The 55,997-nt window shown below is 59.8% G+C and carries 56 protein-coding genes and 1 pseudogene (2 of these 57 only partly in view); 24 read left to right on the forward strand and 33 right to left on the reverse strand.

Annotated elements, in window-relative coordinates:
* The 7 genes from P2081_RS16815 to hpaD form a co-directional block, all read right to left on the reverse strand.
* Positions 1-894, reverse strand: partial view of a branched-chain amino acid ABC transporter permease gene (locus P2081_RS16815; RefSeq protein ID WP_278924028.1) — the 5' portion only. It extends 177 nt beyond the left edge of the window; 894 of the gene's 1,071 nt are visible here — the first part of the coding sequence; its start codon is at positions 892-894; its stop codon lies off the left edge, out of view.
* Complete coding sequence (locus P2081_RS16820) at positions 891-1,922, reverse strand: branched-chain amino acid ABC transporter permease (RefSeq protein WP_278924029.1); 1,032 nt, start codon at positions 1,920-1,922, stop codon at positions 891-893. The genes P2081_RS16815 and P2081_RS16820 overlap by 4 nt, the downstream gene beginning before the upstream one ends.
* An 82-nt stretch (positions 1,923-2,004) precedes the next feature.
* Positions 2,005-2,727 (reverse strand): ABC transporter ATP-binding protein, encoded by a 723-nt coding sequence (locus tag P2081_RS16825; protein WP_278924030.1) that lies wholly within the window; start codon positions 2,725-2,727, stop codon positions 2,005-2,007.
* Entirely contained in the window at positions 2,720-3,496 is a 777-nt protein-coding gene (locus P2081_RS16830; protein ID WP_278924031.1) for an ABC transporter ATP-binding protein, read from the reverse strand. Before P2081_RS16830 ends, P2081_RS16825 begins: the two co-directional genes overlap by 8 nt.
* 171 nt (positions 3,497-3,667) lie before the next feature.
* Positions 3,668-4,843 (reverse strand): substrate-binding domain-containing protein, encoded by a 1,176-nt coding sequence (locus P2081_RS16835; protein WP_278924032.1) that lies wholly within the window; start codon positions 4,841-4,843, stop codon positions 3,668-3,670.
* A gap of 209 nt (positions 4,844-5,052) precedes the next feature.
* Entirely contained in the window at positions 5,053-6,462 is a 1,410-nt protein-coding gene (locus tag P2081_RS16840) for a pyridoxal phosphate-dependent decarboxylase family protein (RefSeq protein ID WP_278924033.1), read from the reverse strand.
* A 100-nt stretch (positions 6,463-6,562) separates the two neighbouring features.
* Positions 6,563-7,543: a 3,4-dihydroxyphenylacetate 2,3-dioxygenase gene (hpaD, locus tag P2081_RS16845; protein WP_278924034.1), complete on the reverse strand. Its 981-nt coding sequence runs from the start codon at positions 7,541-7,543 to the stop codon at positions 6,563-6,565.
* Between the two features lie 167 nt (positions 7,544-7,710).
* Between hpaD and hpaR the strand changes: the two genes are divergently transcribed.
* On the forward strand, positions 7,711-8,145 hold the full coding sequence (gene hpaR, locus P2081_RS16850; protein WP_232405058.1) for a homoprotocatechuate degradation operon regulator HpaR: 435 nt from the start codon (positions 7,711-7,713) through the stop codon (positions 8,143-8,145).
* A gap of 13 nt (positions 8,146-8,158) precedes the next feature.
* Here the strand turns inward: hpaR and P2081_RS16855 are convergent, their stop codons facing one another.
* Positions 8,159-9,427 carry a glycerate kinase type-2 family protein gene (locus P2081_RS16855; RefSeq protein WP_278924035.1) on the reverse strand — a complete coding sequence of 423 codons (1,269 nt, stop codon included), beginning with the start codon at positions 9,425-9,427 and terminating at the stop codon, positions 8,159-8,161.
* Positions 9,428-9,553: 126 nt separating this feature from the next.
* The gene (locus tag P2081_RS16860; RefSeq protein WP_278924036.1) at positions 9,554-11,149 is read right to left on the reverse strand and encodes a sulfatase-like hydrolase/transferase; all 1,596 of its coding nucleotides are present in this window, start codon (positions 11,147-11,149) and stop codon (positions 9,554-9,556) included.
* A gap of 197 nt (positions 11,150-11,346) precedes the next feature.
* On the opposite strand from P2081_RS16860, the gene P2081_RS16865 reads away from it, so the two are divergent.
* The 7 genes from P2081_RS16865 (at position 11,347) to P2081_RS16895 (ending at position 19,731) form a co-directional block, all read left to right on the forward strand.
* Positions 11,347-12,153 (forward strand): DeoR/GlpR family DNA-binding transcription regulator, encoded by an 807-nt coding sequence (locus tag P2081_RS16865; RefSeq protein ID WP_278924037.1) that lies wholly within the window; start codon positions 11,347-11,349, stop codon positions 12,151-12,153.
* A gap of 2 nt (positions 12,154-12,155) precedes the next feature.
* Complete coding sequence (locus tag P2081_RS16870; protein WP_278924038.1) at positions 12,156-13,835, forward strand: Na/Pi cotransporter family protein; 1,680 nt, start codon at positions 12,156-12,158, stop codon at positions 13,833-13,835.
* A 99-nt stretch (positions 13,836-13,934) separates the two neighbouring features.
* The gene (locus P2081_RS16875; RefSeq protein ID WP_278924039.1) at positions 13,935-14,774 is read left to right on the forward strand and encodes an EamA family transporter; all 840 of its coding nucleotides are present in this window, start codon (positions 13,935-13,937) and stop codon (positions 14,772-14,774) included.
* A 385-nt stretch (positions 14,775-15,159) separates the two neighbouring features.
* A complete protein-coding gene (locus P2081_RS16880) occupies positions 15,160-16,284 on the forward strand; it encodes an extracellular solute-binding protein (RefSeq protein ID WP_278924040.1) in 1,125 nt (374 codons plus the stop codon).
* Positions 16,285-16,430: 146 nt separating this feature from the next.
* Complete coding sequence (locus tag P2081_RS16885; protein ID WP_278924041.1) at positions 16,431-17,543, forward strand: ABC transporter ATP-binding protein; 1,113 nt, start codon at positions 16,431-16,433, stop codon at positions 17,541-17,543.
* Between the two features lie 11 nt (positions 17,544-17,554).
* Positions 17,555-18,475, forward strand: coding sequence for an ABC transporter permease (locus tag P2081_RS16890; protein WP_278924042.1), 921 nt, complete (start codon positions 17,555-17,557; stop codon positions 18,473-18,475).
* Entirely contained in the window at positions 18,472-19,731 is a 1,260-nt protein-coding gene (locus P2081_RS16895; RefSeq protein WP_278924043.1) for an ABC transporter permease, read from the forward strand. Before P2081_RS16890 ends, P2081_RS16895 begins: the two co-directional genes overlap by 4 nt.
* A 101-nt stretch (positions 19,732-19,832) precedes the next feature.
* Here the strand turns inward: P2081_RS16895 and P2081_RS16900 are convergent, their stop codons facing one another.
* Complete coding sequence (locus tag P2081_RS16900; protein WP_278924044.1) at positions 19,833-20,618, reverse strand: maleate cis-trans isomerase family protein; 786 nt, start codon at positions 20,616-20,618, stop codon at positions 19,833-19,835.
* A 301-nt stretch (positions 20,619-20,919) separates the two neighbouring features.
* Between P2081_RS16900 and P2081_RS16905 the strand changes: the two genes are divergently transcribed.
* Positions 20,920-23,097 carry a Hint domain-containing protein gene (locus tag P2081_RS16905; RefSeq protein ID WP_278924045.1) on the forward strand — a complete coding sequence of 726 codons (2,178 nt, stop codon included), beginning with the start codon at positions 20,920-20,922 and terminating at the stop codon, positions 23,095-23,097.
* 115 nt (positions 23,098-23,212) lie between these two features.
* The gene (locus tag P2081_RS16910) at positions 23,213-24,151 is read left to right on the forward strand and encodes a DMT family transporter (protein ID WP_278924046.1); all 939 of its coding nucleotides are present in this window, start codon (positions 23,213-23,215) and stop codon (positions 24,149-24,151) included.
* 4 nt (positions 24,152-24,155) lie between these two features.
* On the opposite strand, the gene maiA is transcribed toward P2081_RS16910, so the two are convergent.
* From maiA to hmgA, 6 genes are all read right to left on the reverse strand, one after another.
* The gene (gene maiA / locus P2081_RS16915) at positions 24,156-24,797 is read right to left on the reverse strand and encodes a maleylacetoacetate isomerase (protein WP_278924047.1); all 642 of its coding nucleotides are present in this window, start codon (positions 24,795-24,797) and stop codon (positions 24,156-24,158) included.
* Positions 24,790-25,011: a DUF2783 domain-containing protein gene (locus P2081_RS16920; protein WP_278924048.1), complete on the reverse strand. Its 222-nt coding sequence runs from the start codon at positions 25,009-25,011 to the stop codon at positions 24,790-24,792. Before P2081_RS16920 ends, maiA begins: the two co-directional genes overlap by 8 nt.
* Positions 25,012-25,017: 6 nt before the next feature.
* Positions 25,018-26,631 carry an FAD-dependent oxidoreductase gene (locus P2081_RS16925; protein ID WP_278924049.1) on the reverse strand — a complete coding sequence of 538 codons (1,614 nt, stop codon included), beginning with the start codon at positions 26,629-26,631 and terminating at the stop codon, positions 25,018-25,020.
* A gap of 183 nt (positions 26,632-26,814) precedes the next feature.
* Positions 26,815-27,765, reverse strand: a complete 951-nt coding sequence (locus tag P2081_RS16930) for an MBL fold metallo-hydrolase (RefSeq protein ID WP_278924050.1) — start codon at positions 27,763-27,765, stop codon at positions 26,815-26,817.
* 69 nt (positions 27,766-27,834) lie between these two features.
* The gene (gene fahA / locus P2081_RS16935; protein WP_278924051.1) at positions 27,835-29,097 is read right to left on the reverse strand and encodes a fumarylacetoacetase; all 1,263 of its coding nucleotides are present in this window, start codon (positions 29,095-29,097) and stop codon (positions 27,835-27,837) included.
* A 134-nt stretch (positions 29,098-29,231) separates the two neighbouring features.
* The gene (gene hmgA, locus P2081_RS16940; protein WP_278924052.1) at positions 29,232-30,587 is read right to left on the reverse strand and encodes a homogentisate 1,2-dioxygenase; all 1,356 of its coding nucleotides are present in this window, start codon (positions 30,585-30,587) and stop codon (positions 29,232-29,234) included.
* A 69-nt stretch (positions 30,588-30,656) separates the two neighbouring features.
* On the opposite strand from hmgA, the gene P2081_RS16945 reads away from it, so the two are divergent.
* Together P2081_RS16945 and P2081_RS16950 are read left to right on the forward strand one after the other, a co-directional pair.
* Positions 30,657-31,130, forward strand: a complete 474-nt coding sequence (locus P2081_RS16945) for a MarR family winged helix-turn-helix transcriptional regulator (RefSeq protein ID WP_278924053.1) — start codon at positions 30,657-30,659, stop codon at positions 31,128-31,130.
* Positions 31,131-31,165: 35 nt separating this feature from the next.
* Complete coding sequence (locus P2081_RS16950) at positions 31,166-32,416, forward strand: adenylate/guanylate cyclase domain-containing protein (RefSeq protein WP_278924054.1); 1,251 nt, start codon at positions 31,166-31,168, stop codon at positions 32,414-32,416.
* Between the two features lie 29 nt (positions 32,417-32,445).
* Here the strand turns inward: P2081_RS16950 and P2081_RS16955 are convergent, their stop codons facing one another.
* The 5 genes from P2081_RS16955 to trmD form a co-directional block, all read right to left on the reverse strand.
* Positions 32,446-33,255: a division plane positioning ATPase MipZ gene (locus P2081_RS16955; protein WP_278924055.1), complete on the reverse strand. Its 810-nt coding sequence runs from the start codon at positions 33,253-33,255 to the stop codon at positions 32,446-32,448.
* A gap of 239 nt (positions 33,256-33,494) precedes the next feature.
* A complete protein-coding gene (rpmE, locus tag P2081_RS16960) occupies positions 33,495-33,716 on the reverse strand; it encodes a 50S ribosomal protein L31 (protein WP_278924056.1) in 222 nt (73 codons plus the stop codon).
* Between the two features lie 11 nt (positions 33,717-33,727).
* Positions 33,728-34,102, reverse strand: coding sequence for a 50S ribosomal protein L19 (gene rplS / locus P2081_RS16965; RefSeq protein WP_232404938.1), 375 nt, complete (start codon positions 34,100-34,102; stop codon positions 33,728-33,730).
* A gap of 283 nt (positions 34,103-34,385) precedes the next feature.
* Positions 34,386-35,843 carry a M20 family peptidase gene (locus tag P2081_RS16970; protein ID WP_278924057.1) on the reverse strand — a complete coding sequence of 486 codons (1,458 nt, stop codon included), beginning with the start codon at positions 35,841-35,843 and terminating at the stop codon, positions 34,386-34,388.
* A 112-nt stretch (positions 35,844-35,955) separates the two neighbouring features.
* The gene (trmD, locus tag P2081_RS16975) at positions 35,956-36,795 is read right to left on the reverse strand and encodes a tRNA (guanosine(37)-N1)-methyltransferase TrmD (protein ID WP_278924058.1); all 840 of its coding nucleotides are present in this window, start codon (positions 36,793-36,795) and stop codon (positions 35,956-35,958) included.
* 55 nt (positions 36,796-36,850) lie between these two features.
* Between trmD and P2081_RS16980 the strand changes: the two genes are divergently transcribed.
* On the forward strand, positions 36,851-37,894 hold the full coding sequence (locus P2081_RS16980) for a phosphotransferase family protein (protein ID WP_278924059.1): 1,044 nt from the start codon (positions 36,851-36,853) through the stop codon (positions 37,892-37,894).
* A 97-nt stretch (positions 37,895-37,991) separates the two neighbouring features.
* Here the strand turns inward: P2081_RS16980 and rimM are convergent, their stop codons facing one another.
* The 8 genes from rimM to ffh form a co-directional block, all read right to left on the reverse strand.
* Complete coding sequence (gene rimM / locus P2081_RS16985) at positions 37,992-38,519, reverse strand: ribosome maturation factor RimM (protein WP_278924060.1); 528 nt, start codon at positions 38,517-38,519, stop codon at positions 37,992-37,994.
* 148 nt (positions 38,520-38,667) lie between these two features.
* On the reverse strand, positions 38,668-39,345 hold the full coding sequence (gene bluB / locus P2081_RS16990) for a 5,6-dimethylbenzimidazole synthase (protein ID WP_278924061.1): 678 nt from the start codon (positions 39,343-39,345) through the stop codon (positions 38,668-38,670).
* 4 nt (positions 39,346-39,349) lie between these two features.
* Positions 39,350-39,706, reverse strand: coding sequence for a 30S ribosomal protein S16 (rpsP, locus tag P2081_RS16995; protein WP_232404945.1), 357 nt, complete (start codon positions 39,704-39,706; stop codon positions 39,350-39,352).
* A gap of 41 nt (positions 39,707-39,747) precedes the next feature.
* Complete coding sequence (locus tag P2081_RS17000; RefSeq protein ID WP_278924062.1) at positions 39,748-40,074, reverse strand: chorismate mutase; 327 nt, start codon at positions 40,072-40,074, stop codon at positions 39,748-39,750.
* Positions 40,067-40,669 carry a GNAT family N-acetyltransferase gene (locus P2081_RS17005; RefSeq protein ID WP_278924063.1) on the reverse strand — a complete coding sequence of 201 codons (603 nt, stop codon included), beginning with the start codon at positions 40,667-40,669 and terminating at the stop codon, positions 40,067-40,069. The genes P2081_RS17000 and P2081_RS17005 overlap by 8 nt, the downstream gene beginning before the upstream one ends.
* Entirely contained in the window at positions 40,666-41,193 is a 528-nt protein-coding gene (locus P2081_RS17010; RefSeq protein WP_278924064.1) for a GNAT family N-acetyltransferase, read from the reverse strand. Before P2081_RS17010 ends, P2081_RS17005 begins: the two co-directional genes overlap by 4 nt.
* Positions 41,190-41,732 (reverse strand): GNAT family N-acetyltransferase, encoded by a 543-nt coding sequence (locus tag P2081_RS17015; RefSeq protein WP_278924065.1) that lies wholly within the window; start codon positions 41,730-41,732, stop codon positions 41,190-41,192. The genes P2081_RS17010 and P2081_RS17015 overlap by 4 nt, the downstream gene beginning before the upstream one ends.
* Position 41,733: 1 nt before the next feature.
* On the reverse strand, positions 41,734-43,263 hold the full coding sequence (gene ffh, locus P2081_RS17020; RefSeq protein ID WP_278924066.1) for a signal recognition particle protein: 1,530 nt from the start codon (positions 43,261-43,263) through the stop codon (positions 41,734-41,736).
* 685 nt (positions 43,264-43,948) lie between these two features.
* On the opposite strand from ffh, the gene P2081_RS17025 reads away from it, so the two are divergent.
* Both P2081_RS17025 and P2081_RS17030 read left to right on the forward strand, forming a co-directional pair.
* Positions 43,949-45,985 (forward strand): GTP-binding protein, encoded by a 2,037-nt coding sequence (locus P2081_RS17025; protein WP_278924067.1) that lies wholly within the window; start codon positions 43,949-43,951, stop codon positions 45,983-45,985.
* Positions 45,986-46,151: 166 nt separating this feature from the next.
* Complete coding sequence (locus tag P2081_RS17030) at positions 46,152-46,706, forward strand: prolyl-tRNA synthetase associated domain-containing protein (RefSeq protein WP_278924068.1); 555 nt, start codon at positions 46,152-46,154, stop codon at positions 46,704-46,706.
* A gap of 92 nt (positions 46,707-46,798) precedes the next feature.
* Here P2081_RS17030 and P2081_RS17035 read toward each other — a convergent pair whose 3' ends face one another.
* Entirely contained in the window at positions 46,799-47,380 is a 582-nt protein-coding gene (locus tag P2081_RS17035; protein ID WP_278924069.1) for an FMN-dependent NADH-azoreductase, read from the reverse strand.
* A gap of 184 nt (positions 47,381-47,564) precedes the next feature.
* On the opposite strand from P2081_RS17035, the gene P2081_RS17040 reads away from it, so the two are divergent.
* Together P2081_RS17040 and P2081_RS17045 are read left to right on the forward strand one after the other, a co-directional pair.
* Positions 47,565-48,443, forward strand: a complete 879-nt coding sequence (locus P2081_RS17040) for a LysR family transcriptional regulator (protein WP_278924070.1) — start codon at positions 47,565-47,567, stop codon at positions 48,441-48,443.
* A complete protein-coding gene (locus P2081_RS17045) occupies positions 48,440-49,345 on the forward strand; it encodes a DMT family transporter (RefSeq protein ID WP_278924071.1) in 906 nt (301 codons plus the stop codon). The genes P2081_RS17040 and P2081_RS17045 overlap by 4 nt, the downstream gene beginning before the upstream one ends.
* 41 nt (positions 49,346-49,386) lie before the next feature.
* On the opposite strand, the gene P2081_RS17050 is transcribed toward P2081_RS17045, so the two are convergent.
* Positions 49,387-49,755 carry an ArsR/SmtB family transcription factor gene (locus tag P2081_RS17050; RefSeq protein WP_278924072.1) on the reverse strand — a complete coding sequence of 123 codons (369 nt, stop codon included), beginning with the start codon at positions 49,753-49,755 and terminating at the stop codon, positions 49,387-49,389.
* 276 nt (positions 49,756-50,031) lie between these two features.
* Between P2081_RS17050 and P2081_RS17055 the strand changes: the two genes are divergently transcribed.
* The 6 genes and pseudogenes from P2081_RS17055 to P2081_RS17080 all read left to right on the forward strand — a co-directional run.
* Positions 50,032-50,376, forward strand: coding sequence for an AtpZ/AtpI family protein (locus P2081_RS17055; RefSeq protein ID WP_417701642.1), 345 nt, complete (start codon positions 50,032-50,034; stop codon positions 50,374-50,376).
* Between the two features lie 39 nt (positions 50,377-50,415).
* Positions 50,416-51,216 carry a F0F1 ATP synthase subunit A gene (locus P2081_RS17060; protein ID WP_278924074.1) on the forward strand — a complete coding sequence of 267 codons (801 nt, stop codon included), beginning with the start codon at positions 50,416-50,418 and terminating at the stop codon, positions 51,214-51,216.
* 86 nt (positions 51,217-51,302) lie between these two features.
* Positions 51,303-51,539, forward strand: coding sequence for a F0F1 ATP synthase subunit C (locus tag P2081_RS17065; protein ID WP_008205040.1), 237 nt, complete (start codon positions 51,303-51,305; stop codon positions 51,537-51,539).
* A gap of 87 nt (positions 51,540-51,626) precedes the next feature.
* Positions 51,627-52,175: a F0F1 ATP synthase subunit B' gene (locus tag P2081_RS17070; protein WP_278924075.1), complete on the forward strand. Its 549-nt coding sequence runs from the start codon at positions 51,627-51,629 to the stop codon at positions 52,173-52,175.
* Between the two features lie 4 nt (positions 52,176-52,179).
* Complete coding sequence (locus P2081_RS17075; RefSeq protein WP_278924076.1) at positions 52,180-52,740, forward strand: F0F1 ATP synthase subunit B; 561 nt, start codon at positions 52,180-52,182, stop codon at positions 52,738-52,740.
* A gap of 499 nt (positions 52,741-53,239) precedes the next feature.
* Positions 53,240-53,429, forward strand: a pseudogene (locus P2081_RS17080) (transposase); the annotation flags it as partial.
* A gap of 18 nt (positions 53,430-53,447) precedes the next feature.
* Here P2081_RS17080 and P2081_RS17085 read toward each other — a convergent pair.
* Together P2081_RS17085 and P2081_RS17090 are read right to left on the reverse strand one after the other, a co-directional pair.
* A complete protein-coding gene (locus P2081_RS17085) occupies positions 53,448-54,401 on the reverse strand; it encodes an alpha/beta hydrolase (RefSeq protein ID WP_278924077.1) in 954 nt (317 codons plus the stop codon).
* Positions 54,391-55,128 (reverse strand): GntR family transcriptional regulator, encoded by a 738-nt coding sequence (locus P2081_RS17090; RefSeq protein WP_278924078.1) that lies wholly within the window; start codon positions 55,126-55,128, stop codon positions 54,391-54,393. The genes P2081_RS17085 and P2081_RS17090 overlap by 11 nt, the downstream gene beginning before the upstream one ends.
* Positions 55,129-55,214: 86 nt before the next feature.
* On the opposite strand from P2081_RS17090, the gene P2081_RS17095 reads away from it, so the two are divergent.
* Positions 55,215-55,997: the 5' portion of an alpha/beta hydrolase gene (locus P2081_RS17095; protein WP_278924079.1), read on the forward strand. 87 nt of this gene lie beyond the right edge of the window; 783 of the gene's 870 nt are visible here — the first part of the coding sequence; its start codon is at positions 55,215-55,217; the stop codon falls past the right edge of the window.

A 55,997-nucleotide genomic window follows, 5' to 3' on the forward strand; every position in this document is an offset into this window, starting at 1 on the left:
CAGCACAAAGAGCGTGGCCCCTATCATCGCCCCATAGAGCGTGCCCATTCCACCAATCACTACCATCAAGAGGATGTCGATCATCAGCTCCATCGACAGGACGGTATCGGGACCGACGTAGCGCAGCCAGACCGCATAGAGCGACCCGGCCAGGGCCGCGACAGAGGCCGAGAGGCAGGTGGCGGCCACCCGGTAGTAGACCACCCGATAGCCAATGGATTCAGCGCGGAAATCGTTTTCGCGGATCGCTTGCAGCACACGTCCAAAGGGAGAGTTCACCACCCGCAGCAGGGTTAAAAACAACACGAGCGCGCCGATAAAGACAAAGTAATAGGCCAAGAGCTTGCCGTTCAGCTTGACGCCAAACAGCACACCATCAAACGTTTCCTTGCCAAATTTGAAGGCAGGGCCCAGTTCGCGCGGTGTCTTGAAGGTCAGCCCGTCTTCGCCGCCGGTGAGGCCGGAGAGTTGGCTGACCAGCACTGCCACGGCCGAGGCCACGGCCAGGGTGATCATGGCAAAAAAGATCGCCCGCACCCGGAGCGAGAACAGCCCAATCAGCAGGGCCAGAGCTGCGGCAAACCCGGCGCCGACCAGGGCGCCAATGGCAATGGCATCAAAGCCGCGCCCCATATGGGCCGAGGTGAGCGCCACGCCGTAGGCGCCAATGCCAAAGAACATGGTATGGGCAAAACTGACGATGCCGCCATAGCCTAAAAGCAGGTCATAGCTGGCCACCAGCACGATAAAGATGCAGATCCGCGCGGCAGTATCGACGGTGCGCACACCAGGAAACAGAAAAGGTGCCAGGGCGAGGCAGATCAGAATGCAGCCAAGGATCAAGGCCAGCGGCAGGGAACGCGGCATGTCGCCAGAGAGAAGAGAGCGGATCATTTTGCTTTTACCACCGGAATCATACCCATAGGGCGCCACATCAGGATGGCGACCATCAGGGCAATATTGGAAATCAGCGCCGCCTTGGGTTCAATAAAGGCGATGTAGTTTTGCAGCAGACCCACCAGAAGGGCACCAATGAAGCAGCCCTCAACCGAGCCGAGCCCACCAATGATCACCACGATGAAGATCAGGATCATGGCGTGGTTGCCCATATGAGCGGTGATGACCTCTTGGTAGAGCGCCCACATGACGCCACCGAGGCCCGCGAGGGCAGAGCCGGCGATGAAGACGCCGACAAAGACCAGCTTGAGCCGATAGCCGAGCGCCTCGACCATTTCACCGTTTTCAACACCGGCGCGCACGATCAGGCCAATTTTGGTGCGGCGCAGCACCCAGCGCATGGCGGCAAAGACTGCAAGGCCAACCACAACGGCCACCAGGCGGTATTTCTCGATTGCGGCCCCGGCAAAGGTCACGGCGCCTTTCAGGGCTTCGGGGCGGTTGAAGTAGATCTCTTCCGGCCCCCAGAGCACGATGATCAGCTGTTCCACCACGATCAGCCCGCCCATGGTGACCAGGATCTGTTTCAGATGATGGCCGTAGACAGGCGCGACAATGACCTTTTCAAAGGCCCAGCCCATGGCGCCAGTGGCCAGGATGGCACCGATGACAGCCAGCAGCACGGCGCCGAGGTTGAGCAGGAGCGAGGGCGCAGCGGTCATTTGCCCCAGCGCCATCAGTACGGTGATGCCGACAAAGGCGCCGACCGAGACAAAGGCCCCATGGCCAAAATTGATCACATCCATCAGACCAAAGACCAATGTCAGACCCGAGGCCATGATGAAAATCATCATGCCCATCGCCAGGCCTGAAACGGTCAGGGTCAGCCAGCTTGCGGGGTTCATGATCGCCAAGAAGCCCGCCAGAGCGAGCAGCGGCACCAAGAGTACGGGCATATAGGGGCCGACCCGGTCGGCCAGGGTGGCCTGGGCCATTGTTGGTGCATGTTCAGGTGCGGCGCTCATGTCTGGGCCTCCGGTGGTCTACGGGTGTCTGCTTCTTGGTGGAGCCAAAGGGCAAGGCGTGGCAGGGCGCGGGGGGCAGTCATCAATGCGCCTCCATGCTGAGGCCCATGAGCCGTTCCTGCAGGGCGGCGTCGCGGCCAAGCTCGGCCATCTCGCCGGACCAGATCATGCGGCCATCATCCATCACATTGGCGCTGTCCCCCAGGGCCTTGGCGACGGCAAAGTTTTGCTCGACCAAGAGCACCGATGATCCCTGCTGCTTGAGATCTTTCAAGGCCTTGGCCATGGTAGAGATGATCGCCGGTGCCAGGCCCTTGGTGGGTTCATCAATCAGGTATAGCTTGCGTTCCTCTACCATGGCGCGGGCAATGGACAGCATCTGTTTCTGCCCGCCCGACAGGGTGCCGGCATCGGATTTCCAAAAGGTTTTCAGCGGCGGGAAAGCGGTGAAGATCCAGTCCAGCCGGGCGGAATTGATCGGCCCGCTGACGGCGGCCAGCTGCATGTTTTCTTCAACCGTGAGATCGGCAAAGATGCCCATGTCCTCGGGGACAAAACCAAGGCCAAGCCGGGCAATGGCCGGGGTGGGCAGTTTGGTGATATCTTCCCCGTCAAACAGGATGCATCCCTGATGGGCGCGCCAGTGGCCAATGATGCTGCGCAGCGTGGTGGTCTTGCCCACCCCATTGCGGCCCAGCAGCATGGTGACAGCGCCGCGCGGCACCTCCAGATCGACTCCCTGCAGAATGTGATACTGGGCGATATTGGTGTAGACGCCATCCAGCGTCAGGATGGCATCAGACATCTGCGAGAATTCCTTCGAGACCGCGACCCATATAGGCCTCTTGAACCACATCCGAGGCCATGACCTCGGCCGGGGCGCCATCGGCGGCCAGCGCGCCATTGTGCAACACTATGATGCGGTCCGCGAGGCTGCGGATCACATCCATCTTATGTTCGACCAGCAGGATACTGCGGTCTTTTTGCTCTTTCAGCTCGGCGATGAGATCAAGCACCACCGGGGCTTCATCGACGCTCATGCCGGCGGTGGGTTCGTCAAACATATAGACATCCGGGTCCTGGGCGATCAGCAGGGCGACCTCCAGCTTGCGCTGGTTGCCATGGGACAATTCCGAGACCACCTGGTCGCGTTGATCCAGCAGGCGCACACGGGCCAGGATGTCCTCGGCCTGATCCGTCAGATCCTGATGGCGCGACACCATGGACCACAGGTTGAACCCCCGGCCCAGCTTGGCCTGTACCACCAGCCGCAGGTTTTCCAGCACCGATAGGCCGGGGAACAGATTGGTCAGCTGAAAGGCGCGGCCAATGCCGGCCTTGGTGCGGGCAGACACGGAGGCGCGGGTAATGTCGCGACCTCGCAGGTTCACCCGCCCGGCCGAGGCCGGAATCTGGCCGGAAATCAGGTTGAAATAGGTGGTTTTGCCGGCACCGTTGGGGCCGACAATTGCGGTCAGCTCTCCGGCGTGAAAGGCGCAGCTTACGGCGTCTACCGCGACATGTCCGCCAAAACGGACAGTCAGGTCTGTGGTTTTCAGGATAGGGTCTGTCATTGAGATCTCGAAGTGGCTCTGGCCGCATCCCGTCACCTGGGTGACAGCCGGTCCGTCAGAGAAAAGGGGCGGGTATGGCAGGCACTGCACTGGCAGGGGCCAGTTCGGCTTGCCTGAAACCATGGCCCAAAGCGCAAAGCTCTGGGCCATGGTCGTAAAAGCGATGTCGCCCTATTGGTTGCGGATCGGAATTGGCATCTCGTCGATGGCCAGCTCGCGGACCAGTTCGGGGACGGCCCATTCAACACCGTCCTGCACGGTCAGCTTGAAGTGGTACATGGTCTGCAGCGCCTGATGGTCTTCGGGACGAAAGCGCATGATGCCCTTGGGGGTTTCCCACTCCATACCTTCCATCGCGCTGATCAGCGCCTCTGTATCGGTGGAACCAGCCTGGCGAATGGCCTCAACTGCGGCCAGCCCCGCGGTCATGCCCCCGGCGGTGAAGAAATCAGGCGGGCCGTCGAAACGTTCAAAGTGGGTTTTCACCAGCCAGTCGTTCACCTCGTTGTCGGGCAGCTCATAGTAGTAATAGGTGCCGCCCTCCATGCCTTCATAGTCTTTAAAGCCCTTGAGTGCGGCGAGGATATTGCCCACCCCGGCAAATTCGATGCCAAAGCGGCCCGGATCCATGGCATTGATCTTGCCCAGCGGGTTGCCACCGCCGGCCCAGATCACGAACAGCTTCTTGTCGCCGTCCAGATCCTTCATCGCGTTGAAGATCCGTTCGCCGGCTGCGGTGAAGTCTGTGGTATCGGTGGGGGCGTATTCTTCGTGCACCAGCTCGATCCCCTGCGCTGCCAGGGCTTCGCGGAAGGCGGCGATACCGTCGCGGCCAAAGGCATAGTCCTGCGCCAGGGTGGCAATCTTGACGTTGTCACCCGCCAGGGCAATGGCGCTGGAAACAGCATCTTGTGATGAATTGCGCGAGGTGCGGAAGATATAGCGGTTCCAGTTTTCACCGGTGATACTGTCGGCCACGGCGGGTTCGACAATCAGGATCTTTTCGTATTCTTCGGCCACCGGCAGCATGGCCAGCGCCACGCCGGAACTGACCGGACCAATGGCCAGATCGACTTCATCGTCGCCGTAGGCTTCTTCCAGCAGGGCTTTGCCGTTTTCTGGTTTTAGCTGGGTGTCTTTTTCGATCACGACGATCTTTTCGCCGTTGATTTCCATGGTGCCGCCGGTGGCATATTCCAGCCCCAGCATCAGGCCATCGTGGCTTTGTTTGGCGTAGGCTTCAAACGGGCCTGTCTTGCCGTAGATATGGGCAATCTTGATATCTGCAGCGGCGGCCGAAGCCAGTGCCAGTGCAGAGACCATTCCTGCAAGCAAAGTGCGTGTCATGTCGTTCCTCCCTGAGGGCGCGCCTATGTGTAGGGCTGGCGCAGTCTCGCTCCTGTGCCTTCAGGCTAACGGCGGCCTCGCATTTTGGTCAATTGCAGGGAAATACGTATGTCGTGTCTCTTCCCCGTCTCCAAGGCTTACTTTGCCTCCTTCCAGGTCGCAAGGCGACAGAGAGAGGTTCGCGGTGGGGAAGAGACGGTGATTGTCGGCTAGAGCCGGGAGGCGATCTCGCAGATTACGGTATGGGCCATCATCACATCTGCTTCGGTGGTTTCAAACTGGCCAGCCTGAAAGCGGATCACCAGATCACCATCGACCCGTGTCTGGGTCAGGTAGATGCGCCCGTCATCATTGATGGCATTGACCAGCGCCAGGTTCAGCGCATCCAGATCCGTGGCCCCCTGGGGCGCGTAACGAAAGGTCCAGAGCGACCACATCGGCGGGGTGATGATTTCGAAATCAGGCTCTAATGCCAGGGTATCGTGCAGTTTGGTGGACCAGTTGATGTGATTGCGCAGGCGGTCACGCAGGCCTTCCAGGCCATAGCTGCGGATCAGGAACCAGATCTTCAGCGCCCGGAAGCGCCGCCCCAGTGGCACCGACCATTCCGAATAGTTGATGATGCCATCCTTGCCGTGGGTTTTCAGATATTCGGGGCTGATTGCCAGGGTCTGCACCAGATCATCGGGGTTTTTCAGGAAATGCGCTGAACAATCAAACTGTACCCCCAGCCATTTATGCGGGTTGAAGACGATGCTGTCGGCGCGTTCCACCCCTGGCCAGTAGTGGCGATATTCAGGACAGATCATCGCTGATCCGGCCCAGGCAGCGTCGATATGACTGTAGAGCCCATAGTCTTCGGCGATTTGCAGGCAGTCATCAATCGGGTCAGTGGCGCCGGTTCCGGTACCGCCAACGCATAGGATCAACCCGGCCGGTTGCAGCCCGGCGGCGATATCAGCCTCAATTGCCGCGCGCAGGGCGGCAGGGTCCATGCCGCGCCATGTGCCCTTGATCGGCACCCGAACCAGATTTTGCTGGCCAATACCGGCTACCCAGATGGCGCGATCCACCGAGGTATGCACCTCGGAAGAGCAATAGATGCGCAGCGGTTTCTGCGCGAACAATCCCTGCTGGTTGCCCTGCCAGTTCAGCGCCTTTTCCCGCATAGTCAACACGGCGGCCAGTGTCGCCGAAGAGGCGCTGTCCTGAATGACGCCCTGAAATTCGCCGGGTAGGTCCAGCGATTGGCGCAGCCAGTCCATCATCCGCGTTTCCAATTCGGTCGCCGCCGGAGAGGTCTGCCACAGCATGCACTGCGGCGCGATGGCCGCAGTCAGGAATTCTGCCAGCACCGAGGGCGCGGCGGCATTGGAGGTGAAATAGGCAAAGAAGCGCGGGTGCTGCCAATGGGTGATCCCCGGCATCACGATCTCTTCAAAATCGGCAAAGATGGCCTCCATGTCTTCGCCGCTCTCGGGTGGAAAGAGGGGCAGAGAGTCCAGCACATCGCCGGGTTCGGTGCGGGCGCGTACCGGCTTGTCGCCAACGGTCAGGTGATAGTCCTGTGCCCAATCGGCGATGCGGCTGCCCCAGCCTGCGAAATCATCCCATTTCATACTTACTCTCCCCTATGTCTGTGCTCTTGGCACAGACAGCGCATGACCTTGGGAAGGCGCTTCACGCCTCCCCAAGGTCATGCGCTGTCTTATGTTCGAACTACGGTGCAATAATCGGTTGCGCCTTAAGCGCGCTTTCCTTGGTGCTGGCCCCTTCAAAGCTTGATCCTTCCTCAAACCAGCTGCGTGGTGCTGCCGCCCCCCAGAGGGTTTGGCGCTGCGGGTCTGTCAGCGACCATTTGGTTGCTTCCAGATCGGGGTCAACGGTCTGGTAATCCGAACAGTAGATCTCGATCCGGTGATCATCCGGGTCACGCACATACAGGAAGAAGGCATTGGAAATGCCATGCCGTCCGGGGCCGCGTTCGATGTTGGCCACATACCCCGTGGTCGACATCAGATCGAGCAGGTCAATGATGTTCAGCGGCGTTGGCACCCAAAAGGCGGTGTGGTGCAGACGCGGTCCGGTGCCATTTGTAAACGCCACATCATGCACGCCCCCTTTGCGGTGCATCCAGGCCGCCCAGACCTTGCCGCTTTCGTCATCTTCTGTGTATTCGGTGACCCTGAAACCGATCTCGTTGTAGAAGGCGACGCTGGCATCCACATCTGCCGAGAACATGTTGAAGTGATCGATGCGCAGCGGTTTCACCCCATTGTAGAGCCTGTATTGTTGATGAATTGGCGCCAGCCGATCCATCTTGACGTAGAACTCCAGTGGCACGCCCCAGGGGTCGCGGGTGCGCAGGGTGCGGCCCATATGGGGGCGTTCGACCCAGTCCACCGGCAGGCCCTTGGCGGCAAAGAATTCGGCTGCCTTGTCCAGATCCGGCTCGTCATAGAGCTTGAAGCCCAGCACACCGACTTCTGCCTCTGCAGCCTGCACCAGCACGATACAGTGGTGGCCACGCTCTTCCATGGCGCGCAGGTAGATGCGTGTGTCGTCTTCCCCGGTGATCTGCAGGCCCAGAATTTCGACATAGAATTTGCGCGACGCGGCCAGGTCGGTGACCCGGTATTCCACATGAGACAGGCGCACAATATTGAAGGGTGGGTAAAGAACGGGGGCGGGAACGGGCATTATGGGCTCCTTGGTTCAGGGCGGCAGCGCGCGGCGGCAAGGGCCAGATCAACAGTCGTCTTGCGCCTTATTGTTAACATGTGTAGTTTATTCGGGTCCCAATGTCAATTCTTTGAAAGGCTGCACTGGCAATTGCATTCCAGTCAGGTTTGAGGCGATAAATGAGCATGAAAAACAAACTGCCCTCTACCTCTCGTTCTTTGCCCATTGCGCTGCTTCGTGCCCGCGAACGGGTCATGGGACCCATCCGCCACCTGCTGAGCGATGTCGATCTGACGGAACAGCAATGGCGGGTCCTGCGTGTTGTGCAGGAAAGCGGCAAAGTTGATCCCACCGAAATCGCCGAGCAGGCCTGCCTGCTTCTGCCCAGCCTGACGCGGATTCTGCAAAAGCTGGAACAGAAGGGACTGATCAGTCGCGAGCAGGACATGGTGGACCGCCGTCGTCAGGTGATCCGCATCACGGCAGCGGGCGAAAAGATCATCGACGCCAATATCGCTGCCAGCATCGCCATTGTGGACCGTACCCGGCAAAAGATGGGCGAAGACCGCTATGAGGCGCTGCTGGATCTGTTGAACCAACTGGACGAGATCGAGCTGTAGTTCGGCTTCGGTATTAGCCGGGACGGCGCAGGAATAGTTGTACATCTGCCACATTGGTGCCGGTCGCGCCGGTGATCAATAACGCCTCTGCGGCTTTCAGCGCGGCGTAGCTGTCATTGTTTGCCAATAGCGCGGCACCATCTTCGCCCGCCTTGGCAATGGTTGCCCAGGTCTGCGGCGTGACAATTCCGCCTGCCGCATCGGTGGGGCCGTCGCGCCCATCGGTGCCGCCCGACAGGAACAGCCAGTCGCCGCTTAGCTCGGTCGCGCCGCGCTGCGCCAGACGCAGGGCCAGTTCCTGATTGCGCCCGCCCCGCCCAGTGCCCTGCAGGCGCACGGTGGTTTCGCCGCCAAAGATCAGCGCCACGGGGGTATCGCTGGGGGCGGACTTGGCGGCCTGCAGGATCTCTTCGGCAGCCTCGGCCACGTCTCCGACAAGATGGTCGCTGACCAGCTCTGCTTGCCAGCCGCGCGCCGTGGCCAGATCCATCATCGCAGCCAGGCTGTGACGGTTTGATCCGATCAACTGGTTCTGCGCCTCTGGCAGCGGCTGGCTTGCTGGGGCGAGGGGCTGTTCCAGGTGGGAGCGCACCGCGGCGGGCAGATCTTGCCAGACCCCGGCCTGTTGCAGCAAGGCGCGGGCCGCTGCTGGTGTTCCCAGGGCAGAGACGGTTGGCCCCGACGCAATGGCGCGCAGATCGTCGCCAATCACATCCGACAGGATATAGGCCTGTACCGGTGCCGGTGCGGCATGGCGCAACAGGCCACCGCCCTTGAGCTGCGATAGCTGCTGGCGCACCAGGTTCAACTCGTTGATCTCCAGCCCCGAGGACAGCAGCGCGGTGCTGACAGCGGCCTTGTCGGCCAGGGTCAGCCCCGGCGCAGGCGCCACCATGAGAGCAGAGCCACCGCCGGATACCAGAACAAAGACACGATCCTTGGCTGTGGTGCGGGACAGGAAATCCAGCACGGCGGCCCCGGCTTCTGCGCTGGTGTGGTCGGGCACCGGATGTGCCCCGGCCAGCACCCTGGCGCCGGGGACGGATTGCAGGTTTTCTGGGTTCGTCACCACCAGCGCCTGGCGCGGTTCAGGGCAATGCGCCAGCATTTCCTGCATCATCGGCACTGCTGCCTTGCCCAGGGCCAGAATATAGCTTTGGCCGCCGGTTTCCAGCGGAGGCAGCGGGGCGGCCTGCAGGGCCTGACGCAGGGCAGCACCGGGATCGGCACGGGCAACAGCGGCGTCAAACAGCGCTCTGGCCTCTTGGTCGAGAGTGTTCATCTCAGGTCCGCCCCTGTTTCTGTTTGCCAGCCGAGGATCTCTTGCTGTGTTACCGCTAAAGCTGGGGCGGTTTTGCCTGACGTCAGGGGGGTGGGTCAAGGGTTGCCGCGAGCGGCATGGCGGCGGTCAGCCCTGCACCTTGGTCCGGCCGGGGCGCTGGCGCTGGCTTTGCTGCGGCCCTTGGGGGGTGATCGCATGCAGCGACAGGCTGTGGTCCATGTTTCGCATTCGGTGCCGCAGCATCTGGCGGCCTAGCCGTGCCAGATCGCCTTGGTGTTCGAGATGGCTGGCGACATTTTCCATTTCGCCTGCACCGTGATGATCAAACAGCAGCGGTGGCAGATCGGCGGCAAATTCAACCAGGGTAAAACGGGAATCGCGCAAAATGCTCAGGTTAGACTCTGATATTTCAGTGCCAAGCGTCTGTTGCCAGAGGCTCGCGCCTTCGGCGCTGCCAAAGTCCAGTTCGGAAAAGGAATAGGAACGCCAGTCGGCGGGCACCTCGCCACGCAGCAGCGGCAACAGCGAGGCACCATCCATGGAGTTGGGGATTTCTTGACCGACCCAGTCCAGAATTGTGGGGGTCAGGTCAATGGATTCAGTGATCTCTTGCACCACCGTGCCGGCGCGCTGGCCATTGCCGGGCATTCGAATGATCAGCGGCGTTTTATAGGCGGCGTCATAGACCGTCATCTTGCCCCAGCTGTGGCGGTCACCCAGCATCTCGCCATGATCCGCGCTAAGCACCACCAGGGTATTGTCTTCCTGGCCGCTGTCTTTCAGAAATTGCAGCACCCGGCCGATATGGGCGTCGACCTCGCTGGCCAGCCCCAGATACAGCGCCCGCAGGGTCTGTATTGTATCATCATTGGGCAGCAGATCCGGATGGCCCAGCACCATAGAGGCCGGGGTTGCCGCCTGAAGCGTCGCGGCAAAAAAGGGATGTAGTGCTGCCTCTGTGGCCTGGCTGCCGTGCCGCTGGGGCAGGGGGAGCTGGGCGGGATCATACAGGGTGTTGTAGGGGGCCGGGGCCACCAGGGGCGGATGCGGGCGGATATAGGTGAGATGGGCAAACCAGCCCGGCTGCCCGTTTTCTTGTGGGTCAACCCTGGCATAGCCGGGCAGGGTGGCCAAAAACCGATTGGTCAAAAAGGCGGTATCGCTGTCTTCGGCGCGGTAGGGGGCGGGGTCGTTCAGCCTTGGCACCCCGCCATCCGGCGCCACCGGTCGGTGCAGATCCCAGTAGCTGTTGAATTTATAGCCCTTGTTTATCAAATCGGCCCGCCAAGGATAGGACATCTCCAGCCGCATCTCGAGCATCTCTTGGAAGCCCTCCATGTGTTGTTCATAGGTGCGGATGGCCGGGTCGTTGGGATGGTGGCGGCCTGGGTCGCGGCTGGTGTCGGTATAGCCAAACAGCATCGGGGTATAGCCCGCCTTGCGCATCTCGTCGGGCAGGGTGGGGATGTCATGGCGCAGCGGCGTGCCATTGCGCACCGACCGGTGGTTCATGGCATATTGCCCGGTCAGAATAGAGGCGCGCGACGGGCCGCAGGGGTTCACCACCGTGTAGTTCTGGGCAAAGCTCACCGCCTCGCCCATCAATGCGCGCAGGTTTGGCAGCGCCACATGGTCGGCCAGCGCCCCTATCAGGCAATCGGCGCGCATTTGGTCGATCAGGATGAACAGCACATTCTTGGGCTGGGGCGCGGCATGGCTCATACGGGGATCCTTTGGGTGCGGTGGGGCAGCGGATGGCGCCGCCAGCTAAGCGCCTTGGCGGTGATTTGAAAAGCAGTTTTGCCACAAGATTGCTGGTTTTTGACCGTTTTATTTGGTTTTTGTGGGTTTTGACTTGTGATTGAGGCCTTTCGCTGCCAGTTTGACAGATGTTTTGCCCGACTGTGGAGTCTGATCCAATGCTACCCTCTGCCACGCCATCCCACCGAGAGGTCGCGCTGCTGGATGCATTGCGCCGTCTTGGGGGATCGGGACGCAGCGCCGAGCTGGCCACTATGCTGGATGTCTCGGAAGAGACCGTGCGCCGCACCATCAAGGCCCTGGCCAAGGTGGGATCCGTCGAGCGGGTGCATGGCGGAGCCCATCTGGTGGGGCCGGGCAGTAATGGTCAGCGGAGCGCCAGCTTTTTCCGCCGCATGGGAGAAAACCCGCAAGAAAAGCAAGAGATTGCCCAGGTGGTCTTGCCGCGCATTCACGATGGTATGACGGTGTTTCTGGACGTGGGCTCCACCACCTCGTTTGTTGCCGAGGCCCTGCGGCTGCGGCGAAACCTGACGGTGGTGACCAATTCCATTGGCGTGGCGCAGCTCCTGGCCAATCACAATGGCAACCGGCTGCACCTGCTGGGCGGCGAGATGCGCAGCGATGATCGTGGTACCTTTGGCCCGGTGGCAGAGCAGCAACTTGCCCGCTTTGCGCTGGATGTGGCGGTGCTCTCGGCGGATGCGCTGTCGGCCAAACACGGGTTGCTGTTCCACAACGCCGCCGAGGCGCAGCTAACCATGACCATCACCGCCGCCGCCGAGCAGGTCTTTGTGGTGACAACCCATGCCAAATTTTCTGAACAGGCCCCCCACCGTGGCCCGCTGCCGCAGCAGCTGGATCTGCTGGTGAGCGACCGTGAACCGGGCAAGAAACTGGCGCGGGCGCTGGTGGACTGGGGTACCGAATTTGCGCTGGCACAGCCAGCCCCCGAAGGAGACTAGACGTGGCGATTTTGACCTTTTTGATCAGCCTGGCGGGCGCCACCATGTTTTTGCTCTTTGCGGTGCGCATGGTGCGTACCGGCATTGAACGCAGCTATGGCGCGTCTTTTCAGCGTCTTTTGACCGGCACCGGTAATCAGGTGCAGGCAGGCGGAGTAGGCATTGGCCTGGCGCTGGTGCTGCAAAGCTCGGCTGCGGTGGCGCTATTGACCACCGGCTTTGCCTCTGGCGGCTATCTGGCCTTTCCCACCGGACTGGCGATTGTGCTGGGGGGCGATCTTGGCTCGGCGCTGATCATTCAGATCTTGTCGTTCAAGCTGGACTGGCTGGTGCCGGTGCTCTTGGCTGTGGGCGGCTATCTTTTTGTCAAAACCGAAGGCAAGAAAACCCGGCAGGCCGGGCGTATCCTGATGGGGATTGCCTTTATCCTGATTTCGCTGCGCTTCCTGCGCGAGGCGATGGATCCGATCCGCGACAGTGCCTTTTTGCCTGTGGTGGCAGGCTATCTGGCGCGGGACTATATCACCGCCTTTCTGGTGGGCGCGGGGCTTGCCTTTGTGATGCATTCCTCTGTGGCGGCCATCCTGATGTGCGTGACCCTGGTGCAGATCGGTGCCATTCCCTTTGCGGCGGGGCTGTCGCTGGTGCTGGGGGCCAATTTTGGCTCGGCCTTTATTCCGGTCTGGCTAAGCCGCGGATTAAGCCAGAGTGCACGGCGCATTCCCTATGCCAATCTGGGGCTGCGCGGTAGCTGGGCGGTGGCCTGCCTGATCGCGGTGAATTCCGCGCTGGGGGCTGGGCTGCTTGAGTGGCCGCAAACCGGGCAGATGCTGGTCTATGTGCATCTGTTGTTCAATGGCTCTTTGTTGATATTGGCGCTGCCGATCTGTCGCCATATCGAACCCTTGATGGTGCGGCTGATGCCAGAACCGCCACCGCCGGACCCCGGCCTGGATGGGCGCCCTGTCAGCGCACTAGAGCCGGGTGTCTATGGCCCACCTGCCCAGGTTCTGGCCAATCTGAAGCGCGAATTGCTGCGGATGTGCGATCTGGTCGAGACCATGTTCCGCCCTCTGGCTGAGCTGTACAAGACCGGCGAGGTCGATCAAATCAAGGCGTTGCAGGCGATGGATGCAGAGGTCAACGCTTGCCTATCGGGTATTCGCTCTTATGTGGCGGATATTCCGGCTGACAGCTTTGACAAGGAAGAGATGAAGCAGGCGCGCGAGATGGTGGAATATGCCATCCGCCTGGAAACTGCCGGCGATGTGGCCTCGCAGCGTCTGGCAGTGCTGGCCGGGCGGCTGCACAAAAAGAACCTGCGGTTCTCGGCCGATGGCTGGGGGGAAATCCTGCGTATGCACGAGGCGATCATGGCCAATCTGCGTCTGGCGTCGAATGTGCTGATCTCGGATGATCTGGAAAGCGCGCGCCTGCTGAACCTGGAAAAGACAGAACTGAAGCGGATGGAACGCGACAGCCGTAAGCGCCACCTGAAACGGTTGCAACGCGGCGAGCGCTATAGTTTCGACACCTCGGATATCCACTTGGAAACCCTGCGCGCCCTGCGTGAATTCAACAGCCATGTTGCAGCGGTATCCTACCCGGTCTTGTACAAGAACGGCCAGCTTCTTGAAACGCGCCTGATCAAAGAGATGGAGGATTCAGAGGTTGGGACATGACGCTAAATCAGGCTCTGATACAGGTATTTAGAGCCTGATTATCCTATTCCACCACCATTTCTTTGATCTGTTTGAGCCACCGCGAAAGGTGCTTTGCCGATGACGCCCTTTGTTGTCTTTATCATCCTTTCGGCGGCGCTGTTGCATGCGGTTTGGAATGCGATTGTCAAAACCGCTGCTGATCGCACCACGACCCTGGGGCTGGTCGCCCTGGGTCATGTGATACCTGGTCTCATCATGGTGATGATCCTACCGCTGCCAGAGCTGGAAAGCCTGGGCTATGTGGCGCTGTCGACGCTGATCCATTTTGGCTATTTCTATATGCTGGGACAGGCTTACAACCATGGCGACCTTAGCGTTGTCTACCCGATCGCCCGCGGTATCGTTCCGGCGCTGGTGGCGCTTTGGGCAATGTTCTTTGCCGATGAGTTCCTGCCGCTGCAGGCCTGGGGCGGCATCATGCTGATCGCGCTGGGTATCCTGCTGAGCAGTTGGAAGACGCTCAAATCCGGGGTTGGGGGCGTGGCACTGCTTTATGCGCTGGGCACCGGGCTTTGTATTTCTTTCTATTCTACCGTGGATGGGCTGGGGGTGCGCCTGTCGGGAAATACGCTGAGCTACTGGGCCTGGGGGGCCGTGGCGCATATATTTGTGACTGTCGTGATCGGGTTGCGCCGCCGCCGGGTTCTGCGGCTGATCCCGCTGCGCAGCTGGGTGATTGGCATCACCGGGGGCTTTGTGTCGATGACGGCCTACGGGCTGGTGCTCTTTGCCAAGAATTTCGCCCCGCTTGGTGCGGTCTCGGCGCTGCGCGAAACCTCGGTGATCTTTGCCGCGCTGATCGGGTTTCTGGTGCTGAAAGAGGGCAACTGGATGCGCCGCCTGGGCGCCGCCATGGTAATGGTCCTGGGGGTTGCACTGATCGGCCTGTCGGTTTGATCCCCCCTTAGAATAGCCGCGCGATACCTCTGGTGGCAAACTGGCGACAGGCTGTAGCTGCGCCGGTGATCTGCCTGCCCAGCTTGCCCATCTGTCTGTTTTATAGGCATTTCCTGGCGTAGGGCTGCGTTCGACATCTGTCATGTTGACGGAATGGGCTATGGCGCGCAAACTCTTGTTACAACACCACCTTATTCTGCCGCAGCTGAGGGGAATCGAGCGGTGTTGTTACAAGACTGGAGCCATGATTTCGCAGTGCTGCGGCATTTTGGCCTTATCAGTTTTTGAAACTGTCACTGTTTGTTGGGCGCAATGCCTCGCACTCTTTCAATATAAAAAAACAATAAGAAACAAGACCAACAACCCACTAGGGAGAAAAATGAACATGACTACCAAATCTAGCGTCACTCGCCGGACCCTGCTGAAAAGCGCCGGTGCGGCTGCTCTCGCAGCGCCGCTCTATTCCAAAAGCGCGCTGGCGTCTTCGGGGGAAGTGAACATTCTGATGTGGTCGGATTATCTGCCGCCTGCCTTCATCGAAGGCTTTGAGGCAAAGACCGGCATCAAGGTAAATTATACTGGTATTGGCTCTAACGAGGAAATCATCAACAAGATGAAGGCCACCAAGGGTCAGGGCTTTGATATTGTTTCGCCGACCAACAACCGGTCGCTGCAGTGGGGCCCGCTGGAACTGCTGAAACCATTCGACATGAGCAAGGTCAACATTGACGCGGTGAACCCGGCGATGGCAAAAATCGGTACATCTGCCTGGAACTTTGACGGCGCCGGCGTGCATTGGCTGCCGCATATCTGGGGCACCGAAGGCATTGCTTATCGCACCGACAAATGGCTGCCAGCGGGCGATGCGCCGTCTTATGGCGATGTCTGGTCCGAAGAAAACGCCGGCAAGACCATGGGTCGGGCCCATTCTATGATGCTGGGTGCCGGGCTCTATATGGAAGCCTCTGGTGAAATGGAGCCGGGGTCTGTCTGGGCCGCCTATGGTGACGAAGACACCATGCGCGATGTCTGGGGCAAGATCACCGACTGGTGCATGGCGCGCAAAAACCGGATCAAGCTGATCTGGAATGATGCCGACACCCAGAAAAACGGTCTGCTGAACGAAGGTGTTGTTGTTGGTCAAACCTGGGATGGTCCACCTCTGGCGCTGAAAGCCGCGGGCGAGCCTGTGCATTATCAAGCCCCTGTTGAAGGTGCGATGGCCTGGGTGGATGGCATGTCCATGCCGGTTGGCGCGAAAAACGAAGAGCAGGTCTATGCCTTCATCGACTATGCCTTTGGCCAGGAAGCCGCCGGCAAGGCGATTGACAGCCATGGCTACAACTCGCCGGTTCTGGGGGCCGATACCTATTCCGGTGAGGTCTACAAAAAGAACTTTGCCGAAGCCTATCCCGGCGACAGCCTGGCCAATCTGAACCCATGGCCTGCCGAAGCGCCTTGGTACGCCGCAGTGCGGACCGAGTTCGTCAACAAGTTCAAAAGCGCCTGATTTGTTTTTGACAAACTGGCCTCCGGTGTTCCGGGGGCCAGTCCAGGCGCCCTGTGCGCAGAACACATCTGAATGAATAGAGCAGCCTGTTTGCACCGGGGGTATTCTCCACCGGGCATTAGAGTTGTGAGCTGAGGAGAGACCACATGAGTGCTGGGGTCGGCGTAGATCTTGAAAACCTCTGGATCCGCTTTGGAGATTTTGTCGCGGTACGCGACGCAAAAGTGCATATCAACGGAGGGGATTTCTTTTCCTTCCTTGGCCCCTCGGGCTGTGGCAAGACAACGATCTTGCGCGCGGTTTCGGGCTTTCTGGAACCCAGCGAAGGCCAAGTGTTGATTGGCGGCAAGGACATGAAGGGGATCGGCCCCAACAAACGTCCCACCGCGCTGATCTTTCAGAACCTTGCCTTGTTTCCGCTGATGAAGGTTTGGGAAAACATCACCTTCTCGATGGAGATCAAGGGGGCCTCTGCGCGGGAGCGTCGCAAGCGCGCGGATGAACTGCTGGATATGATTGCCCTGCCGGATCAGGGCGACAAGCTGCCCTCGGAGCTGTCAGGCGGCCAGCGCCAGCGGGTTGCCATTGCCCGTGCGCTTTGTGCTGAACCCGATGTCTTGCTGCTGGATGAACCGCTCTCGGCGCTGGATCTCAAGCTGCGCCAGCACATGCGCACAGAACTGCGTGAAATCCAGAAACGGGTGGGCATCACCTTTATCTACATCACCCATGACCAGGGCGAAGCCTTGACCATGTCCGACAATATTGCGGTCATGCGGGCCGGTGTCATTGACCAGATTGGCGATGGTAAGACCATCTACAACGACCCTTCGACCGCTTTTGCCGCCTCTTTTGTTGGGGAAAACAACGTCTTTCGTGGCACCGTGAAGCAGGTGCAGGGCGATACCGCCCTGATCGCCACCAATCGATCCGGCGATCTTTTGGCGCGGGTGTCCAGTGCCAATAAGGGCAAGATGAAACCGGGGGACGATGCGATGATGTTCATCCGCCCCGAAGCCTTTGCCCTGGCGCCGGTGGGCAGCGAGGGCGACCATTTTGTCACCGCCACCGTCACCAACGAGGAATTTGAAGGCAATGCCTTCAACATCTTCATGGAAGGCGACGGCGGTAAGGAAATGAAGGTCTCGCTGCCCAATCTGGGCCAGTCCTTTGACAGCCACAAGGGGCAGCCGATGACCCTGCAATATGATGTCCAGAACGCTGTGGCCTTGCCGGCCGGCGATCTGGCCACCGAATAGGGAGACTGGCGATGCCTCGTTTCCTGAAAGAGTTCTTTGACCGCAACGGTCTGGGAATTGGCTCCTTGATGCTGGGGTTGGTGCTGTTCTGGACCATCGGTCTGATCATCCTGCCGCAGCTGTCGATGCTGGACTTCTCTTTTCGGCCCAACCTGCCGCCGCCAGAAATTGGCGGGCCAAAAGACGTCTACACGATGGAAAACTACAAATATCTGGTCTTTGGCCCCGAAGGCGGCAGTCAGGACTATAATGCCGTTGATCTGAAGGTGTTTTACCGCACCCTGATTGCGGCGATCTTTGTCACCATCTTCAACCTGATCCTGTGCTATCCAATCGCCTATTACCTGGCTCAGACCAAGGGCAATCACATCCGCATCTTTGCGCTGATGCTGATCATTCCCTATTGGATCAACGAGATCCTGCGCGCCTTTGCCCTGCGTATTATCTTTGGCGAGACCGGCGTGTTGAACAATCTGCTGGTCGCGGCTGGGGTGTTTGATACCCCGTTTGATTTCATCCGCAACGATATCGCGCTTTATGCGGGGCTGGGCTATGCCTATATCCTGTTGATGATCTTTCCGATCTACAACGTGATCGAAAGCCTGGATCGCAACCAGATCGAAGCTGCCCGCGACATGGGGGCCAGCTGGCCGATGATCCACCGCCGCGTGGTCATCCCCTATGCCAAACCGGGGATTAGCTCGGGCTGTACCATGGTGTTCATGCTGTCTGCCGGGGCACTTGCGGCGCCGCAAATTCTGGGCGGGCCGTCTTCTCTCTGGTTTACCCAGCTGATCTATCAGCAATTCAACGACAACTCTGACTGGCCACAGGGCGCAGCCTATGCCGTGGTGCTGCTGGTCACCTGTATCCTTCTGGTGCTGGCAGTGATGCGCCTGTTCAAGGTGAACATGGGGGATATCGGCAAATGAAGAACCTTTCTCTTATGCGCCTCAGCATCTGGGCCTATCTGGCGATCTTCTTTGCCTATCTGCTAGGGCCTTTGGTGATCATGTCGGTCACCGCCTTCAACTCTCCCGAGTTTCCCCGTGCCACCCCCTGGGAATGCCTGACCTTTGAATGGTTTTCGGCCCTGTTTCAGGACGAACGGATCCTCAACGGTATCAAGAACTCTGTTATGGTGGGCTTTGGCACCGTTATCCTGTCGGTGGCCATGGGGCTGGCTGGGGCCCTGATGCTGACCCAGATCTGGCCCAAGCTGCGGGCGACCTATTACACCATCATCATTGCGCCGATCCTGGTGCCCGGTGTGGTGATCGGTATCTCGACGCTGGTGTTCTGGGACCGGATCAACCGGATGCTGGGGCTGGGGGCGGATAGTTTCCTGTCCAATGGGCTGTTCCTGACGGTGATTGGCCAATCCACCTTTATTGCCAGTTATTGCATGCTGGTGCTGGTGGCGCGCCTGCAGCGTTATGATGCTGCTCTGACAGAGGCGGCGCTGGATCTGGGTGCTACCCATGCGCAGGCCTTTCGCAAGGTTCTTCTGCCCTTCATGAAGCCCGCCATCGCAAGCGCCGCGGTGCTGGCCTTCCTGGCGAGTTTCGAGAACTACAACACCACCACCTTTACCTTTGGCGAATATCCCACTCTGACAATCGAGCTGGCGCAAAAGGTTCGCTATGGCATCACCCCGGCGATTTCGGCGCTGGCCTTTATTATCGTGTTGCTGACGGTCTTTGCCGCGCTGTTCAACGAGGCCAATATCCGTCGCAAGGAACTGGTGCTTGAGGCGCGCAAAGGGGCCACCGTCGAAGAGCTCAGCTCAGGTCGCCTCAAACTGCCCGGCTTTCTCAGTTCTAACTGGGCGGCGGTGGCGCTGGTGATCGTGGCCTGTGCGACGGTGGTCGTGGTGGGGACCGCAACGGTCTATAGCCCGCAGCAGTGTATCGCCGATGTACAGGAGCAAAAGCGCTTGGAGACAGAGATGCGTATCCAGGAGTTGCAGCGCCAGCGCGAACTGCGCCGCGAGCAGCAAGAGGCAGAGCAGGGCAGCACAGCGCCAGCCCAGTCTCAACCTGCGGATAACAACTCTGGCTTTGGTGGCGTCTTTGCCCCCAGTACCCTGTCGGGTGAGGACGAGAGTGGCACTGCTGAGCCTGCGGAGGAAGACTCTGGTTTTGGGGGCGCCTTTGCCCCCAGCACTTTGAGTGGCGATGGCGACTGAGCCCGCGCCCCTACGCCCCCCTCCTGCGCGCCACTGTGCAGGGTGGCATTATCCCCCCCGCCCGACAGCGATGTCGGGCGGGGGGGTTGCATTCATCTGCATCAAATGGGGGGCAGGACACCCTGATGCGGTCTGGCCAGAGGCTTGCTGGTTAAAACACCTGGTGCGTCTGCGGCCAGGGGTGCACCTGACAGCCGCGCCATATGCCAGGCCAGGGCCTGATTGCTGCTGATCACGGGTTTGCCGATGCGCTGCTCCAAATCGTCAATGACGTCCAATGTGCGCAGATTGGTACAGCTGAGAAACACTGCCTGAACCAATGGATCCGCGCCGACCTGCAGTGCGGCAGCATGGATCGAGGCAGGGTCGATGCGGGCGACATTGGCCTCGACCTCTTCACCAAAGGACAGAAGGCTTGGCACCTGAAGGCCTGCGGTCTCAAAGGTTTGGCGCATCGGACCAGAAACAGAGTCTATATAGGGCGAAACCAGCCCGATCGAGGTCAGATCTAGCGCCGCAAAGGCGGCCAGCGTTGCGCCAAGCGGCTGCGCCACATGCCGGGTGGTCAGGGCGCCCTGCACCAGATCAGTCACCCGGTCGGGGCCAATCAGGGTGGTGCCAGAGGTGCAGCCATAGGCGACCACATCAAACGCTACCCTCTGCGGCAAGAGCGCTGCCGCCGCGGGAAGGTCGCGTCCCATCTGGGCGATGGTTTCCGGGGTCAGCGCTGCGCCGGACGGGATGCGATTGACATAGAGCGCGATGTCGCGACTGGGAAACAGGCGGCGAAAATCCTGCTCGATGGTTTCATCCACCTGCAGGACAATCAGACCAAAGGTGGCGGCGGATCCGATTGGTCCGGTCAGCTGATATGGGAAGTGCTGCATGGCGCTGGGCTCCTGGTAGGGAAAAGGCGAGGCGCAGCTTTGCCAGTTCTGGCCGCCACTGCAAGGCTGCTAACTGATGGTGGGCTTTGTGTTTGGCGCTCGCTGCCCAAGGGGCACTGCCTGTCAGGTCGGGGCGGTGCAGACCACTTTTGGCCCTGAACGCCATATATTTACCCCAGTTGGGCCGACTCCCTACCGTTTTTTCATGACAGAACTACGGCTTGAAGCGGAGATCCCCACCGGCCCAAGGCCAGTGTTGGCAGGCGATCCGCAGGTGCAGGTAAGGGCTTGGTAGGGCGTCATGGCTGTTTTAGACAATGCAATCTGGTTGACCGGGGCAGGTGGCAGCGCCGAAGACGGCAGCACCACCCTGTCCGAAGCGGGGCAGAGTACCACGGTCACCGGGCGCTTTACTGCTGCAGCCTGGGATGCCAGCCAGTCCGGCACCGCAGTTTCGGATTTCGGCGCCTTCGGGGTCACCGGGCCGATCACCGCGGAATATGGGTTTTCCAATCCCATTACCCAGCTTGCCTTTGATCTACAGCATGTGAATGCCTCTGGCAGCAGCCATGACGACAAGTTCACCCTGCGCATTTTGGATGCCTCTGGTGTACTGGTCCCGGCGGATGAAGTAATCGCAGGCCTGACCGGCGTGACCCACCATAGCATCACCACAAACCCGGATGGCACCGTTTCCATCGAGGCAGAGGGCAGCAGTGCTGATGATATTGGCGTGGCACTGGAGGGGCCGATCTCGGCGCTGGTGGTGACCTATGAAAATGGCGCTGATGCACCGCAGTCAGGCGGCGCGGGAATTTCGGATCTGTCATTTTCTATCCCGCCACCGCTGGATTACCAGGTTGAGGGCACCGCCGGTGATGACCTGATCGATGCAAGCTATCTGGGCGATCCCGAAGGCGACCGGGTCGACAACAGCGATGCGCAGGATGGCTCTCAGGATGACACGATTCTGGCGGGCGATGGCAATGACACCGTACTTGCGGGGGATGGAGACGATTCCATCGAGGCCGGCGATGGCAATGATTACGTCGAGGGCGGTGAGGGCGATGATACGCTGCGCGGCGGCTGGGGCGACGATACGCTTTATGGCGGTGCGGGGAATGACAAGCTCGAAGGGCTTTATGGCAATGACCTGATCTATGCGGGCGCTGGCGATGATCATGTCTTTGGCCGTGACCAGGATGACCTGATCTATGGCGAAGACGGCAACGATACCCTGATCGGCAGCAAGGGCACAGATACTGTCTGGGGCGGCGCGGGTAATGACACCCTGGCGGGCAGCCAGGGCAATGACGAAATGCATGGCGGCGCAGGCAATGACCTGGTGTTTATTGGCGTTCATGAAGATTCCGACCGGATCTTTCTGGATGAAGGCAATGACTTCCTGGATGGGGGCTCGGCCGGGTCATCGTTTTACGGCGAAGGCGGCACTGGCGATGACCGGATGAACAGCGGCGTCGGCGATGACACCCTGCTGGGCGATGCGGGCCGCGACAGCCTGGATGGCGGCGCGGGGGCTGATCATCTGGATGGCGGTGCGGATGACGACAGCATCGTCGGCGGCACCGGAAATGACACGCTGATCGGTGGCACCGGCGCAGATACCCTGCAGGGCGGTGATGACCGTGATATCATTTTTGGCGGCAGCGGCGATCTGGTGGATGGCGGCGAGGGCGGCGATGACCACGATGTGCTGGACCTGCGCGGTGCAGGGCGCAGCACGGTCACCTTTGACCCGGCGAATAGCGAGGCCGGCCGGGTCGATTTTCTGGATGACGCGGGCAAGGTCACAGGCAGCCTGAAGTTTTCCAATATCGAAGAGGTAATCCCAGAGACGGTGGCCTGTTTCACCCCCGGCACCCTTGTGTTGACCCCAGCTGGGCAGATCCCGGTGGAAGAAATCACAGAGGGGGCGCGGGTTTGCACGCTGGATCACGGGGTCCAGCGGGTGCGCTGGGTTGGGGTGCGCCATCTTGATGCCCTGGATCTGGCTGCGCGACCCTGGTTTTGCCCGGTGCGGATCATGGCGGGGGCCCTGGGGGACAACCAGCCCAAGCAGGATTTGCTTGTGTCGCCCCAGCACCGCATGTTGCTAAGTGGCGCCCATGCAGAAATGTTGTTTGGCACCGCAGAGGTTCTGGCCGCCGCCCAGAGCCTGGTGAATGGGCGCTCAATCCTACGCGCCGAACCTGGCTCGGTGACCTATATTCATCTGCTGTTTGATAGCCATGAAATCATCTGTGCCAATGGCGCCTGGAGCGAGAGTTTTCAGCCCGGCGAGCAAACGCTGTCCGGTATGGCGGCGGCGCAGCGGGCCGAGGTCCTTGCCCTGTTTCCCAAAGCGGCGTTGATCGGCAAGCGCTTTGCCGCGGCCCGCCCATCGCTGAAATCCTATGAGGTGGAGATATTGCAGAGCTTTGCAGGCCCGTTGACAGGTGCGCTTGAGGGGGTGCAGTGATCCAGGGGGAAATCTTGGGCGCTGGGGCTAAATGCGCAGGAAACGGGTCGCGCTGCGCGCTGCTCCCCCGCAGGGTTGGGGTCTCTCTGCCCCCTTGTTGAAGAAAGCGCGCCCCGTGACCAAACCTGCCTCTCCTGCAATTGATCTGACTGCCGGATTCTTGCTGGCGGCGCTGGCGCTGGTCTGGGGCGGATCGTTCTTTTTTGCCGAGATCGCATTGCGGGCGCTGCCGCCGCTGACCATCACCCTGTTTCGTGTGACCCTGGCCCTGCCACTGTTGTGTCTGGTGCTGCGCTACAAACGGATTGCCCTGCCAAGAGATTGGCGGATCTGGCGGGCCTATCTTGTCATGGGGGGGCTGAATAACGCGCTGCCGTTTTCGCTGATCTTCTGGGGGCAGACCCAGATCGAAAGCGGGCTGGCCTCGATTTTGAACGGGACCACGGCGATGTTTGGCGCTGTGGCAGCGGGGCTGTTGTTGAAGGATGAGCCACTGACACCGGCAAAACTCATCGGGGCGGCCCTGGGCGGGCTGGGGGTTGTGGTGATCATGGGGCCTGCGGCCCTGGCCGATCTGGATTTGCGCAGCCTGGGCCAGCTTGCTGTGCTGGGGGCCGCCCTGTCCTATGCCCTGGCCAGTGTCTGGGGCAAGCGCCATCTGGCGGGGCAACCACCGCTGATGAATGCGCTGGGGATGCTATTGGGCAGCACGGTCTTGATGCTGCCGGTGGCGCTCTATGTTGATGGACCGCCGCGGTTTGATTTCGGCGCTGAAACCTGGGGCGCGCTGCTGGGGATTGCGTTGCTGTCCACGGCTCTGGCCTATCTGCTGTATTTTGAGATATTGCGCCGGGCTGGTTCGGCCAATCTGATGCTGGTGACCCTGCTGATCCCGCCCGTTGCGGTAAGCCTGGGGGCGGTGCTGCTGGCCGAGCGCTTGCCGCAGGAGGCCTATCTGGGATTTCTGGTGATCGGTCTGGGCCTGGTGGTCAGTGATGGCCGCCTGCCAAGAAAGATCCTGAACAGGCGGCGCGGGGGCGTCGATGCGCCCTGAAGGATTAGTGACCTTCCTTCACCGCATCCGGGTGGGCCGCCGCAAAGGCGGGGTGTGAGATGCAGCTTTCCTCTACGGTGCAGATCCGTGGCAGATCGGAAAAATCGACCTCCCAGCGACGCGCATTATAGAGCTGCGGCATCAGGCAGATATCGGCAAGGCCAGGCCGGTCTGCAGTACAGAACGGCGCGGCGTCATAGGCCTGCAACAGCTGTTCAAAGGCCTGCAATCCGGGGCGGATAAAATGCTGCATCCAGCGGCCGGGCATATCCTTGGCCCCATCGGATAGCAGAGTGGCCTGTTTGGCCACCTGCAGATTGCAGACCGGATGCAGATCAACCGCAATGCTATGGGCCAGCGCCTGGGCCTGGGCCCGCGCCGCCGGATCCTTTGGCAGCAGACCCAGATCGCGGGTTTGATCCAGATAGTCCAGTATCGCCAGCGATTGGGTCAGGCGCAGCCCGTCGATATCCAGCACCGGCACCAGACCCTGTGGATTACGCGCCAGATGGGCGGGGCTTTTGTGTTCGCCTTTGACCAGGTCCACCGCGATGGCACGATAGGGAATGTCGGCAAGGTTCAGCGCAATGCGCAGCCGATAACTGGCCGAAGAGCGCCAGTAGTCATAGAGGACCACCTCAGACATCCTTGGTTCCCTTGGCTGATGGCAGCGCGGCGGCGGCCAGCGCCTGTTGCAGCACCGCAGTGTCGCCAATGTGATTGGCCAATAGCAGGATCAGCCGGGCGTTGAAGGCCTCGCTATCGGCTTTATCCCGCCCCTCATGGGCGGCAAGCAGATCGGCGTAGAAATCATCGGCGCAATTGATATTTGGCTCCAGGATCAGCTTTGTATCAGACATCTCGGGTTACTCCTTTCCAACGGCGCGGCGCAGGGCGGCGCGGAATTGGTTGTCGTCATAAGAGGGACGGCGGGCCGCGACATGCTGATCGGGCCGGATCAGGTAGACGCCGCTTGGGGCCTTGCCCAGATAGCGATCTTGCAGCGCCCCGGTTTTGTCATCCTTGACCGAGAGAGCCAGACGTTTCACGGTGAGGCCTGCTTCGGTAATTTCATCAGGCGCGTCCGCGTCGATGGTCAGCAGGATAAACTGATTACCCAGCTTTGGCAGCAGGAAATCATCCCCCAGCGGTGCATCGGGGCAGGCCGATCCTGGCCGGGTGCGCTCTGGTCCATCGGTCAGGGCATCTGCCGAATTCAGCGGCGATCCATCATAGGTGCAGGGCTGTGACAGGCGACCGGAATTCACCAATGGGCGGGCAAAGGCATAGTGCTCGCTGAGGTCGAGCACCGCATCGCGCAACAGCCGCGACATCTCTGACTTGGGGGTGATGAAATCGGTAGAGCGGCTGGAGTTGAGGATGTTTTCCTCGGCACCCTGCACCCGCTCCAGGTTATAGCTGTCTAGCAGGCTCTCAGGGGCCTTGCCGTCGATCACCAGTTTCAGTTTCCAGCACAGGTTGTCGGTATCCTGCAGGCCGGAATTGGCACCGCGTGCTCCAAAGGGAGAGACCTGATGCGCCGCATCGCCGGCAAACAGCACCCGACCGTGGCGGAAATCTTCCATCCGGCGGCATTGGAAAGTGTAGATAGAGACCCACTCGAGCTCAAATTCCACCTCGTCGCCCAGCATGGCCTTGAGACGGGGAATGACATTTTCGGGGCGTTTCTCGCGCTCTTTGTCGATATCCCAGCCCAGCTGCAGATCAATGCGCCAAACACCGTCGGGCTGTTTGTGCAACAGCGCTGATTGGCCCCTGTTGAAGGGGGGATCAAACCAGAACCAGCGCTCGGTCGGGAAATCGGCCTCCATCACCACATCGGCAATCAGGAAGTTGTCTTCAAAGATGCGGCCAACAAAATCCAGCCCCAGCATGCGCCGGGTCGGCGATCCGGCACCATCACAGGCGATCAGCCAGTCTGCCTCCAGGTTATAGGCGCCTTCGGGGGTATCGATTTCCAGCGTGACATGGTCGGGGTGGGTGCCGATGGCCGAGACCTTGTTGCGACCGCGGATCTCGATTGGTGCGCCCTGATCTTGCAGTTCGCGGACTCGATCAACCAGATAGGCTTCAAGGTAATACTGCTGCAGGTTGATAAAGGCGGGGCGCTGATGGCCTGCTTCCGGCAGCAGGTCAAAATCATAGACCTGCCGGTCATCAAAGAAGACCTTGCCCTTGTTCCACAGCACCCCCTTGTCGATCATCGGCTGGCCACAGCCCAGACGATCAAGGATCTCTAGTGGTCGTTTGGCAAAACAGATGGCACGCGAGCCAAAGCTCACCTTGTCGTTTTCATCGAGGATCACGACCTCGACACCTTCCTGCGCCAGTTCGATCCCGGCAGCCAGGCCAATCGGGCCGGCGCCAACCACCACCACGCGGTGGCGGACCGGGGCGGCACTGTCCTGATCCGCATGGCGGGCATAGGGATACATCGGGATTTCAAAGATCTTGCTCATCTGGTCTCCTCCCAAAGGGGGTGCCAATCCTGATCATCTGATCGGCACAACGTCTCTGTGTCCCGGCAAGCTAGCCCTGCCGGGAGGACATCCTATCGTCTCATATGTTTCAGCCCGGCGGTACGATCTGGATCAAAGCGCGCCGTTGCAGGCTGTCACATCAGCGTGTGCGTGGACACGCGTTCACCCCTGCAGTGCGGCCCACATCTCCAGATCGCGTTCGGCGGTCCAGATACGTGGTGTGTCAATACCTCGGGCCTCGTCAAAGGCGCGGGCCACGTTGAAGGGCAGGCAGTGTTCGTAGATGGCATAGTCTTTGAACTTGGGGTCACATTCGGCGCGCACCGCATCCCAGGCCTCTTTCAGGGTGCCGTTGCGGGCGGCAACCCGTGCTGCAGGGCGATAGGTGCTTTCCACAAAATCGCGGGTGTTTTCAATCGCCGCGTTGACCATTTCCTTGCCAACCAGCGCGTCACCGCGACCGGGGGCAATGGCGTCCACGTCAAAGGCCGCGATATTGTCCAGGGTATCCCCCCAGTCGCTGAAGTGACCGTCACCGCAATAGCAGGCAGAGTGGTATTCAACGATGTCACCGGTGAACATCACGTTCTCATCCGGCACATGCACCACAATGTCCCCCGCTGTATGGGCGCGGCCCAGATGCATCAGGTCGATGCGGCGATTGCCAAGATAGACGGTCATATCTTCGCTGAAGGTGGTGGTGGGATAGGTCAGGCCGGGAATGCTCTCGTGGCCTTCAAACAGGCGCGGGAAACGCTGGAATTCGCTGTCCCAGTCTTCCTGGCCCCGTTCCACCACCATGGCGCGGGCGGCATCGCCCATGATCACCTGACCAGCACCAAAAGCCGAGGCCCCCAGCACCCGCACAGCGTGATAGTGGGTCAGCACCACATGGCTGATGGGTTTGTCGGTCACCGAGCGCACGCATTCGATCACCTTGTTGGCCAGACGGGGGGTCGCCTGGGCCTCAATAATCATCACGCTCTCATCGCCGATGATGACGCCAGAGTTGGGATCGCCCTCGGCGGTGAAGGCATAGATGTCCTTGCCCACTTCGCTAAAGGTGATTTTCTTTTCGCTCATGTCCCCTTGGGACGCAAATGCCTTGGCCATGTCTCTATCCTTTTGTCACGGGTCAGGGGCGGTGAACCCGCCGCTGACAAATATCTAATCGGCCTGCCGTCAGGCAACCGGAGGCCAGACCTTGGCCGGCAGGATCTGGCCCGTGCAATCGCCAAACCCGATGGTAAAGCCATCACCTCGGGCATTGCCGCGCAGCGTCAGGGTGTCGCCATCCTCGATGAAGCCACGGCTTTCGCCAGTTTCCAGGGTAAAAGGCTCGCGCCCGGCCCAGCTCAGCTCCATGAGCGAACCGAACTCGGACCGCTCGGCGCCCGAAATGGTGCCAGAGCCCAGCAGGTCGCCTGTGTTCATCTCGCAGCCACCAATAGCATGATGACACAGCTGCTCCGCCGCCGAGTAATACATCCGGTTGTAGTTGGTCTTGGCAATGGAAGAGGCCGTCGCCGCGCCTTCGGGCTGCATCAGAACTTCCAACTCGATGTCATACAGGCCGTCCTTGCTGCCATTCAGATAGGGCAGCAGCTCTTTCTCGCGGGCCGGGGTCGGGGCACGGAAGCTTTCCAGCGCCGCAGCGGTGACGATCCAGGGCGAAATCGAGGTGCCAAAGGCCTTGCCCTGGAACGGGCCAAGCGGCTGGTATTCCCAGCCCTGAATGTCGCGGGCCGACCAGTCGTTCAGCAGCACATAGCCAAAGATCATCGCATCGGCTTCATCGACGGTGATTGGCTGGCCAAATTCAGATCCGGTGCCAACAATGGCGCCCATCTCCAGTTCGATGTCCAGACGTTTGGTCGGCCCAAAGGATGGCATTTCGGCGTCCGGCGCCTTGGTCTGGCCATTGGGGCGGTGAATCGGCGTGCCGGAGACCACAACAGAGGAGGCGCGCCCATTATAACCAATGGGAATGTGCAACCAGTTGGCGGGCAGATCCGGGGAGCCCCGCAGGATCGCCCCCATGTTTTTGGCGTGCTGCATACCGGCATAAAAATCGGTATATTCTGCCACGGCCAACGGCATGTGCAGCTCGGCCTCTGCCTGGGCCGTCAACAGCGGCTCCAGCTTGGCCTGCTCGGCCGCGCCTTCGGCCAACAGCGCTGTCAGCCGTTCCCGCAGGGCAGCCCAGACCGCTGGCCCTTCCTCCATCATCTCGTTCCAGAAGGGCATCTCAAACAGCGGATAGTCCGCCAGCTGCAGCAAACCGGCTTCTTCGGCGGCCTGGCAATCCAGGATCATATCGCCAATGGCCACGCCACAACGCGGATCACTCTCTTTGGTCGAAAACACACCATAGGGCAGGTTGTTCAAGGGAAAGGGGTGTGCGGCATCATTGGCCGAGCTCACCCAGGATTTCAGAAGCGGCATAGAGCCTCCAGTCGGTTGCAAGATCCGCAGATCTCATTTCATCTTTCCGGAAATACCTCCGGGGGTGAATGGGCCCTGAAAGGGCCCAGAGGGGGGCGGCGCCCCCTTCTGTTTGTTCTTGGTCTACCCGCAGCCTATTTCATACCGGGCGTGCCGTCGAATTTCTTCTCGATGTCGCTCCAGCACTCGATGTAGTCATCCTGCATCGGGGCTTCCTTGGCGGCGAATTCGGTCAGATGCTGCGGGAAACGGGTTTCAATCATAAAGGACATGGTATTTGCCAGCTTCTCCGGGCCGAGGTTGGAATTGGACGCCCCTTCAAAGGCGTCTTTGTCCGGCCCATGCGGGATCATCATATTGTGCAGGCTCATGCCGCCGGGGATGAAGCCCTCTGGCTTGGCGTCATACTGGCCATAGATATTGCCCATCAGTTCGGACATGATGTTCTTGTGATACCAAGGCGGACGGAAGGTGTTTTCGGCCACCATCCAGCGATCACGGAACAGCACAAAGTCGATATTGGCCGTTCCTGGCACGCCCGAAGGCGCGGTCAGCACGGTGAAAATCGACGGATCCGGGTGATCGAACAGGATTGCACCCACCGGGCAATAGGTCTTCAGATCATATTTGTAGGGTGCATAGTTGCCGTGCCAGGCGACCACATCCAGCGGCGATTGTGCGATCTGTGTCTCATGGAACTGCCCGCACCATTTCATTGTCAGGCTTGATGGGGTTTCGCGGTCTTCGAAGGCCGCGACGGGCGCCTTGAAGTCACGCGGGTTTGCCAGACAATTGGCACCAATCGGGCCACGGCCGGGCAGTTCAAATTTTTGCCCGTAATTTTCGCAGACAAAGCCGCGAGCCGGGCCGTCCAGCACTTCGACGCGATAGACCAGGCCGCGCGGAATGATGGCGATTTCCTGCGGTTCCACATCAATAATACCCAGCTCGGTGGCAAAGCGCAGGCGGCCTTCCTGAGGGATCACCAGCATTTCGGAATCGGCCGAAAAGAAATAGGCGTCCTGCATGCTTTCTGTCACCAGATAGACATGGGTGGCCATGCCGACCTGGGTGTTCACATCCCCGGCGGTGGTCATGGTTTTCATGCCGGTCAGCCAGGTCAGTTTTTGCCCGTCATGGGCCACCGGATCCCAGCGATACTGGCCAAGGCTGGCCAGATCCGGGTCGATACAGGGGGCGGATTTCCAATAGGGCAGGTCGATCTTGGTATAGCGATGCGAATGTTTCACCGAGGGGCGGATGCGATAGCACCATGTCCGCTCGGGTGGGTTGGCGGTGAACGCGGTGCCCGAGAGCTGCTCGCCATAAAGGCCGTAGTTGCATTTCTGAGGGCTGTTCATCCCCTGCGGCAATGCGCCGGGCAGGGCTTCACTTTCAAAATCATTGCCAAAACCGGGCAAGTAACCTTCATGCGGGCCAGCAAGTGAGGGGGCCTGAGTCAGTGGGTGTGAATCCGCAGCTTTGTTCATGTCGACGCTCCTTTTCTTCTTGCCGAATTAATAGTTGTTTTTGTAACTAACAAGGGTGAGGAGTATACCATGACTGAAAAAGATGATTTTTCGCTGCAGGATTTTCTACCCTTCTTGCTGAACCGCGCTGCCGAGGATGCTTCGCTGGCTTTTCAGGCGCATTACAAGAATCGCTATGGCATGCTGCGCAATGAATGGCGGGTGCTGTTTCATCTGGGGGTGTTTGGCCAGATGACGGCCAAGGAAATTGGCCAGCGGGCCAAGATCCACAAGACCAAGATCAGCCGCGCGGTGGCCAAATTGGCGGAACGCCGCTTTGTGTCGCGCAGCCGGGATGAAAAGGATCGCCGAGCAGAACATTTGCGGCTTACGCCTGCGGGCGAAGCAGCCTATCGTGATCTGCGCGCCGAGGCACAGAGCTATGACGCCCAGCTGGCGGCACGCTTTGACCCGCAAGAGGTCGCTTTGCTGCTGCGCATGCTGCGCAAGCTGGCATCAATAGAAGAGCCAGTTTCTAGCGCGCCAGAGCGAGATCGAGATTGAAGCCTGCGGGCGAATGACAAAGAGGTAGAGCCAGCATGGACAGTGTGGATGCAAGAACGGCAGAGTTGATCCCCTGGTTGATCGAGCTCGGATTGCGCAGCAGTGGCCGCCAGGAGCTCCTGAACACCTTTTGCGAAAAACTGGTGGAACAGGGCGTGCCGCTTTGGCGGTTCCACCTGGCACAGCGGGCCTACCACCCGAAGTTTGGCGGCATTGGCTATAACTGGACCCGCAGCGGCGGCATTAGCCATGAACACTATGAACGGCGCCAAACCCCGCGCGAGGCCTGGCTCAGAAGCCCCTTTTATCAGCTGCTGGAGCGCAACATTGATGTGTTTCAGTCTGATCTGACTGGCCCGTTGCTGACCCGGCACCCCCTGCTGCAAGAGCTCAAGGATCAGGGGGCAAGCGAATATCTGGCCCTGGCCTTGCGCTTTACCGAAGATAACACTGTCGCTGATCCCAATGCCCCACCGGAAGGGGTTCTGGCCTCCTGGACCTGTGATCGTGTCGGCGGGTTCTCAGACCAGGACAAGGCGCTGATCCAGGCGCTTTATCCGGTGTTGGGGCTGGCATTGAAATCGATTTCAAACCGGCAGATGGCCAGTGACCTGTTGCAAACCTATCTGGGCCGCGATCCGGGGGTGCGGGTGCTTTCGGGGGAATTTCAGCGCGGATCGTCAAATGAGATCGATGCGGTGATTGGCCTGTTCGACCTGAAAGGCTTTACCAGCCTCGCCGGAGAGCTGCCGGGGCCTGCGCTGATCGAAATGCTGAACGACTATTTTGGTATCGCGGTTGAAACGACACATGCCCATGGCGGCAATATCCTGAAGTTCCTTGGTGATGGGGTGCTGGGTATGTTCAACCTTGGCTCCCTGGAGGAGGATGCGAAGGCGGCGCTGGACGCCTCGGCAGAGCTGTCTCGCCGGATCAGCCTGCGCAATGAAGAACGCGCGGCAAGCGGGCTACCGGTTGCCGATTGGACGCTGGCCCTGCATGCCGGGCGTATTCTGTATGGGAATATCGGTGCAGAAAATCGGCTGGATTTCACTGTGATCGGCCCCGCCGTCAATCAAACCGCCCGGATTGCCGACATGCACCGATCGGTGGGCCAGAACCTGATTTTCTCGCAGGTGGTACAGCGTGCGGCCGCTGGCGGTGCGCATGACATGGTTTCCCTTGGGCGCTATATGCTGCGCGGAGTCAGTGAACCGATGGAGCTGTTTACCATCTACCGACCACATGACGCCATGCCATCCCTGGCGCCGCATGCCAGGGATTAGGCTCTGAACTGCGTTTGTACCTGCCGAGGCTAGATATCGATTTCCACACCGGGCAGGTTCACGGCTTTCATCATGTCGCGCAGCTCTTGCCGGGCGGCGATGTTGGAAATGTTCAGCTGCTTGATGCCAATATCCTTGAGGTCAAGCAGCGTCAGGCCACGCGGGAACAACTCGCGGAAGATCACCCGCTCGGAAAAGCCGGGGGCCACGCGAAAGCCGATGCGCTTTGACAGCATGTTGATGGCGCGTTCCATCTTTTCCTTGTTGACCATGCGCTGGGTGCCAACCCGGTTGCGGATCACCACCCAGTCGATGGGCTTGAGGCCAGCCTGGGCGCGCAGCTGGCGGGCATTCCAGACCATCTCTGAATAGACCGAGGGGCCCGTGATCTTTTCGCCCTTCTGGTCGGTATGGGCCAGAAGGTCAAAATCAACAAAGCTGTCGTTCAGCGGGGTGATCAGGGTATCGGCCAATGAGTGGGCCACCTGGCTCAACCGTGTGTGCGATCCCGGACAGTCGATCAGAATGAAATCATTGTCCGGTTCCAGGCTGGATACGGCGGCCGACAGGCGATGATCGTAGACGTTTTCGCCCGGCTGCAGGCTGTCGGCGTCGATCTCGGGAAGTTCGTGCAGTTCCACCAGCGGCAGGTCCAGCGCCGCCTTGGTCATGAATTCCTTGCGGTTCTCCAGATAGCGCCCCAGGGAACGCTGCCGCAGGTCGAGATCGAGGGCGGCCACTTTATGCCCCATGCGGGCCAGGGTTGTTGCCACATGGATAGAGACGGTGGACTTGCCTGCGCCGCCCTTTTCGTTACCGACGACTATGATATGCGCCATCTTTTTGTCCCTTTGGTTCGCCGCGCTACGCGGGCCTGTTGTTGGCGCGACTATAGAGTCGGGGCGAATCAATGAAAAGCGCTCAAATGCGGCCAAAGCCCCAAGTTAGGGCCTGATATAGATCTCATTTGACGGGCTGGCGGGGGCGTTGAACCGCGCTGTGGCGAAACAGGGCTGGTGACAAAAAAATGCCGCCCCCGAGAGGAGCGGCATTTCTGAAAACCAAAAGCTTTGGGTGCTTAGAAGCCCAGGCCTTCGTATTTCTTTTTGAACTTGGAGACGCGGCCGCCGGCATCCATCAGACGGGTGTTACCACCGGTCCAGGCAGGGTGCACTGTGGGATCGATGTCCAGCGACATCTGGTCGCCGTCTTTGCCCCAGGTGGAGCGCATCTTCAGAATGGTGCCATCGGTCATTTTGACGTCGATGAAGTGGTAATCGGGGTGAATATCTTTTTTCATGATACCGCTCCTCAGGCCTTTTTGGCTTTGTAGTGTGAATCTTCAGCGATCCGTGCGGACTTACCGCGCAGGGCGCGCAGGTAGTACAGTTTGGCGCGACGCACGCGGCCACGACGCACGACGGCGATGCTGTCGATATTGGTGGAATGCAGGGGGAACACACGTTCCACGCCTTCACCAAAGGAAATTTTGCGCACGGTGAACGACCCGGAGATGCCCGAACCGTTTTTACGGCTGATGCAAACGCCTTCGTAGTTCTGAACACGCGAGCGCGAGCCCTCGGTCACTTTGTAACCGACGCGGATGGTATCACCGGCTTTGAAATCGGGGATGTCTTTCCCCAGGGCGGCAACTTGTTCCGCCTCCAGCTGTGCGATCAGGTTCATCTGATCTTCTCCTATTTTGCTCGTGGTTTTTTCCACGAAGTTTTGCGCGTCCTCAGAGCTCTTGGTCTTCACCGGGTCCCGCATTGCAGCCCGCCAGAGGTTAGGTCGTCCGTTCGCTTAAGCTGTTGGTTCGGGCTGCGCTACAGGGGCCGAAGAAGGCCAGGCAGGGTCGTGCAGTCCAATCACCAACGACTCGGAGACACGAAAAGCGAATCCAAGTAGGCGGTCTGTAGGCGATATGCGCCCCTGGATCAAGGGCGCAGAGCGGTCAGAGACCTTTGTTTTACTGCTTTTGCAGCAGCGCACCAAAGAAGTTGATGCCAGTTTCCAGGTTCTCGACCGAAAGCCGTTCGTTGATACCGTGAAACCGCTTCAGATCGCTGCCGTCGATCTTGAAGGGATTGATCCGATAGGCTGCATCGGCGGCCTGGGCGTAGTGGCGCGCATCGGTTGCGGCAATGGTCAGGCCGGGCACGGTGGCGAGCGGACCAAAGGCGGCAAAAATGGCGTCCTTGATGTCCAGATAGCCCGGCCCATCCGAGGCAGAGACCGGCGAGGCGGCACTGGCAAAGCTGGGATCCAGCCGGATCTCGATCTCTGGGTCGTCGATGGTGGTGCGGACATGTTCGACAATACTGTCGACGCTGTCGCGCGGATGAATGCGAAAGTTGACGGTGGCAGTCGCCTTGGCGGCCAGCACGTTTTCCTTGCTTGATCCTGACAGCATGGTGGGGGCGGTGGTGGTGCGCAGCATTGCGTCGGTTGACGGCGCGCCGGACAGGATGCCTTCCAGTACCGGGTTGAACAGCCAGCGATTGGCAAAGATCACGCGTTTGTCGATGGGAAAGTAGCGCCCAAGCGCATCAAAGAATTCTTCTGAAATTCCGTTCAGCCCACCGGGAACCGGGTTTGCCTGCAGCCGATCTACCGCGCGGGCAATACGCCCCACCGCCGTGACGCGCGGTGGCATAGAGGAATGCCCACCGGGAGATGTCGCTACCAAATCCAGTGTCACATAGCCCTTTTCCGACAGGTTGATGCTGGCCACCGGCTGAGTCAGGCCGGGGATGATCTCGTCCAGCACAAAAGAACCCTCATCCAGGGCCCAGGCCAGCTGTACGCCCTGGGCTGTCAGATGTTCAGCCACTGCCTTGGCACCATCACCGCCGATTTCTTCATCGCCGCCAAAGCTGAAATAGACGGTGCGTTTGGGCGTGAACCCCTGTTGGATCATATGTTCGGCAGCGCTGAGCATGGCAACCAGTGCGCCCTTGTTGTCGAGCGTGCCCCGCCCCCAGACAAAACCATCCGCCACAGTGCCGGCAAAGGGCGCGTGATCCCAGTGCTGCAGCGATCCGGGCGGGATCGGCACCACATCGTAATGCGCCGCCAAGAGCACGGGTTGCAGGCTGCTATCGCTGCCCTGCCATTTGTACAGTGGCGTCTGCGCGGCCAGAACCTCGCGGCTCATGGTGGCATGAACGACCGGGTAGCTTTGTTCCAGAAACTGCAGGAAGGCGGCAAAATCGGGCCGGGTCAGATCGTCAGACACGGTTTCAAACTGCACCGCCTGCGACAGGATTTCAGTGGCCGCAACAGTATCGGCCCCCAGGGCAAAGCTATTGGCTGTGGCAGTGGCCTCGGGTGGGGTGTAGCGCATCGTATTGATGGTCAGCACCGCCCCAAGTACCAGGATCAGCACAAACAACCCGGCCAGAATGCGCAGCAAAATACGAAGCATCAGAAATCTCCTGTGTGTAAATGCCTCGCAGTGTCACCAGAGGCCTGCCAATCAGTCACGTGATCTGACCATCTTGCCCAGAGGAGCCGCCTCTGTCCCGGTTGACGAGGCGTCACTTGGCCCTGTCTTTGCCTCTGGGTGTTTTTGGCGGTGTCTTGGCCTCATGCGCCTGCCACAGATCGGGACGGCGGGTGCGGGTGATCTCTTCGGACATCTTCTGGCGCCATTCCGCAACCTTGCCGTGATGGCCGGACATCAGCACCTCGGGGATCTTACGGCCCTGCCATTCGGCGGGGCGGGTATATTGCGGATGCTCCAACAGACCAGAGGAAAAGCTTTCTTCTTCGGTCGAGGCCTGATTGCCCAGCACACCGGGGATCAGGCGTACGGTGGCGTCGATCAGCGCCTGGGCGGCCAGCTCTCCGCCAGTCATGACAAAATCCCCGAGCGAGACCTCTTGGATGTTGTAGTGTTCCAGCACCCGTTCATCGACCCCTTCAAAACGACCGCAGAGCAGCGTCATGCCATCACAGCGCGCCAGGCTTTGCATCATCGCCTGATCCATCGGTTTGCCGCGCGGGGTCAGGTAGATCAGCGGCCAGTTGCCGCCCTTTGGCGCGGTGGTGTCCTGCATGGCGTGGTCGATGGCATTGCCCAACACATCAGCTCGCAGCACCATGCCCGCGCCACCGCCTGCCGGGGTGTCATCGACGTTACGATGTTTGCCCAGGCCAAATTCCCGCAGATCGACCGTTTCCAGCTGCCACAGCCCTTCCTGCAGCGCCTTGCCGGTGAGGCTCTCGCCCAGAACGCCAGGAAAGGCCGTGGGGAACAGCGTCAGGATCTTGGCCTTCCATACGCCGACCAGATCAGGTGTTGGCGTCATCAGCTCACGCGGCTTCAGGGAGGGGCGGATCGCCTTGCGGCCATGGGATTTGTTTGGTGTACTCATGCAACCGTGTTTAGTTCAGATAGATTTGCGCGCAATACAAAGCTTAGGTGTTTTGATGAATTTGGAAAACCCGCTTGATCCCGCTGACGGATCTGGCGTCGATGCGGGCCAGGAGGCGCAGGCGCGCGCCGAGGCCCTGTGGCCCAGGGCAGCGACCAGTGTCGGGCTGCCTGAGGCGGGTGCCACCTTTCGCAGATTGCAGGTTAACAGTCGCCGACAGGGCCACCGCAGCGTTGTAGAGGTCAGGCTTCCGGACGGGGACCGGTTTGTGCTGCGCGCGGATTTCGACGCAGAGCGGTCGCCCAGGTTTGCCAATGTCCTGGCGCGGCACCGGTCAGCGGTAGAGGGTTTGCGCCCGTTGTCTGGGGTGTCGGCACCGGCTATTCTGTGGGAAGATCCGCAAAACCCCTATTACCTGATGGCCTTTGCCCCAGGCGATACCGCATTCCGCAGGCTTGAGGCGAGTGACTATGGGTTTGGCGCGCGCGGCGCTGTCTTGCGACAGATAGGCCAGGCAGTGGCGGCGCTGCATCGGGTTTCCGAGGTCGGAGAGCGGCAATTCTGGCCCAAGTCATTTCTGACCCGGATTTCTGCCTGCGCCCAAGCGGTACGCGGCGGGCAATTGGCCGTGCCCAAGCCAAATAGATTTCTTGGCCTCTGCGCCTTTTTGCATCGCGCGGCGCGGCGGGCGCGGCACCAGTCTTTTATCGGTGCGGTCGAACATGGCGACCTGCATCTGCGCAATATGCTGATGACCGACAGCATGGTCTCTTTCATTGACTTCTCCAACCATAAAGGGACCTACCCGCAGCGGGATCTGGCCTCGATCTGGCTGGCAAACTGTCCGGATCATTTGGCAAAGGATGGGCGCGAACCCGGCTATGGGCTGGTCGCCAAAGAGGACTGGGCGGCCTTTCAGGATGGCTATGGCGCAAATCTGGTGGATGACCCGGTGTTCCGGTTCTTCTTTGCGCTACGCCTTTTTACATCCTGGTCTCTGCTGACCAAAAAGCCGCAACCGCTGGACGTGAAAGCGCTTCGGCGTGCTGATGCGTTTGTTGCCGTCTTTGACGCGCTTCTGGCCGAAGAGACCGACTAGCATGTCGCGCAAAAGTGGCCGCCGGTTTCGCGCATCCAAAATGTGCGAAATCAACTGGGTTCGCTTGTCACGTGACTGCAAATCAATGCTGAAACCGCTAGAACAGCCCTTCTGGCGGGTCGGCGATGATGCGGCCCTGCTCTAGATCGACTGTGGGCACGGCTGCCAGGGTGAAGGGCAGAAAGACGGTGCCTTTCAGGCCTTCGCCCTGCAATTCCAGCAGATCGCTGGCGCCGTGGTTCTGCACCGATTTCACCCTGCCCAACAGGACACCGCCGGTATCATAAACCGCCACCCCTATCAGATCGGCATGGTAATATTCGTCGCTGGGCAGGCTCGGCAATTGATCGCGGCTGGTGAACAGGCGCAGCCCTTTCAGGGCATCAGCCTGTTCCTTTGTGTCTACTCCGCCGATACGCCCGGTAAAGCCGCCTTTGACGGCCCGGATCAGCGACAGGCTGAAGTGCTGGCTGCCATCTTCATTGCTGAGCGGCGAATAGCGTTCAATCTCGTCGGGGATAGCGCAAAAACTCTTGAGGCGCACTTCGCCGCGTATGCCGTAGGACCCGGCAATGGCACCAACACAGATCAGATCGTTTGCAGGGGGTGTTTTGGGGTCGCTCATTGGGTCACTCTCCTGCGCAGTATCCGGCGCGCACCCATTGGCCGCCAGACGTTGCGCATAGGTCCTTTTGATGGCTGCGCTCGAATAGAATGCCAGAGGTAAAGGCGATCGCAACAAAAATTACAAGGCGGATCAGACGTCCCATGCGCTAGCGCGTCTCGATCGGCAGGGCGGCGCGGCGGCTTTCCCAGCCCAGGCGCTCCAGCTCGGGGCTGTCGGCCAGTTCCTGTGGCCAGCCAATGCAGAAATAACCAATCAATTGCCAGTCGGCAGGGACGGCAAGATCGCGGGCCAGTTGATCTGGATCCAGCACCGAGACCCAGCCCAGCCCCAGGCCTTCGGCCCGCAGAGAGAGCCAGAACAGGGTCACGGCGCAGACCACCGAGTAGCGCCGCATTTCAGGCATGGTGGCAGCACCAAGCCCGTGGCCCTGGTTGGTTTCGTCATCGCAGAACACAGCCAGCTGTACCGGGGCCTCGCGCATGCCGGACAGTTTCAGCCCGGCATAGCGGGTTGCCTGATCGCCGGAATATCCTTCCAGGGCGGCGGCATTGGCCTGCTCAAAATTTCGCAGGGCGGCATCGCGGGCGGCATCGCTGTCGATGCGCAGAATGCGCCAGGGTTCGCTCAGCCCCACCGAGGGGGCCTGCTGGATGGCCTTGAGGCAGCGCGCCAGCACTGCCTCGTCAACCGGATCTTTGCGGAAGCGGCGCACATCGCGCCGCATCCGCATCAACAGGTCAAGCTGGTCGCGGAACCCGGAGTCAAAAGCGCCCTCAGGGGGCTCTTGGCTGTGCCCGCTTGGGGGCAGGTCCCGCGAGTCCATTGCCTTATTCCGCGTCGGCGGGTGCGGCTGCCTTGGCTGCTTTTTCTTCAGCGCGTGCCTGGGCTTTCTTGCCAGGAGTACCCTTTTTAGGGTTGGAGCGCTCGGTCTTTTCGCGCACGCCAGCTGCTTCCAGCATACGGGCGATACGGTCGGTGACCTGAGCACCCTGGTCGAGCCAGTACTGAACGCGCTCCATGTCCATTTTCACGCGCTCTTCGCTGTCTTTGGGCAGCAGCGGGTTGTAGGTGCCGAGCTTTTCAACAAAACGGCCGTCACGTGGCATGCGGCTGTCAGCAGCTACGATGCGGTAGAAGGGGCGTTTTTTCGAGCCGCCACGGGCCAGACGAAGTTTGATAGCCATGGGGTAAGTCTCCTTTGATGGCGTTGACAGGGATATCCCTGTTATTCCTGGTGTTTCTTGTGGTGTCTGATGACTTCCTGAATGATGAAGTTCAGGAAAGCCTTGGCGAAATCGGGGTCCAGGTTGGCCCGTTTTGCCAAATCTTCCAGCCGTGCGATCTGCGTGCCTTCGCGGGTCGGATCCGAAGGCGGCAGGTCATGTTCAGCTTTCAGCTGACCAACGGCCTGTGTGTGTTTAAAACGCTCGCCCAGAGTATAGACGAGGATTGCATCAAGCCGGTCGATGCTTTCGCGGTGACCGGCGAGAATTGCTGCTGCGCGCGCCACATCGTCGAGATCGGCACTGGCTGTGGTGTCGTGATCAGTCAAGGGCCCATCCTTTTGGTTTGAACAGGGGGTCGGCGTAGTGGCTGATTTCCATTTCAATGCCATGCGCGATCTGGCTACCCGGCAGCGCCTGCGGGCTGGGGTGGCGATAGACCGCGTCATTGCCGTCAATGGTGTGGGCCGCGTGGTCTTTTACCGCGCCAAGCCGTTCCGCCAGGCGGATCGAGTCGAGGTTCTTGGGATCAAGATAGCTGACCGCAGTGTCCCAGCCCAGGGTGTTGTAGAAATAGCTGCGGGCCGCATTCGTGGCCTCTAGCGCATAGCCGCGCCCTGCTGCATCCGGCCAGATGATCCAGGCGATCTCGCGCTCGGGCCAGCCAGCGGGCATCCAGCCGCCGGCCATGCCGTAGGTTTCATCCGTCACCTTGTCGTGGATCATCCACATGCCAAAACCGTGAATCTGCCAATGGCCTATTTCGGCCGCATAGAGCATCCAGGATTCATAAGCGTTCAGCGGCCCGCCCATGAAGCGCGCGCGGTAAGAGGCAAAGGTGGCCTCAAAATCGGGGTAATCCGACGCCTCGGGACCGCGTAGCACCAGACGCTGGGTCTCGATCACTGGTATGCTTAGGCTCATGCCGCAGCCTCCAGTCTGGGGTGACGCCAAATTTGACAGGGCTTGCCCAGCAGCTCTGACTCGCGCTCAAAGCGGGCGCCAAGCCGTTCCGCCAGTGCCATTGAACGACCATTGGCATGGGCGATATAGCTGATCACACCGTTCAGACCCTGGTGTTGCGCCGCATGGCTGCGGGCTGCCGCTGCCGCCTCAAAGCCGTATCCTTTGCCTTCCGCTGGTTCAAACAGGGTCCAGCCCAGTTCCGGTTCAGACCAGCCAGGGGCAAAGATCATGCCGGTCCATCCGACAAAGGTGCCCGAAGTTTTTTCGACGATATGCCACAACCCATAGCCGTTGAGCACCCAATGACCCAGCCGTGACACAAGCGATGTGTAGCTGCCCATGGCATCGCGGGGACCGCCCACCATGTGGCTGCGTGTCGTTGCAAAAAAGGCGATCATGGCTTGCAGATCGTCCAGCTGCGGCGCACGCAGGGTCAGGCGTTCGGTTTCAATCACCGGAATGGGCAGGGAGATCGCGTTCATGCATAGCTCTCCATGCCGCCACTGGCGAGATCATCCGGGCTCATGTGGCGCCAGACCTCCAGAGAGCCTAGTCGGACGTGGCTGAAATCGCCGTCCCGGCTGGCACCCAGGCGCTGCGCGACTTTTCGCGAGGCATGGTTCTCGGGTGCAACCAGGCTGATAGCTGTAGTCCAGCCCAGAGTGTCATACGCAAAGGTGCGGGCGGCGGTGGCCGCCTCGGTGGCGTAGCCCTTGCCGCCAAAACCTTCAAACAGGTCCCAGCCGATTTCTGGCTCTGGCCAGCCTTCGGGGTTCCACAAGCCGATGATGCCTGCAGGTTTGCCGGTTTCTTTTTCAACAAGCGTCCAGCGGCCATAGCCCCGCATCTGCCAGTGGCCGATTTCCAGCGCCAGATGGCGCCAGACCTTGTCCGGCGGCATCTGCCCACCGACAAAGTCGGCGCGCGGTGAGGCATAGAAGGCGCAGAGCGGCTCGAAATCTCTCAACGCAGGCAGGCGCAGCATAAGGCGCTGAGTCTCTATGGTGGGAACCTGGATCATGTTATTTCTTTTTGCCAAAGCCAGAGAGCCCGCCGGGCAGCCCCATGCCGCCGAGGCCACCAAGCCCGGGCAGGCCACCGGGCATTCCCTTGCCGCCGCCCATGGCTTTGGCCGCCGCTTCCAGCGCCTTGGGGTCCATTTGGCTGGGGTCCATGCCCGCCATATCGCCCATGCCGCCGCCTTTGCCGAGCATGCCTTTCATGGCCTGCTTCAGCATCTTGCCTTTGCCCATCTTGCCCATCTTCTTCATCATGTCCGACATCTGTCGGTGCATTTTCAGAAGCTTGTTGAGGTCGGAAACCTGCATGCCAGCGCCGGCGACAATGCGTTTCTTGCGGCTGGCCTGCAGCAGCGCGGGGTTGGCGCGCTCTTTCTTGGTCATCGACTGGATCATGGCGATCTGGCGTTTGACCACCTTGTCGTCCATGCCTGCGTCCTGCACCTGTTTGGCCATTTTTCCCATGCCGGGCATCATCGACATCATGCCTTCCATGCCGCCCATCTGCAGCATCTGTTCCAGCTGCATCTTCAGGTCATTCATGTTGAAATGACCCTTCATCATGCGCTTCATCATGCGTTCGGCCTGTTCGGCCTCGATGGTTTCCTGGGCCTTTTCGACCAGCGCCACGATGTCGCCCATGCCAAGGATGCGGCCTGCGACCCGTTCGGGTTCGAAGGTTTCGATGGCGTCCATTTTTTCGCCAAGGCCGACAAAGCGGATCGGCTTGCCGGTCACCGCGCGCATCGACAGCGCGGCACCGCCGCGCCCGTCGCCATCCATCCGGGTGAGCACCACGCCGGAGATGCCGATCTTGGCGTCAAATTCCTCGGCGACCTCAACCGCGACCTGGCCGGTCAGCCCATCGACCACCAGCAGGGTTTCGCGGGGGCTCACCACATTGCGGACGTCTTCGACCTCTTGCATCAGGGTTTCGTCGATATGCAACCGGCCAGCGGTATCCAGCATATAGACGTCATAGCCGCCCAGAGCCGCCTGCTGCTTGGCGCGCTTGGCGATATCTACCGGCTGCTGGCCGGGCACGATGGGTAGGGTGTCGACGCCAATCTGCGCACCCAGCACCGCCAACTGATCCATCGCCGCCGGGCGATAAACATCGAGCGAGGCCATGAGCACGCGCTTGCCGTCTTTTTCCTTCAGCCGTTTGGCCAGTTTACCGGTGGTGGTGGTCTTACCAGAGCCCTGCAGGCCCACCATCAGGATCGGCGCAGGCGGGCTGTCCACCTTGAGCGTGCCAAGATCTGCATCGCCGCGCAGTACATCAACCAACGCGTCATGGACGATTTTCACAACCTGCTGGCCCGGTGTCACCGATTTGGTCACCGATTGGCCCGTGGCCTGTTCCTGGACTTTCTTGACAAAATCACGCGCCACCGGCAGCGAAACATCGGCCTCTAGCAGGGCAACACGCACTTCGCGCAGGGCGGTTTTGACATCTTCTTCAGACAGGGCACCCTGTTTGGTCAGCCGGTCAAAGACCCCGGAAAGCCGTTCGGATAGATTTTCAAACATGGCTTACGGCCTCCTTTGCCGACGATAAAACCAGACAGCCCCTATGTAATGAGCGGGCCGCCCATGCGCAATTGCCCCTAGGCGGCGTGTCAATGCGAGAGCAATCCAAACAGAATTGCCCCCACGGGCGTAACACGCTGGTGGAGGGCGATCCCTGACATGTCAGGGACCGGAAGACTCGACTGGCTTCCGGATATTGGCCATGCGTTACGATGATTGACGGGCGGAGTCAACAGGGTGGAGCAGCGCGGTTTGGCAGCCAGGGCGCAGATGACAGGGCCAGCAGGGGCAGGAATGGTGCAACCTCGCAATCCAGAGGTGCCCCCCCGCGCGACAATCCCGCAAGGGCACCTTTATGGCGCTTGACAGGTAAGGGGGTGCTTAGCCACCATCGGGGCATAGCCCCGCTGATTCACCCCGCGTGTTTCGCGTGCTGGATCTTACCGGCGCAGCGATCTCAGACGTATCAGAGATCGCAATGACATGGGCTGTCACGGGTGCAGGATAGCTACAGGCGAGGCAACGCAAGGTCGAACGCGACTTTTGCCACCGTTTGCCGTCTGCGGGCGCAGTCGGGTGTGGCGTTGGCGCATTCGACGTCATCTAGTCAGGCAGTCACAGGCCCCCGGCATCTGGGGGCGCGGGCCCGTTCAGGGCAGCCCCAGCCGAGGAAAGGTCCAAAGTCATGCGCGTTGTCACCATTCTAGGTCCATCACAATCGGGTAAGTCCACGCTGACGCGGGCATTGGCGGATCTGGAAGGAACCCTGTGCAAGGTACATGAAACCACAGAGGTGGCGGCCATGGTCTCCTTCACCTTCATGGCAGAAGACTGGGCAGCCATTGATATCTCTGGCGGGGTGGAAAATCTGAACCAGGCAGGCCCGGCGCTGGCGGCCAGCGATGCGGCGGTGCTCTGTGTGCCTGCCGACCCAGAGGCTGCGGTGCTGTCCGCCCCCTATCTGCGCCGGTTGGAAGAGGCGGGGATTCCGGTCTTTTTGTTTATCAACCGCATTGATGAGGCCTCGGCACGGGTGGCCGAAATCGTTGCGGCGCTGCAGACCTATTGCAATCACGCCATCATCCTGCGCCAGGTGCCGATTCGCGAGGCGGGGCAGGTGGTTGGCGCGGTGGATTTGATTTCGGAACGGGCCTGGAAGTATATCGAAGGACAGCCTTCGGCCTTGATCGAGTTACCCAAACACATGCAGCAGCGCGAACAAGAGGCGCGTGGTGAGATGCTGGAGGCGCTGGCGGATTACGACGATCATATCCTGACAGAGTTGATCGAGGATCAGCAGGTTCTGGCAGAAGAAGCCTATGATGTCGCCCGCCGGGTCTTACAACATGGCGATCTCTTTCCCGCCCTGTTGGGCGCGGCAGAGCATGGCAATGGCGTCTGGCGCTTGATGAAATCCCTGCGCCACGAAGCTCCTCCGGTGGCAGCTACCCGGTCTCGGCTGGCGGATATGGGGCAGGTTCTGGCCGTTGGCTGTATGGCCGATCAAGTGCGGCATCTGGGCAAGACCGTTGTGCTGCGCATGCTGGACGACGGCCAGGCCGACAATTCGCCTGATGATCACAAGCGCGATCCAGCGGCTGTGCACAACGGTGGGCGCGCATACCATCATGGTGCACCTCTGGGCGGGCATGTCCTGGGCGGCTTGGCCGAGATCGCGGCAGGGGGCGGCGCTGGCAGCGGCTTCGGAAAGGACAGAGAAAAAAGCGGGACAAAAGGCCGAGGGCGCGGATCTGCACGGGCCGATTTACAACCCGGCGATTTGGGCCAGGCGGTAAAGTCTGATCATCTCAACCTTGGGTACTGCTATTCCGCCGAGGGCAGCACTGCGCTGCCGGACTGGGCGCAGCCGCGCCCTTCGACCTATCGCCGCTTGCTGATCCCGGTGCAGGAGCGGGATGAAGCCCGCCTGTCCACTGCCCTGGCCCGACTGGAAGAGATCGACCCGGCGCTAAAGGTCGAACAGGATGCGGTCTCGGGGCGGGTTGTGCTGAATTTGCAGGGGCCACTGCATCTGCGCCGGGTTCTGGCCACACTGGAAAGCGAATTCGGCGTCGAGGCGCTTAGCGAGCTGGTGCCACCAGCCCTGTGCGAGACGATATCGCGTCGGGTGGAACTCCCCTATCGGCATCGCAAACAATCCGGGGGTGCGGGACAATTTGCCGATGTGCGCATCGAAATCTGCCCCTTGCCACGCGGTGGTGGCATTAGTTTCAGCGATCGCATCAAGGGCGGCACCGTGCCAAAGGCCTATATTCCCGCCGTCGAGGCCGGCGCGCGGGAGGCCCTGCGTGAGGGCGTCAATGGGCGCCCGGTGGTGGATCTTGCGATCTGTTTGACGGATGGCAAGCATCACGCGGTGGACAGTTCCGACTTTGCCTTTCGTACGGCGGGGAAAATGGCCACGCGGGCTGCCCTGGCGCAGGCGGGACTTGTGCTGCTGCAACCGATTATGAAGGTCACGATTCACGCGCCCTCTGTGTTTACCGGCGGGCTGGTGCCGGTGGTGAATAACCTCAAGGGGCAGCTTTTGGGCTTTGCGCCAGAGCAGGGCGCGGCTGGCTGGGATATATTTGAGGCCCTGCTCCCCCTGACAGCACAGGAAGCATTGAGCCAAAGCCTGGCCCGTGCCACCCGCGGCACCGCCTGGTTTGAGACCGCCTTTGATCACTATGAAGAGGCTAGGGGGCTTGCGCTGGCGTAACGGGTGACGGGTGGTTGAATGGTGGCTGGTCTGGTGGCGGGGCTTTGCCTCTGCAATTGGCGGCGGGACGGGGCATGTGGGGGCAGGCGTGCCAATCCCTCTTGCATCTGTGGTGATTTCCGCGTGATCTGCGCCCGATGCGACGCCGCAAACGGAGGCCCCCTTTATGACCGCAGCGACAGACACCGCAGCGACAGGTTCAGACGACACCAGCGAAGCAGCGCTGCCGATCAGCTCGGATGCGCTCTTGGCGCAGTTGGCAGACTGGGGGGTGCAGTATCGCCTGTTCAGCCACATTCCCCTGCGCACTGTGGCCGAAGCCAAACAGGTTGAGGCCGAAATGGTCCAGCCCGGCGTTGCCAGCCTCAAGATCAAAAACCTCTATCTGCGTGATCGCAAGAAGCGCAATTACCTGATTTCGGTAGAGCAGGACCGGGTGGTGGACCTCAAGGCACTGGGCCAGGAGATCGGTGCGCCGGGGCTCAGCTTTGGGTCTGCGGATCGGCTGATGCAGATGCTGGGGATCCTGCCCGGCGCTGTCAGCCCTTTGGCGATGATTACCGGGGTGGAAAATGATGTGCGCTTTTACATGGATACCGCAGCGCAAACGGCGGATGTGATCCATATGCACCCTTTGGTCAATGATCGCACCGTTGCGATGCCATGCACTGATTTACTGGCTTTCATGCAGCGGCTTGGCTGCACAGTGAATTGGATCTAGGCAGGCGCTGCGGGCAGGCTGTCCAGCAAATGGCAAGGGGCCGCCATCCTGTGTTTGGATGGCGGCCCGCGCTTGGAGGAGGTGTTGCGGTCTTAGGCGGCGAGCGCAGCAATGGCTGACTTGGCTCGCGCCATCGAGCCGTCGGCATCCTGGGCCAGTTGGTCAGCAGCGACCAGCTCGACCTCGGTGATGCCAATGAAGCCCAGCACATGGCGCAGATATGTCGTGGCAAAGTCGATGTCCGACCCGGCCTGCGTCCCGCCAGAGGCCACCGCGATGATGGCGCGCTTGCCGGTCAGCAGCCCCTCGGGGCCGGTTTCACTGTAGCGAAATGTGACGCCGACGCGGGCGACCAGATCGATCCAGGCCTTGAGCGTCGAGGGTACCGAGAAGTTGTAGATCGGTGTGCCAATGACAACGGTGTCGGCCTGTTTCAATTCGTCAATCAGGCTGTCTGACTGTGCCAGTAGCGCCTGTTGTTCTGGCGTGCGCTGATCAGCAGGGGTGAAGTTCGCGTTGACCCAGGCCTCGTCCAGCAGCGGCAGTGGTGTTGCCAGATCGCGGCGGATCACTTGAGCAGGCGAGAGCTGCGCGGTGATTTCAGCGCTCAGCGAGCGGGTGACCGAGTTTTCGGCGCGGGCAGAGGAATCGATATGCAGAACAGTGGAGGTCATGGCCGAGTTTCCCATTTTATGTTTCGTCTGCTGAGTAAATGGGCTATAGCAAATATGAACACAACCGCGATACAAGCACTTTAGATGTGCGTATTTGCGCATACTTTGTTGGCGCAACAGCTTGGCAGGGCGGCAGTAGGGTGCAGGCGCAGCAGGGTACAGGTAGAGCAGCGAGGGCATTTGAATGGAAAATTGGGATGAGGTGCGAACGGCCTATCAAGTGGCTCGCATGGGGACGGTCAGCGGCGCGGCAGAGGTTCTCGGCGTACACCATGCGACGGTGATCCGGCATATTGATGCGATCGAGGCGCGATTGGGGGTCAAGCTGTTCCAGCGGCATGCGCGTGGCTATACCCCGACGGAATCCGGGCAGGATCTGTTGCGTGTGGCGCAGGCCACCGATGATCAGTTCAGCCAGCTGGTCGGGCGGCTCAAGGGGCAGGGGGACGAGGTTTCTGGCGAATTGGTGGTGACGTCGCTGTCGTCGATGTCGCATCTATTGGTGCCGGTGCTGAGCGAGTTTCAGCAGATGCACCCCGGCCTGGTAGTTCGCTACCTGACGGGCGAGCGCCTGTTCCGGCTGGAGTATGGCGAGGCTCACGTTGCGCTGCGGGCCGGCAATGCGCCGGATCAGCCCGACAATGTGGTGCAACCTTTCCTGAAGCAGCGGGTCGGCCTGTTTGCAGCGCAAAGCTATGTGGACCAGCACGGCATGTTGGACGGGATCGAGGACCTCAAGAATCATCAGTTTGTGGGGGCTGACAATGCCGATAGTCGGGCACCGTTTAGCAAATGGCTGCGCGAGCACACCACCGAAGAGACCATTTCCTTTCGCTGTTCCGATGGGGTTGCGATGAACGAGGCGGTGATGGCGGGCGCCGGGATCGGCTTTATGTCCATGTGGGAGGCCTCGCGCCATCCTGACCTGGTAAAGATGATGGAGCCACGGGCCGAATGGGCGGGCAGTATCTGGCTGGTGACCCATGTCGATCTGCATCGCACCAACAAGGTCCAGAGCTTTTTGAGTTTCTTGAAAGAGCGGGCGAAGGAGTGGGAGGCATGACCCCGGCGCAGCGCGCCCATGGCGCGATGCTGCTGTTCTCGATCTTGGTGGCGGGGTCGTTTTCTCTTGGCGGGCTTATCGCCAATGATATTGCCCCCATGGCGCTGAATGCGGTGCGGTTTGTCATTGCAGCGGTGGTGATTGGTGCGGTGGCCGGCCTGACCGGGCAAATCAGGGGCAGCTATTACCAGGCGCCTTGGCGCTATCTGGTATTGGGGGCATTTTTTGCCAGTTATTTTGTGCTGATGTTTTACGGGCTGCAAACAGCAGATCCTGTCAGCGCCTCTGCCGTTTTCACCCTGACACCGGTGCTCAGCGGTGTCTTTGGGTATCTGCTGCTGCGACAGGTGACGTCACCGCGCATGGCGCTGGCGCTGTGTATTGGGGCGGCTGGGGCGCTCTGGGTGATCTTTCGCGCCGATTTGGCGGCGCTGCGGGCCTTTGATATTGGCCGCGGAGAGGCAATCTATTTTGTCGGCTGCGTGGCACATGCCATCTATACGCCGTTGGTGCGCCGGATGAACCGGGGCGAGTCAGCAATTGGTTTTACTTTTGGTACCCTGGTTGCGGGCGCGCTGCTGCTCTTGGTGGTGGGCTGGGGTGATATCTGGGCCACCGATTGGGCAAATCTGCCGCTGCTGGTCTGGGTGGGCCTGTTCTATGTGGCGATCTTTGCCAGTGCGGTGACCTTTGTCTTGCTGCAATTTGCCAGCCTGCACCTGCCGGCCACCAAGGTGATGGCCTATACCTACCTGACGCCAAGCTGGGTGATCATCTGGCAGGTGGCGCTGGGCAATCCGGCACCGCGCGGGCTGGTGCTGGTGGGGATCGCACTGACGGTCATGGCCCTGGTGCTGCTGCTGGAAGATGCCGCCAAGCCAGGCAGCCGCGTCAGGGCATGATGGCAGCCTGATCTTCCCGGCCTGATCTTCTCGGCCTGGCCTTACTGTGCCGCAGGAGGGAAAGTGCTGGGTGGGCAGGTTTCGGCGGGCCTGTCCAGCTCGGCTTCCAGAAACCGTTCAAAGGCCTCCAGGTTGACCGGTTCAAACTGGCCAAACCCCTGCATCCAGACCGAGGCCGCCCGCAGGGCGTCTGGCTGTAGCTTGCACCATTTCACCCGTCCGCGCTTTTCCTGCGCGATCAGCCCGGCCCGTGTCAGAATGCTCAGGTGCTTGGAAATTGCGGCCAGTGATATTTCAAACGGTTCTGCGACATCGGTCACGGCCATATCATCCTCTAACAACATGGTGAGGATGCGCCGACGGGTCGGATCGGCGAGGGCGGCAAAGGCAGTATCAAGTTCGCTGGACATCTGATGCGACCCTAGACTGCAATTCCTGCGAAGGAAAGACGCGCTGACCTGTCGGCAGGTTCGGCGCTGGGGGGGATTTCTAAATAAACCATTTGGTTGAATAAGGGAAAACCCTGCAAAACCTGCGCATGGCGAAGCCCCGGTCGATTGACTGGAATGGGAGTTGATGTGAAACTTGTTTAATTACAGTGTGTTGCGTAAAATTATCTTGCGGTGCTTGAACAATTGACTCTGACGCCCAAGGGCCTTAGCACCTGCCATAGAAATCGCGTGAGGATGGCGCCCGTGACAGATGATGACCAAAAGCAGCGCATGGCGCAGCTGGAGGCAAAGCTGGCTGCGGCGCGTAAGGCCCAAGAGCCCAAGCCGCGCGTGGATGAACATTATTCGATGGCCAATCAGGCCTGGCGGATGGTGATAGAATTGGTGGTCGGTCTTGGGATCGGCTTTGGCATCGGATACGGGCTGGACCGGCTTTTTGGGACCCTGCCTATCTTTATGGTGCTGTTTATACTGCTGGGACTTGCCGCAGGCGTGAAGGTAATGCTTCGCACCGCGCAGGAAATCCAGGAAAAGAAACTGGCCGAAGAGGCCACTGAAAATGAAGAGGCTCGGGACTGATCCACACGATCACATCTCGACGACAGGAGAAGCGGAACGATGGGCAAGCTGTTCTTTTACGTAGCATTGGCACTGGTACTGGTGTCGGGCGTGATTTTTGCACCCGAGCACGCGGCTCTGGCGATCCACCCGATGGATCAGTTCAACGTGGCCTCGCTGACCGGCGGTGCGGTGGGCACCTTTGCAATCACCAACGTCACTCTCTGGCTGGCCCTGGCTGTTGTCTGCGTCTTCCTCTTGATGGTTGTGGGCTCTTCTCGCCGCGCTATCGTGCCTGGCCGCGCCCAGTCGGTTGCAGAACTGACCTACGGGTTCATCTACAAGATGGTTGAAGACGTTGCCGGCAAAGACGGCGTCAAGTTCTTCCCCTATATCATGACCCTGTTCATGTTCATCCTGATGGCCAACTTCCTGGGCCTGATCCCGATGTCCTTTACCACCACCTCGCATATCGCTGTCACTGCGATCCTGGCGGGCCTGGTGTTCCTGACCGTCACCATCGTTGGCTTTGTCAAAAATGGCGCCGGTTTCCTTGGCCTCTTCTGGGTTTCCAGCGCGCCTTTGGCGCTGCGCCCCATCCTGGCCATTATCGAGCTGATTTCCTACTTCGTACGCCCCGTGAGCCACAGCATTCGTCTGGCTGGCAACGTGATGGCGGGCCACGCGGTTCTGAAGGTTTTTGCAGGTTTTGCAGGCGCTCTGGGGCTGTTCAGCTTCCTGCCGATCTTTGCCATCACCGCGGTCTACGCTCTCGAAGTTCTGGTGGCCTTTATCCAGGCCTATGTCTTTACCATCCTGACCTGCGTGTATCTGAAAGATGCCCTGCATCCGAGCCACTAAGGTCTAGATCCAACACGTTCCCCGCTGATCCGATCCCGGGTCAGCGAGATCCCAAATCACCACATTCCATCGTAAGGAGAATACCCATGGAAGGCGATATCGCACAACTCGGTCAGTTCATCGGCGCAGGCCTGGCAGCAATTGGTTCCGGCGCAGCCGCAATCGGTGTTGGCCACGTAGCCGGCAACTTCCTGGCAGGCGCTCTGCGCAACCCATCGGCAGCCGCCGGCCAGACAGCTACTCTGTTCATCGGCATCGCCTTTGCAGAAGCCCTGGGCATCTTCTCGTTCCTGGTTGCTCTGCTGCTGATGTTCGCAGTCTAAGACCTTAGGACACTTTATCCTTACGGTCGGGCGGTAGGCCCAATGGCCTGCCGCCCGATGTAACGGCAAGTTCCCTAGGAGGACGACATGGCATCTAATACGCAAGACGCAGCTCACGGCGCCGCCGAGGCCGCGCACGGCTCTGCTCCGGGCATGCCGCAGCTGGATTTCTCGACCTTCGGGAACCAGATCTTCTGGCTGGCTATCGCGCTGGTCGCGATCTATCTTATTTTGTCGCGTGTCGCGCTGCCCCGCATTGCTGCGGTTCTGGCAGAGCGTCAGGGGACCATCACCAACGACCTTGCTGCGGCGGAAGATCTGAAAGCCAAAGCAGTTGAGGCCGAAGACGCATATAACAAGGCGCTGGCAGATGCCCGCGCTGAAGCCCAGCGTATCGCCGCAGAAACACGCGCCGAAATCCAGGTTGGCCTGGACGAAGCGATTGCCAAAGCGGACGAACAGATTGCTGCCAAGACCGCCGAGTCTGAAAAGGCCATCGGTGAAATCAAGGCTGGCGCGCTGGAAAGCGTGAAACTTGTGGCCGCAGATACCGCCGAAGCTCTGGTAACAGCGCTGGGTGGCAAAGCGGATGAAAAAGCAATCGCCACTGCGGTTGCCGACCGGATGAAAGGATAAGGACATGCGCACAGTTCTTGCAATTGCCCTCACCCTTGGGGCCACCAGCCCGGCTTTCGCAGCCTCTGGTCCTTTCCTGTCGATGAGCAACACCAACTTTGTTGTGCTGCTTGGCTTCCTTCTGTTTGTTGGCATTCTGCTCTTTGTCAAAGTACCTACCCTGCTGGGTGGCCAGCTGGACGCCCGTGCTGACGGTATCCAGAAAGAGCTGAACGACGCCCGCGCCCTGCGTGAAGAAGCCCAGACCATTCTGGCTTCTTATGAGCGCAAGCAGCAGGAAGTTCAGGCCCAGGCCGATCGTATCGTGGCTGCGGCCCGTGATGATGCCGCTGCGGCGGCCGAAGAGGCCAAGGCGGACCTGGAAATCTCCATCGCTCGTCGTCTCGTTGCTGCGGAAGAGCAGATCGCTTCTGCCGAAGCCTCGGCTGTGAAAGAAGTGCGTGATCAGGCGATTGCAATCGCTGTTGCTGCCGCCGATCAAGTGATCGCCAAGCAGATGACCGCGACCGAAGCCAACAAGCTGATCGACGCGGCCATCACAGACGTCAATGACAAGCTGCACTGATCGAACAAGGATCACTGTATCTGACTTAGAAAACCCGGTCCCAGTGGCCGGGTTTTTTGTATCCGCACCACGCCTCATGTCTCGCTACAATACGTGGCAGAACCTCTCATTGGTAACTGCTGCTGACAGGCTCACCGAAGTGGCATGACACAAGGATCTGGGCGCATTTCCAATCGATTGCAGCCACCCTGAACCATCTGTATTGGGCAGACGCCCTGATATTGCAGCGATTGAAAGGAAACGAGCGGTCGGAGAATACCATCACGCCCTCGCTGATCAGCCCGTCAGGCCGGACATTCCCCCTCAGATAGCTCCTCTGTGGAGGCACTGCTTTGAATGGAGACCAACGAACCATCGAATTCGCATCTGTAGCAGGGTCTTTTCTGCACCGGCTGTGAATGTCGCAATCGGGCTGCCAGAAGAGATTGCTCATGTCACTGCTCCATTTTCGAAGTCGTGAAACACGCGCCGCGGCGGAAATCAATGCATCCTACCTCAGCTCCCAAGCCGAAAGCACCGCAAGGCGACTGTGGGGTACGACAAGCGCCGATACACCCGACGCAATCGCATCGATACCATTGTTCGGCAGGCTCTCGGACTGGCGGCGTGTGGCGACACGCTATGATCGCTGCCCCAAGGTCTTCCAATCAGTCATCGCTCTGGCCGCCGCCGTAATCTATTGGATATGAATTCTGACCCTAAATTCGTCAGTCGATTTGCGTGGCGATATCTTCGACAATGCGGAAAAATTGCCGGAGTGCACGAGGTGAGATGTTGCCGTGACACATAAAACTATGAAGCATCCCTGGCAGGCACTCCGCTTTCGCTCGAACGCCGCGCTCTGTTAGGTGAAGCGCAAAATCCATTCCCATATCCCTCAACGGGTCGCATTCCGCAGTATAAATTTGGGTGGGAGGCAGCCCAGCGAGGTCAGGGTGGGTGGGAAGAGCGTTTTCAGGCAGGCTGCCCTCGGATGGTGTGTTTAAATAGGTTTCACAGAACCATTGCATTTCCGACATGTCGAGATTTACGCCACGGGCGTAGGTCTCAAGCGATCCCGACATCGCACCACCGCCCGTGAACGGGCGCATGTCTGTCACTGGGTAAATAAGAGTAAGACCACAAAAGGATATCTTTCCCTGGGCGCGGGCATATAGCGCTGCGTTTACCGCAAGGTTCCCACCAGCACTTTCTCCCATCAAGAGCATTCGATTTGGATCGATGCCCAAGTCAGGAAATCTGTCTGAGAGCCAGTCTATTGCACCTCGCGCATCCTCAAGAGCAGCAGGAAAGCGGTGCTCAGGAGCGAGGCGATACCCCACAAAGATGACTTGGGCACCGAGCAGATGTGCAAGTGCTCGCGAATGGGTGTCGTAAGCAGCCGCGTCACCAAGAACGAAACCGCCGCCGTGGAAGTAGATGATCGCGGGCAAGAGACCATCCATGTCCGAAGGGCGGTAGATATCGATGCTAAAGCTACCTCCACATTCCTGAACAGTGAGGTGGCGAAGGTCCATCGAATGACGAATGGGGTAGCCATTTGCGAGGAACATGTCCCGCATGGCTGAACGGGCGTCTTCAACGGGCATGTCCTGTAGCGGAGGCCCGCCGGCGGCGCGCCCGCGCTCGAGCATCCGGCTCAAATCTGGGTCAAGCGTCATGACTGTTCTCACTTGGCTGAGTTTCGCCGGAAATATGGGCGGCAATGCGCCTGCGAAGAAGCGTGAGATCGTGCTGTTCGATAGCATCAACGATATCAAAGTGGTCCTGCGTGGCGCGCTGTAGCTGGGCCACAGTTTGCCATTGACCGACCGGTGCGGCCGGTCCCAGTTGACGCAGATCCAGTATCAACTCGCGCATAACTTCATTGCGGCAAAATCCATAAAGCATAGAATGGAAAGCGTAATTTGCCTCGATTTGCGAAAATGAGGTGCCGTTGTAGGCAGCGTCTCTGAAAGCTTCTGCCAGTTCCCGTAGGCGAATGACGTCTTCTGGAGTTGCTTGTTCGAGCACATCCGCAGCGACATGGGATTCGAGCAGGGCACGAACCTCACCAATTTGTTTCTCGCGCACCGGATTGGGATCTGGAACCCGGTAGCCGCGGTTCTGAATGTGTTCCACCAATCGTTTGGAGTGCAGATAAGTTAGCGCATCGCGCACTTTGACCCTTGTGCAGCCATAGCGCCGCTCCAGATCGATTTGCTTCAGCCATTCACCTCGTCGAAGGACACCAGTGTTGATGTCCGCCATGATCCGTTGCGAGATCTCGTCCGGCCCGAGTTTTGATCCGGCTTTGTCTTTGTTCTCTGGCATCTTTTGTGGCGAGCCCTTTGCTGTGTTTCGAAGCAGGATAAGCAGAAAAATGAAGTGTTTCAATATCGCAATCATAATTGGCGCCAAAATAAAAAAATATTTTGACTCCAAAAAAGACGCCGGCTAACCTCCAGCCAACAAGTGTTCAGGAGACCTTAGATATGCTGCCACGTTTGCAGGACAGTCCGCAGGAACGCGCCCGCGCGCTTTATCTGACCGGAGAGACCACAATCATTGCCTGCCGTCATGACCCGCGGTTTTCTTTCATGCTCTACATTCCGCAGAGCGCCTGGGATGAGCCTGACCGTGAACTGGATTTACTGGTCTCTGTTCATGGCACCATGCGGTTGCAATCGCTTTATCGCGGTGCGTTTTCAGGCTTTGGTCGTTTCAATAACTGCGTGGTCCTCGCGCCACTCTTTCCGGTCGGAGTGCGGGGAGACATGGAGGCGGGTGGCTATAAATACATGGTCGAGCACGATATCCGTTATGACGAAGTGCTGCTGGCAATGGTGGAGCAAGCCGGGGAGCTGATTAATCGTCAGTTTAAGAAATTTATGCTGTTCGGCTTCTCTGGCGGAGGCCATTTCACGCACCGTTTCCTCTATTTGCATCCAAACCGGCTCAAGGCTGTGTCTATCGGTGCTCCGGGGTCGGTGACATTGCTGGATGAAACCCTGGATTGGTGGCCAGGTATCCGAAATTTCCAAGAGGTTTTTGGACGTGGCATAGACTTTCAGGCGCTCAAGCAGGTCAAAGTACATATGAGCGTTGGTGCGCTCGATACGGAAGAATGGGAAATAACCTTCCCTGAGGATTCACCGAAGTTCCTGCCCGGTGCCAACAGCGCAGGGCGCAATCGCAATGATCGTCTGCACAGCCTGCGTGAAACCATGCAAGCACGAGGCATAGACGTCTGGCATGATACCGCGCCTGGTGTGCCA

Source organism: Pseudophaeobacter profundi (assembly GCF_029697505.1).
Taxonomy (GTDB): Bacteria; Pseudomonadota; Alphaproteobacteria; order Rhodobacterales; family Rhodobacteraceae; genus Pseudophaeobacter; species Pseudophaeobacter profundi.

Coding starts and splice junctions, on each gene's coding strand:
- P2081_RS16825 (WP_278924030.1), bottom strand. CDS start 2,727: ATGTCTGATGCCATCCTGACGCTGGATGGCGTCTACACCAATATCGCC.
- P2081_RS16920 (WP_278924048.1), bottom strand. CDS start 25,011: ATGTCTGATACAAAGCTGATCCTGGAGCCAAATATCAATTGCGCCGAT.
- fahA (WP_278924051.1), bottom strand. CDS start 29,097: ATGCCGCTTCTGAAATCCTGGGTGAGCTCGGCCAATGATGCCGCACAC.
- P2081_RS16955 (WP_278924055.1), bottom strand. CDS start 33,255: ATGGCGCATATCATAGTCGTCGGTAACGAAAAGGGCGGCGCAGGCAAG.
- P2081_RS17025 (WP_278924067.1), top strand. CDS start 43,949: ATGCGCGTTGTCACCATTCTAGGTCCATCACAATCGGGTAAGTCCACG.
- P2081_RS16885 (WP_278924041.1), top strand. CDS start 16,431: ATGAGTGCTGGGGTCGGCGTAGATCTTGAAAACCTCTGGATCCGCTTT.
- P2081_RS17070 (WP_278924075.1), top strand. CDS start 51,627: ATGGCATCTAATACGCAAGACGCAGCTCACGGCGCCGCCGAGGCCGCG.
- P2081_RS16890 (WP_278924042.1), top strand. CDS start 17,555: ATGCCTCGTTTCCTGAAAGAGTTCTTTGACCGCAACGGTCTGGGAATT.
- P2081_RS17010 (WP_278924064.1), bottom strand. CDS start 41,193: ATGAACGCGATCTCCCTGCCCATTCCGGTGATTGAAACCGAACGCCTG.
- P2081_RS17040 (WP_278924070.1), top strand. CDS start 47,565: ATGGAAAATTGGGATGAGGTGCGAACGGCCTATCAAGTGGCTCGCATG.
- P2081_RS17030 (WP_278924068.1), top strand. CDS start 46,152: ATGACCGCAGCGACAGACACCGCAGCGACAGGTTCAGACGACACCAGC.
- P2081_RS16840 (WP_278924033.1), bottom strand. CDS start 6,462: ATGAAATGGGATGATTTCGCAGGCTGGGGCAGCCGCATCGCCGATTGG.
- P2081_RS16970 (WP_278924057.1), bottom strand. CDS start 35,843: ATGCTTCGTATTTTGCTGCGCATTCTGGCCGGGTTGTTTGTGCTGATC.
- rpmE (WP_278924056.1), bottom strand. CDS start 33,716: ATGAAAAAAGATATTCACCCCGATTACCACTTCATCGACGTCAAAATG.
- P2081_RS17090 (WP_278924078.1), bottom strand. CDS start 55,128: ATGATTGCGATATTGAAACACTTCATTTTTCTGCTTATCCTGCTTCGA.
- P2081_RS16980 (WP_278924059.1), top strand. CDS start 36,851: ATGAATTTGGAAAACCCGCTTGATCCCGCTGACGGATCTGGCGTCGAT.
- P2081_RS16875 (WP_278924039.1), top strand. CDS start 13,935: ATGACGCCCTTTGTTGTCTTTATCATCCTTTCGGCGGCGCTGTTGCAT.
- P2081_RS17035 (WP_278924069.1), bottom strand. CDS start 47,380: ATGACCTCCACTGTTCTGCATATCGATTCCTCTGCCCGCGCCGAAAAC.
- P2081_RS16945 (WP_278924053.1), top strand. CDS start 30,657: ATGACTGAAAAAGATGATTTTTCGCTGCAGGATTTTCTACCCTTCTTG.
- P2081_RS16895 (WP_278924043.1), top strand. CDS start 18,472: ATGAAGAACCTTTCTCTTATGCGCCTCAGCATCTGGGCCTATCTGGCG.
- P2081_RS17065 (WP_008205040.1), top strand. CDS start 51,303: ATGGAAGGCGATATCGCACAACTCGGTCAGTTCATCGGCGCAGGCCTG.
- maiA (WP_278924047.1), bottom strand. CDS start 24,797: ATGTCTGAGGTGGTCCTCTATGACTACTGGCGCTCTTCGGCCAGTTAT.
- P2081_RS16830 (WP_278924031.1), bottom strand. CDS start 3,496: ATGACAGACCCTATCCTGAAAACCACAGACCTGACTGTCCGTTTTGGC.
- hmgA (WP_278924052.1), bottom strand. CDS start 30,587: ATGAACAAAGCTGCGGATTCACACCCACTGACTCAGGCCCCCTCACTT.
- P2081_RS16820 (WP_278924029.1), bottom strand. CDS start 1,922: ATGAGCGCCGCACCTGAACATGCACCAACAATGGCCCAGGCCACCCTG.
- P2081_RS17005 (WP_278924063.1), bottom strand. CDS start 40,669: ATGAGCCTAAGCATACCAGTGATCGAGACCCAGCGTCTGGTGCTACGC.
- P2081_RS17060 (WP_278924074.1), top strand. CDS start 50,416: ATGGGCAAGCTGTTCTTTTACGTAGCATTGGCACTGGTACTGGTGTCG.
- P2081_RS17045 (WP_278924071.1), top strand. CDS start 48,440: ATGACCCCGGCGCAGCGCGCCCATGGCGCGATGCTGCTGTTCTCGATC.
- P2081_RS17085 (WP_278924077.1), bottom strand. CDS start 54,401: ATGACGCTTGACCCAGATTTGAGCCGGATGCTCGAGCGCGGGCGCGCC.
- P2081_RS16900 (WP_278924044.1), bottom strand. CDS start 20,618: ATGCAGCACTTCCCATATCAGCTGACCGGACCAATCGGATCCGCCGCC.
- P2081_RS17050 (WP_278924072.1), bottom strand. CDS start 49,755: ATGTCCAGCGAACTTGATACTGCCTTTGCCGCCCTCGCCGATCCGACC.
- ffh (WP_278924066.1), bottom strand. CDS start 43,263: ATGTTTGAAAATCTATCCGAACGGCTTTCCGGGGTCTTTGACCGGCTG.
- P2081_RS16950 (WP_278924054.1), top strand. CDS start 31,166: ATGGACAGTGTGGATGCAAGAACGGCAGAGTTGATCCCCTGGTTGATC.
- trmD (WP_278924058.1), bottom strand. CDS start 36,795: ATGAGTACACCAAACAAATCCCATGGCCGCAAGGCGATCCGCCCCTCC.
- P2081_RS16930 (WP_278924050.1), bottom strand. CDS start 27,765: ATGGCCAAGGCATTTGCGTCCCAAGGGGACATGAGCGAAAAGAAAATC.
- P2081_RS16925 (WP_278924049.1), bottom strand. CDS start 26,631: ATGAGCAAGATCTTTGAAATCCCGATGTATCCCTATGCCCGCCATGCG.
- P2081_RS17075 (WP_278924076.1), top strand. CDS start 52,180: ATGCGCACAGTTCTTGCAATTGCCCTCACCCTTGGGGCCACCAGCCCG.
- hpaD (WP_278924034.1), bottom strand. CDS start 7,543: ATGCCCGTTCCCGCCCCCGTTCTTTACCCACCCTTCAATATTGTGCGC.
- rimM (WP_278924060.1), bottom strand. CDS start 38,519: ATGAGCGACCCCAAAACACCCCCTGCAAACGATCTGATCTGTGTTGGT.
- hpaR (WP_232405058.1), top strand. CDS start 7,711: ATGAAAAACAAACTGCCCTCTACCTCTCGTTCTTTGCCCATTGCGCTG.
- rpsP (WP_232404945.1), bottom strand. CDS start 39,706: ATGGCTATCAAACTTCGTCTGGCCCGTGGCGGCTCGAAAAAACGCCCC.
- bluB (WP_278924061.1), bottom strand. CDS start 39,345: ATGGACTCGCGGGACCTGCCCCCAAGCGGGCACAGCCAAGAGCCCCCT.
- P2081_RS16855 (WP_278924035.1), bottom strand. CDS start 9,427: ATGAACACTCTCGACCAAGAGGCCAGAGCGCTGTTTGACGCCGCTGTT.
- P2081_RS16905 (WP_278924045.1), top strand. CDS start 20,920: ATGGCTGTTTTAGACAATGCAATCTGGTTGACCGGGGCAGGTGGCAGC.
- P2081_RS16860 (WP_278924036.1), bottom strand. CDS start 11,149: ATGAGCCATGCCGCGCCCCAGCCCAAGAATGTGCTGTTCATCCTGATC.
- P2081_RS17015 (WP_278924065.1), bottom strand. CDS start 41,732: ATGATCCAGGTTCCCACCATAGAGACTCAGCGCCTTATGCTGCGCCTG.
- rplS (WP_232404938.1), bottom strand. CDS start 34,102: ATGAACCTGATCGCACAGCTGGAGGCGGAACAAGTTGCCGCCCTGGGG.
- P2081_RS16880 (WP_278924040.1), top strand. CDS start 15,160: ATGACTACCAAATCTAGCGTCACTCGCCGGACCCTGCTGAAAAGCGCC.
- P2081_RS16835 (WP_278924032.1), bottom strand. CDS start 4,843: ATGACACGCACTTTGCTTGCAGGAATGGTCTCTGCACTGGCACTGGCT.
- P2081_RS17055 (WP_417701642.1), top strand. CDS start 50,032: ATGGCGCCCGTGACAGATGATGACCAAAAGCAGCGCATGGCGCAGCTG.
- P2081_RS16865 (WP_278924037.1), top strand. CDS start 11,347: ATGCTACCCTCTGCCACGCCATCCCACCGAGAGGTCGCGCTGCTGGAT.